We start from the raw sequence: 50,000 nt of genomic DNA, 5'->3' as shown, positions 1-50,000 counted from the left end.
TCTGTCATCTCCCTCAGGCGACAACTTCTATATCTTAGCACATCTTCGCCTGTCTGTCAATGACTTTTTTCATCTTTTTTTATTTTTTTCTTCCAACCTTTGCGGTTTTTCTTTTTACCGCGCGGTGGAATTTAATAATATCATGGTTTTTTCTTCCTGTCAACATTTTTTTACAATTTTTTTCACCAGTTTAATTACAGCCTTATTTACCGGAAATTACCTGGCCTGAATGGTGGTAAAATAAGTAATATGCAAAAATACCCATTTTATACAGAGGAACTTCTGTTTTCTGTATAAAAACGGGTATTTTTCGCAAAACTCTGTTTTTTTACCGGTTCTTTTATGCTTCCGTGTCTTCCTGCTCCTGCGTTTCTGTCTCTTCCGCTTCCTGTTTTTCCGGGGTAATAACTGCCTCTTCTTCGAAAATGGACTCACATTTCGCACCGCATTTATTGCAGAAAACAGCATCCTGTTCTACTACTGCGCCGCATGCAGGACATTTCTTCTTTCCTTTTAAGTCGGCGATTTCAGATCTCAGCTGTTCAATTTCTTTCAGAGAATCTTTAATCAGTGTGATTTCTTCATAGAAAGGTTCTTCATCGTCTTTGTGGAGTTCAAAGTATTGCTTTCCGATTTCCATATACTGTCTCTCCACAAATTCTTCTTTTGCTCTTATATCCAGATTCAACTTCGCAATCCCTGTCAGATCCTTTGCTTTCTGTGATACATCTTTTCCGGTTGCTGAAATGGTTTCACCCAGTTTTGTCAAAAACGTCATATCATTTCCTCCTTAAGATCTGCCGCAGCATTTCTGTCAGCGCGTACAGATATATACCATGTATCCGGCATACATTGCAAGCATAATGATTCCATGCAGACGGCCGATTTGTTTTCTGCGCCATGCAAACACCCACACAACAGCACTCATTACAATAAGGATTATATCATCAAACAGGTTTTCCATCAAGACTTCCATGGGACTTAAAACGGCGGCCGCACCAAGTACCATCAGAATATTAAAAATATTGGACCCGATAACATTTCCAAGCGCCATGTCCGTCTGACCCTTCCTGGCCGCTACCAGTGAGGTAACCAGTTCCGGCAGAGAGGTTCCGAATGCTACAATGGTAAGGCCAATGAGCGTAGAACTCAGACCAAAATCCTCTGCAATGGCAGTGGCGGAATCCACTACAAATTCTCCTCCTGCCACAATTGCACCGATCCCTACCAGAATATACAATAAGCACTGCCAGCCCTTCATGGTCTCCACTTCTTCCTCCACGGCGCTGCTTCTGGCCTGTTTTGCTTCCATGACCATCCAGATCAGAAACAGGGTAAAGACTGCCAGCAGAATCACTCCGTCCATTCTTCCAATGGACATGTTCATGCTGCCCAGAGCCCAGAGCATGGCCGCCGCCAGAATTGAAAGAGGAAATTCCTGTTTCATGGTGGACCTTTTTACCGTCAGCGGTGCAAATACCGCGCAGGCCCCGCAGACAACCATCAGATTAAAAATATTGGAACCAACCACGTTACTGATAGCCATGGTATTACTGCCTTTTAAGGCGGCAGCGATGCTGACAGCACATTCCGGCGCACTGGTCCCCATGGCCACAATGGTAAGGCCGATAATCATTGTGGGAATTCGGAGCTTATGAGCCACACCAGCGCTTCCGTCCACAAAAAAATCGGCTCCTTTTATCAGCAGTGCAAACCCTGTTACAAGAAATACATAATTGAGCATTTGTTCCCTCCTTACTGAACAGCCAGAATATAACATAAATTTTCAGCTAAAACAGTACCCTGATTTCCGTTCCCTTTCCCGGCTCGCTTTCCAGCGTAATCTCTGCGCTGTGCTGGGCCACTATATGTTTTACAATGGCAAGGCCAAGCCCTGTTCCGCCATTTTGACGGGAACGGCTTTTATCCACCCGGTAAAACCTTTCAAATATCCGTTCCTGATGTTCCCTGGGAATCCCGATTCCCGTATCCTTTACAGACAGAAATACTCTGCTGTTTTCCGTATCTGCTGTAACTGTCACTTTCCCGCCCCGCTGATTATACCGCAGTGCATTGCTGCAGAGATTGTACAGAAGTTCTTCGATGAGATTCCGGTTTGCTGTTATCATACAGGATTTCCCCTGAAGCCTCAGGGTAATCCCCTGTTTTGCCGCCTGGACTTCCATCAGGGCCAGACAGTCTCTGGCCGCCCGGTATAAGTCCATCTGTTCAAACTCCGATTCCTGCTCTGTGTCGTCTAACTCTGACAGTTTCAGGATATCATTAATCAGCCACAGCAGACGGTCAGCCCCGCTGTGAATCTCTCCGGCAAATCTCCTGACATCCTTATCATCTGCCATTCCGTTTTCAATCAGCTCCGCATAACCGGAAATGGCTGTCAGAGGGGTTTTCAGCTCATGAGACACATTCGCCGTAAACTCCTGCCGCATTCTGGCATGGTTCAGCATATTAAGATGCTGTTCCCGGATTGTAAGGATAAAGGGGCGGATTTCTTCGTAAACATCCTCCTGCCCCGGCCCCTCCAGATCTGAGGCCAGTTTTTCAATTGGGCGCAGAAGGTTCCGGGTAAGGTAATGGGAAATGGTTCCGCAAATCACCACAATCACTGCTGCCAGTATGGTTACAAGGACAGACGTATGCTCCAGAATCCGGAAAAAATTTTCCGAATCCTTTCCCACCCTCAGCACATCCCCGTTTTCCAGGCGTTCTGCATAATACAGGGTATGGAGAGAACTGGTGACAGACCAACGCACCGCCCGGCCCTTTCCCCGTTCCAGCGCATCCCTGATTTCCGGCCGGTTTCTGTGGTTTTCCATTTCCTGACGGTTGACTCTGCTGTCATAAGACACGCTGCCGCCTTTCAGAATCAGGGTAATCCGCAGCCCGTCCTGTGCCAGACGTTCTCTGTTTTCCTCTGTTTCCCAGAATTCCGGTTGAAATGGCTGTATTACATGAGTATAAGCCTCTATATCATCATATACCTGATTTTTTAAAATATTATAAAACAATATCATGGAAACTGCCGCCAGCACCAGAACTGCCAGAGAAGAAACCATGATAAAGTGCATATTGATTTTCTTTTTCATTCTTTTCCCAGTACATATCCCACGTTGCGCACCGTTTTGATGGCACTTCCGCCTTCTCCCAGTTTCTGACGCAGTGTTTTGATATGCATATCCACGGTCCGGCTTTCTCCCTCGTAATCAAATCCCCAGACCTGGTCCATAATCCTGTCCCTGGACAGTACGATTCCCTGATTGATGAGAAGCATTTTCAACAGTTCAAATTCCTTGAACGTGAGCTCACATGGTTTTCCCGCCGCCAGAACACTGCGTTTATCCGTGTCTACCACAATGCAGCCGCTGGTCAGCAGAGCCGGCTCCGGCAGTTTTTCCGTGCGGCGCAGCAGGGCTTTCACCCTTGAGATCAGCTCCATAATGCCGAAGGGCTTGGTCATATAATCGTCTGCCCCCTGATCCAGACCCTTTACCTTATCCAGCTCCGTGGAGCGGGCTGTCACCATTATTATGGGAATCCCGGCGGTTTCCCTGTGCCTCCTTACTCTGGCCAGAATATCCAGCCCATCCTGGTCAGGCAGCATGATATCCAGAAGAATCAGGGACGGGAGCTGCTGCTCAAGCCCCTGCCACAGCTCTTTTCCGGAGGCAAATTCCCTCACATCAAACCCGCTGTTTTTCAGGGCATAGCGCTGAATTTCCCGGATATTTTCATCATCTTCCACCACATAGATCAATGGCACTGCTGTCCCTCCTTCCTGGTTTTTCCAAAAATCTGTCCCCGGATGTTTTCTGCAGTACGGGCCTCTGCAGACCTTCCCATCCTACGAAGGGAACTGGTATTTCTCCTGATAATCCTCCTGCATCCGGGCAAACCGGACTCTGGTTTCTTCCGACAGGTTATTCACATAATCATGGGCTTCCACCGTATTGTCTTCCATCTGAATCATATAGACTGCCAGATTGGAACAGTGATCGGCCACCCGCTCATAGTTTACGGCAATTTCCGACAAAATCATTCCCAGTTCAATGGTACATTTCCCTTTCCGCAGACGTTTGATGTGGCGCTTCTTCATTTCCTTATTCAAATCGTCAATGACTTCCTCCAGGGGTTCCACCGTCATGGCCAGGCTGGTGTCATGCTGAACAAAAGCCTGAATGGAACGGTTTAAAATATCCTGTACTGCATCGCCGAATACTTCCATTTCAAGTCTGGCCTTTCTGGAAAACTCCAGCTCTCTTTTTTTCATATCACCGGCCAGTTCCATAAGATTCAGGGCATGGTCGCCGATTCGCTCAAAATCATTGATGCTGTGCATCAGGGCAGAAACGCTCTGGCCCTCTCTGGCTGTCAGATTCTGGCTGTTGAGCCTGGTAAGGTAGCTGCCTAACTTATCTTCATATTTATCCAGCAGATCTTCATGATACTTTACAGATTCTGCCTGTTTCCTGGAATAATTTTCAAACAGTCCCATGGCTTCCGTCATGGCTTTTTCAGCAATTTCCGCCATTTTTCTCACCAGGGAGGTACACTGTTCAATGGCAAATCCCGGCGTGGACAAAAACCGTACGTCCAGAATTTTAAATTCATTTTCCCCATCGGAGGACAGCTTTTCTTCCTCTGTTACCGGGATGGTAAGGTACGCCAGTTTTTCCAGCCCTCTGGTGAATGGAAGCAGCAGCAGAGTGGCAAAAATATTAAAGATACTGTGAATTGCTGCGATTCCCGCCGCACCTGTGGTTTCTCTGGCAAACTCGAACTGAAAAATCCCATTGAGCACAAAATATAATATCAGAAATACCACAGAACCTATCACATTAAAGTAAAGATGTACAAATGCAGTCCGTCTGGCTCCTTTGTTGGCTCCCACGGAAGAAATCATGGCCGTCACACAGGTTCCGATATTCTGTCCCATGATAATGGGGATTACCGAACCATAGGTAAATGCCCCTGTGACAGACAATGCCTGCAGAATACCCACCGAAGCGGAAGAACTCTGAATAATGGCTGTCAGCAGGGCGCCTGCCACCACGCCAGCCAGCGGATTGTTGAATTTTGTGAGAATCCCGGTAAATTCCGGCACGTCCGCCAGCGGTTTTACCGCATTGCTCATGGCTTCCATTCCATACATCAGCACTGCAAATCCCAGCAGGATTTCCGAAGCGTCTTTTTTCCGGTCGCTTTTGGCGCTCATCATGAAAATAATTCCAATCAGCGCCAGAATCGGTGAAAATGATGAGGGTTTCAGCATACGGATAAAGAAATTACCGCTTTCGATTCCGGTCAGACTCAGCAGCCAGGATGTTATAGTGGTACCGATATTGGCTCCCATAATAATTCCCACAGCCTGGGACAGTTTCATAATCCCGGAATTGACAAATCCCACCAACATTACCGTTGTGGCCGACGACGACTGGATCACTGCTGTAACTCCGGCTCCCAGCAGAACAGCTTTCAGGGGATTTGAGGTTAAATTTTCCAGAATTCGTTCCAGTTTCCCGCCGGACAGTTTCTCCAGTCCGCCGCCCATTACATTCATTCCATACAAAAACAGTGCAAGTCCGCCAATCAATGACAGAAATCCAAATATGTCCATTTCCACTCCTCCTGCGTAAGTCCTTTTGTCTTAACGTCTGGATTATTCTATACGGTTTCTGTAAATGGAATACATAATTCATGTAAAATCTGTGTAAAACAATTCCTGCATATTTATTTTCTGCTTTTCTGATTCACCCACTCCCGGAACAGAGCATACAGCACAGACATCAGGGGAATGAAAACCAGCATTCCCACAATTCCCATAAGTTTTCCGCCCACAGTTACCGCAAACAGTACCCAGATGGAGGGAAGTCCCACAGAATTCCCCACCACATGAGGGTAAATCAGGTTGCCTTCTATCTGCTGCAGCACCAGAAACAGAATGATAAAAAATACTGCCTGCATGGGATTCACCATCAGTATCAGGAAAGCTCCCACTGCACATCCGATAAAAGCCCCCACCATGGGAATCAATGCGGTAAATGCAATCAGCACCCCTACCAGCAGTGCATAAGGCAGCCGGAATATGGTCATGCTGACCACGAACATGGAGCCCAGAATCAGCGCTTCCAGGCACTGGCCTGTGATAAATCTGGAAAAGGTCCTGTGAGACAGAACACAGACATGGCATATTTTTTCCACCGCCTGTTCCGGCAAAAAGGCCCGGATTGTTTTCAGGCACTGTCTGCCCAGAGTTTCTTTCTGCATCAGAATATAGATGGCAAATACAAATGCAATAAAAAAGGTCATCACACCGTTAATTACTTTCATGGTCGCGGACATGGTATAGGAAACCACACTTCCTGCACCGCTCAGGGCAAAATCTTTCACAGCATCCAGCCAGCTTTTCCAGTCAAATTCCAGAGACCTGATGTAGGATTCGATTACATCCCAGTCCCTGAACAGCTCTTCCAGCCACTTCTGGGCCTCCGGTAGAAATGTAACCATTCCCTCACTGATACTGTCAAAGGTCTTTCCAAGCTGAGGAATTACCACCACAATCACTATGGCAATTACGGCAAACACACACAGTATGGACAGCACCAGACTCACGGGCCGGGCCGTTTTCCTGTTTTTTGCTTTTGAGAATAATTTATTCTCAATGGCTGCCATAGGCAGATTCAGAATAAAAGCAATGGCTCCTCCCAGTACAAAGGGAAACAGAATTCCCCACATAAATACCATCCAGGAGCCAACAGCCCCCATATTCATCAGCAGCGCCAGCAATACCAGGGTAAATGTTATAATACCCAGAATCTTTTTTATGTTATTTTTGTTTAAGTCCATAAGGTTCCCGCCTCCTGTTCTGTTATATGTCTGAAATACTGTCTCTCAAACAGACTGTTATGGTATTAAGGCACAGTCTAACATTTTCACAGAGGTTTTTCAACACATTTTATTTCTGTCTTGACAAATCTCCTGTTCCCGCCTATAATTGGCGTAAATTCAAAAAATTTTAAAAGCCGTGACGGGAACAAGTAACAGAAAGGAAATCCTACAGAGAGCTGCCGGAAGCTGAGAGGCGCAGGAAGAACTTTATGTGAATACCTCCCTGAGCTTCACACCGAATACGGACATTGACCGGCGCTGATATATGTGACGGTACATACCGTCAGTAGGCTGTGACGGAGCTGCAGCCGTTATCCTGCAAAGGTGCTGACAGGCACCTGATAAGGCAGACTGTGTGAACAGTCTGTAAATTAAGGTGGTAACACGAGTAATGACCTCGTCCTTTTTAAGGACGGGGATTTTTTATTCTACGGGAAGTTCTTTGGGATTTCCTGTAAAATAAAAACAATGATGCGGACTTGTCCGCTGTGTTCTTCAGGAGGTAAAATTATGACAGTATACGACGAACTGGTTGCCAGAGGGCTGATTGCCCAGGTAACAGATGAAGAAGAAATCAAAGAACTGATAAACAACGGGAAGGCTGTGTTCTACATCGGTTTCGACCCCACGGCTGACAGCCTTCATGTGGGACATTTTATGGCTTTATGTCTGATGAAACGTCTGCAGATGGCAGGCAACAAACCCATCGCCTTAATCGGAGGCGGCACCGCAATGATCGGAGACCCTTCGGGCAGAAGCGACATGCGCCAGATGATGACTCCGGAAACCATTCAGCACAACTGCGACTGTTTCAAAAAACAGATGAGCCGCTTTATTGATTTTTCCGAGGGAAAAGCCATGATGGTCAACAATGCGGACTGGCTGATGGGACTGAACTACATTGAGGTACTGCGGGAAGTAGGTTCTCATTTTTCCGTAAACCGTATGCTGACTGCTGAATGCTACAAACAACGCATGGAAAAAGGCCTGAGCTTCCTGGAATTTAACTATATGATTATGCAGAGTTATGATTTTTACGCTTTATATCAGAAATATGGCTGCAACATGCAGTTCGGCGGAGACGATCAGTGGAGCAACATGCTGGGCGGCACCGAGTTAATCCGGCGTAAGCTGGGCAAAGACGCCTATGCCATGACCATTACTCTGCTTTTGAATTCTGAGGGAAAGAAAATGGGCAAAACCCAGTCCGGCGCCGTATGGCTCGACCCTGACAAAACTTCACCTTTTGACTTTTATCAATACTGGCGGAACGTAGCCGACGACGATGTACTGAAATGCATCCGCCTGCTGACCTTCCTTCCTCTGGAGGAAATTGACAAAATGGATGGCTGGGAAGGCGCTCAGCTCAACACCGCAAAAGAAATTCTTGCTTTTGAGCTGACCAGCATGATACACGGAGAAGAGGAAGCGCAGAAAGCACAGGAATCTGCCAGAGCTCTGTTTTCCAGCGGAAATGCAGCAAACATGCCGGCTGTAACCTTAAGTGACGATGACTTTACTGACGGAACCATTGACATTCTGGGGCTGCTGGTAAAATCCACTCTGGCCTCTTCCCGTTCTGAAGCCCGCAGAGCTGTAGAGCAGGGTGGCGTCTCCCTGGACGGTGAAAAAGTAACGGATATCAGAACTTCCTATGAGTCCGCTGCCTTTGCAGAAGGAGTCGTACTGAAAAAAGGGAAAAAGAACTTCCGCAAGATACTGAAAGGATAAAACTGCCTTTCCTTTCCGAAAAAGTAAAATAAGCAGACAGGCTTTTGTATCTTAAATTTAATAATAAGTGTGTTTAAGCGGTGTAGCCTGTTGGCTACGCCGTTTTTGCTTTGGTGCGTTCCCGTTCTTCTAAATGTTCCTGAAACGCATTTTCCATTTCTTCGGAGCCAGGTTCCCGCAAAATGCCTGTGCCGTTGCAGTAAATGTCCATCAACTGGACACGCCTGGATAAACGAAAACTGCCTGACAAAAGAAAACGTGGCAGATTTGCAGATATACTAACTGAAATTGATATAAAAAAGTTAAACCTGATGATATGCGTCCGCTTACTGCAGGCGAAACACAGCGTCTGCGTGATGAATTTATGGTTGACTTCACCTATTTAAGATTATCTGCAAAATATAACTAAAAAATGGGCTACCAAAGTAGCCCAATGGGAATTGTAGGATTCGAACCTACGGCGTCTTCATGTCATATTAATTCTTACTTTTTCCTATGCTCCTGCATACTTTTGTACAAATTCCCAGAACTGCCTGTACCCACCATAATGCTTTTTACAGTTGTTATTATTGTCATAATCGTACCTCCTGATATTATGAATCTATATTGCCATCCATTTTTTAACTTATGAGAATACATGACAGAGCAACATGAGAAAGCGCAAATTAATACTCCTGGCCATGACTATATAATTATCTAAATTTTGATTCCTAATTGTCTCATCATATAATACAGGTTATTCGTCCTAACTCCAAATTCTTTCGCTACATCTGGTATTTTAGCATTTCTATTTGGGTTCTTTACACTTAATCCCCCTGATGGCACTTCTGCTGTAATAATTGTATAATCATTTATGGCTGCCGCTGCAATCAACCAGGGGTCTGCAACATCTCCATTAGCCCATGTTTGTAGTGCTTGTTCTTTGTATAAGCCACACATTTGTATATACTGTAAAACCTCTTGATACTTACCAATAATTTCTGGTGATATATGATTACAGATAACAAATCCTGCTTGTCTGCTTACCCAATCAGCCAAATCATCCTCGCCTTTATCAATTTCTGCTTTGACTATATCAAGCAGTACTAATCTGCCCAAACTCGTACACTTTGATATTTCTTCCCAATAGGTCGGAACTAAATCAAAAGCATAGTACTGTCTATACGGTGTCATAAATGAATTGGAGTCGATTAAAAACTTTTCTACCATTCCGCACCTCCAAGACGTTGTGCCACCTCAGAAAATGTCTTACGACTGGTATTAGTCAAACGATATGCTTCTGTATAAGTAGTCCTTCCCATATTAATACTTTCACACAGCGCCCTTATAAAACATCCATCCAAGCGAGAGCCTATTGTATTATAATAATTGCCGCCATTGGTTTGTTTATTTTCTTTTATCTGTTTATAATTATCAACTGCAGTTTTTGCTACCTGATTGTATATATTCTGCTCTATCTTTTTAGAATCAATAGCTTTTCTGGCTATAACAGTCACCCCGCACCGAAAATATCTTGCCAATTCTGTAATTTTTCCGAATATATCCATATCATACATATCCCATTTGTTTAAAAATTCATTCTTTGGCACTAGTAATTCTCCTGCTACAGCATTACATATCACCTCTATATCACTAACACCAGATATTCTGCTTTGTCTGTCATTAAATAAATCATTTCTGCCTAACCAGATATGAGCCACTTCATGCAACAGAGAAAATAATCTGGCACCGTCAGAATCCGCTGCATTGATGAATATAAGTGGTGCCCAATCATCTACCATCGAAAATGCTCTAAATTCATCTACATTCAATGAACGATGAGTATTCTTGCCAACAATACCACTCATCATTACAATAACACCACATACCTCCAGTTGTGCTCTGATACAATTGAAAGATTCTCTGGTATCTTTATTTCTTTCATACCAGACACCATCCAGTTCTAAATCCCTGCGTATTCTATCAACAATAACATCAATTTCATGAATTCCTTCCATACAGCCAACGAGCGATAACTTATCAAAACCTAAATCTTGTCTATATGTTTTCATCCACTCCTGGATATTCTCCATCTCATGAATGGTATCAACTAAATTGCGACTAGGATTTGCTAATTGAATACTATCAACAGTTCGATACTCTAATAAATCAATCTGTTCCACGGGTGGCGTTTGCAGGAAAAAATATCCTAACGGAATATTGGCTTTCTTACTAAAATCCTCTATCTGATTGAAAGTCGGTTTTTTTGTACCATCAAGCCACTTTGTTATATTATTCATCAATTTATCACCCAGTTTATCTTCCTGTGTCTGGCTTAAAGCCCAGTTGATTATTTCAGGGCAAATATTCACATTCACTGTTGACATAGTACAACCTCCTTCCATCAAATTTTCTTGATATAATTATATCAAATATAATGTAAATTCGCACCATATTTTGATAAAAAATTTCATTTACTTAATAATACGAATGCTCTTTTATAAAGCAGGTCTAACTCACACCCACAACTGCCACATTCTCTATCTGCCTGTTTGATAGAAGCAATGAGTGTATCTTTATTACTTTCTCCCTTCAACCATGCATGTGCAGGAATAGAAAACAGGTCCCATCCAGATGCTGCAAATTTTTCTATAATATTCCTCAATGAAATTGGCTAAAATACGTTTTGTCCACCCATACCGCTTTGCCATCCGAATGTAAAATTCTCTCTGCAAATCGTCTTTGCATTTCTCCATAATGACAACGTTATCGATCAGTCCTTTTTTCTTTAGCAGTTCGTCCAGCCGAATTTCCAAATATCCGTATTCTTCCTCCACGTTCCTACCTCTGCATTTTCATACTTGTTTCATGCTTACAGTCTCATTCTATATTTGACATAAACTTACTATCCTTAAATAAAGATCAGAATACTGGTTGTAGAAACATTAGTTCTTTTCTCTTAAATGCGGATTATAAATTTATATCTATTTTCCCTGCATTTTTATTTTATACTTGTTATAGTGTAAGAACAATCTATTACCATTTTTCTCCGCTATAATCAGCCCTTTCTGTACAACACTATGTACCTTTTATTATAATCAAAACTTTCTAAACTACTATGCAAAATTTCTTTCCACTGTTTGCCATTCCTTATCTTTAAAAAGAAATGTCATCTTTCTATTTTTTAAGATCCTGTTCCCTTTCCTTTTGTACACATTCATAAAACAAAGACCATGCGTATTTAAAACCTGACCGGAATAAGAGCTCATCATTTCCTGAACAGTAATACAAAATATACTTCTCCAGCTTTCGATAATTTTCAATATCCAATTCCCCCTCCAGCCAATCTATATCAAAATCGTTAGACACTTCTATTCCAAACAAGCACTTATTCTCATGTAACCGCTCCACATCTGCAATAGACAGACCTGCCTTTCTCATGTTTTTTTAACAGTTTTAAAACTTTATCATTTGGATTATGGTGGTAACAATCCGATTCTCGCTATCAACGTGAAAACTGACCTTATGGCAATCTTCTCCTATAGCAGATATCTGTTTTCACATCCGGGAAGAATATTTATATCTTTATGGTATATTCTTCTTTATACTCTATTATGGATTTCGCCCTTATCCGGTTTCATACTTCTGCTTTGAAGAACAAAGCGGACAGGTCCGCAGGGGCTCCCTGAATTCCTCACTCATGAGGGACCTGGACACTTTGCTGCGCCATTTGCGGTGCGTCAGAGCATACGCAGTATGCTGAACGTATCGCGTTTTAGCACAATTGCGAAGCAATATTTTACCTCCTGTGCGAGTACCCTCGCTTCGCCGGGGCAGACCCTGCGCATATTATTTTTATTTTATAGGAAAGATACTTTTACGCGTTAGCGTGACAATGTCTTTCCTGTAGAAAAAAATAAGCCAGTCCACTTAAAGCAGGCTGACTTTTCAGGCAGGATGTACCTGCCATGTTTTCCCGAATTTTCAATTTATCCATATCTGTTCTTCCATTTCCATATCTTCTGTTTCGCTGTTTTTTAGCTGTTTCCGGAGAGCAGAATTCTGCCCTCCGGGAACAGTCCCAAAAGCATGGACGGGCATTCAGCATTCCAGCAGTTCCAACGTACATGTTCTGGCAATGGCCTGACGGATTTGAGCCCGAAGCGGCAGTACCGAAGCAGGCGATACGGAAAGCTCATCAATTCCAATGGCCAGAAAAGTTTCCAGCAATGACAGATCCGCCCCCAGTTCTCCGCAGATACCTATCCAGATACCTGCTTTATGTGCAGCATCTGCGGCAATCTTTAACGCCCTCAAAACCGCCGGATGATGGGGGTCAAAAAACTTGCCAAGGTCATTGGCCTGCCGGTCACATGCCAGGGTATACTGTGTCAGATCATTTGTCCCCACTGAAAAAAAGTCAACCTCTTTTGCCAGTTCCTCCGCAACCAGAATGGAAGCCGGCGTCTCAATCATGATACCAATTTCCGTGTCTTTCCGGTAGGGAACGCCTTCCGCGTCCAGTTCAGCCATTACTTTCTGGCATGCACGTTTGCATTCTTTCACTTCCCACACGGAGGTAATCATAGGGAACATAATTGCAACTTTCCCGTAAGCGGAGGCTCTGTACAGAGCGCGCAGCTGGGTACGGAATACTTCCGGCCGGTTCAGGCAGATGCGGATTGCACGCACGCCCAATGCAGGATTTTCCTCTTTCTGGAGTTCAAAATAATCCACCTGCTTATCAGCGCCAATGTCCAGGGTGCGGATGACCACTCTTTTGCCTTCCATAGCAGTAACCACTTCTTTATAAGCCTGGAACTGATCTTCCTCAGAAGGATAATCATCAGAAGCAAGATATAAAAACTCTGAACGGAACAGGCCGATTCCCTGGCCATCATTGGACAGGACAGCCGTTACGTCTTCCGGAGAGCCAATGTTGCAGTAAAGCATAATCTTCCTGCCATCCAGCGTCACATCCTCCTGCCCTTTCATAGTCTGCATCAGCTCTTTTATTTCCTGCTGTTTTTCGTATTTTGCCTAAAAGGCCGCCAGGGTAATATCATCCGGTTCAACTGCCACCTGTCCGGTTTCCCCGTCTATGTAGGCCATCCGTCCGCCCAGTTCCGTTTTCAGCGCGTCACCCAACCCTGAAATGGCGGGGATACCCATGGTACGTGCCAGAATAGCCGTATGGCTGTTGCCTGATCCGCCCTGTGTAATAAATCCAAGGATTTTACTTTTGTCAAGCTGGATTGTCTCAGACGGCGCCAGGTCATCAGCAGCCAGTATCACCGGCACTTCAGAATCAATGCCTCCCTCAACAACGCCCATAAGGTTATTGAGTATACGACGGGTTATATCTCTGATATCTGCAGCCCTTGCCTGCATATAGGCATCATCCATGGCAGCCAGCATGCCTGCAAATTTTTCACCGGCAATTTCCACTGCCCGTTCCGCAGTACACTTTTCCTCTGCCAGAGTGTCCATCATGCATTCCACATAATCCTCATCTTCCACAAACATGGCATGGGTTTCAAAGAGAAGTGCCGTCTCATCTCCTGTTTCCTCGCGGGCCTTTTCAGCCAGGGCATTCAGCTGAGCAATGGATTTTTCCTGAGCAGCGGTAATACGTGCCTTTTCCGTCTCAGGATCGGAAGCAGGAGCATCTGTAATTGTAATTCCCGGACGCTGAAAGAAACAGATCGGGCCGCTTGCAACTCCTTTTGAAACACCTTTTCCCTGTATTAAGATCATATTTTCCTCCTTATGTCACTTACAGATTATCCTTAAAGAACTGTTCCATAACAGCTGCGTTAGCCTCCTCGTCGCCTCCTTCCAGGATAACAGATACCGTATCGCCCTGCTTAATTCCCAGCCCCATGAGAGCCATAAGTTTGGAAGCTGTGGCAGAACTGCCTGTTGCTGTGACAATGGTGACAGTGCTGTCCAGCGCTTTTGCTGCCTTAGCCAGCATGCCGGCAGGACGTGCATGGATACCTACAGGATCGTTAATGGTGTACTCAAATTTTTTCATAATAATACTTCCTTTCTTAAAATATATTAATGTATAAATTACATTCTTTTTTATTCACAGGAGCATGAACACTCTTTTATATAAATCTGCCATGCCTGAAATCCGTTCATGGCCTCCGGAACCACAAATCCAAACTGCCTTAATGAAGCGCCGCTTATCACTTCGCCGGAAGCAAACCCGTGGGGCAGCCGTTTTCCGGGATATTTTTCTTCAAAATTTTCATTCAGGTAAAGCTGATAGTCTGCCTCATCCTTTAACCCCTGTACCTTTACCCTGACCGGCACAGGATTTGCCTGCACATGATGATATACTGCGCTGACCAGCGCCTCTCCACCGGACGGGTCCGCAATCTCCCATACGGTACATGTGCCTTCAAGGGGACTGGATATCCTGTAATAATCTCCGTGCTGTATCAAATCATAATGCTTTTTAAATACATCTGTCTGTTCCTTTATCTCCGCTTTTTCTTCCTGTGTCAGTTTATCAATGTCCAGTTCATAGCCGAATGTGCCTGCCATTGCCATGCACCCTTTGGTGGAAAGGGGCGTCACCCGTCCGGTCTGATGATTCGGAACCATGGAAACATGTGTTCCCATTACAGAAACCGGATAGCCAAAAGATGCGCCGTACTGAATACTCAGCCTCTCAATCGCATCTGTTGTATCACTGGCCCAGATCTGCGGCGTATAAAAGAGCATTCCGGCATCAAACCGCCCGCCTCCGCCGCTGCAGCTTTCAAACAGAATCTTCGGGAATCTTTCTGTCAGTTCCTCCAGCACCCTGTACAGCCCAAGCACATATCTGTGTGAAAATTCTCCCTGCCTGCTGCTATCCAGCATCCTGCTGAATTTATCACAGATTGCCCGGTTGCAATCCCATTTCACATAAGTAACGGGTATCCCATCCAGCAAATCGAAAATCTGCTCTATGATGTAGTCCTGCACATCCTTTCTGGAGAAATCCAGAATCAGCTGGCCTCTGCTCAGGCATGGCTTTCTGCCGGGTACCCCCACCGCCCAGTCCGGGTGGTTTCTGTACAGGTCGCTGTCCTCAGATATCCCTTCCGGCTCCAGCCAGATGCCAAACTGTATCCCTTCCGCTACAATTCGTTCTGCCAGTTCTTTTAATGTACAGCCAAGTTTCTTTTCATTGGGAACCCAGTCGCCCAGACTGGAATTGTCGTCTTCCCTTTTTCCAAACCAGCCGTCATCCATTACAAATAATTCAATTCCCAGTTTTTTTGCCTCTTTCGCAATGGCAATCAGTTTATCTCCGGTAAACTTAAAATAAGTTGCTTCCCAGTTATTAATCAAAATCGGCCGCCGCCTGTTTTTCCATTCTCCCCGGCAGATATGCTCCCGGATTACTTTATGAAAATTCCTGCTTACCCTGCCTGTGCCGCTCCCGCTGTGGGACATAATCACCTCAGGAAGCCAGAGCGTATCGCCGCTGCTTAAATTCCATGAAAAATTATCCGGATGAATCCCGCAGATCAGTCTGGTTCTGTCAATCTGATCTTTTTCCGCTTCTATCAGAAACTCTCCGCTGTAGACAAAGGAAAAACCATAACAGCTCCCCATCCTTTCATCCGAGCCTTTTTCACACAAAAGGACAAAAGGATTATACTGATGGCTGCTTGCTCCTCTGATGCTTCCGACAGCCTGTATGCCATGATGGATTTCCTCTCTTTGAAAGTTCATCTCCATGCAGTGCCTGCCATAAAAAGATACCATCTCAAAATCACCGTATTCCCAGTCAAGGTTCATACTGGCTGCTTTCTTTAAAATAATATCTTCGATTCCCCCATTTGTTATTTTTACCGCTCTGGTGATAATATCCAACTCTTCCAGTATCCCATAATAAAGCTCCACCTCCATACGGGAATATGAATCTTCCAGCCGGATAATCAGCGTTTCCGCCTCTTCATCTTCCGCATATACGGCCGGCAAACCTGGAATCCCATATTTTCCTTTCTGCACCTGATATCCGGTATAGCGCAAATCCGCCCCCTGGCTTCCGTCTCCGTTTTGCACTCTCAGGGAAGTTATCCTGTAATCTCCCGTACCGAAACTGCTGTATTCCTGTGGAAGGGAATCCATGGAATATGTCCTGTCACGCTTCCCCATTTCGTATGGATTACCTGAAAAACCTCTGTCTGTCTGAAAGAGCAAAAGAGATTTGTCACTGTTATCCGTTTTTTCACCATAATATGTATGGAGCAGGAGATTCCGGAAATCCGCCTTCATCTGATAGGTGGAATTTCTGGTATGCAATGTAAAAACCCCGCAGTTTTCATCAATGATGATGGCCAACTCTGCTTCCCCCTTTCATCTGTTCCAGATAACAAAAACCATAAGCCGGTACGGAAAAATCCTGCAGCACATGAGTCTCACCCGTCAGCATGTCTGTAAATTCACCCGGATCATGAGGAAATGTAACTTTCTTTTCCCACTCTGTGAAATTGAATACACCGATGATTTTCTGCCCCTGTGCATACCGTCCCACAGCCAGCAGCCCTTCGTCACCGGTATCCAGAGTCCACACATCTGCCTCAGTTCCAAAAGCCGGGGAGGTTCCCCGCAGTGCAACCAGTGCATTCATTCCGCAGAACACTTTCCCCTCAGGGGTTTCCAGATCGTGCATATGTTCTGCCTGTTCCCATCTCAGCCTGCCCCGGTGAAGATAACGGCTGTCATCTGCCTTTTTGGGATCTTCCTTATAACTGTAATCATTTACCTGCGCCAGTTCATCCCCGCTGTACAGCATGGGAATGCCGGTCTGCATGAACATCATGGCATGCAGTGTCAGGTCAAACTGTACCGCCCGTTCCATTGCCTCATGATCCTGCTCAAATCCCGCTTTTTCGATACCGCAAAGACTGGCTGTGGTACCGCAGAGCCTTGCATCCCCGCTGGTACTGTCATCATTGTAAAGCTCTCCTCTGCTGGTACTGTTACCTGCATATCCCTGAAAATAATCATTCAGATACCGCTTATGGAGTATTTCATCTGTACCGAAATTCCGGTGAAGCCAATCATAATCCAGCCCCCAGCCAATGTCATCATGGCAGCGGAGATAATTCAGAAACACATACTCTTTGGGCAGGGCATTTACCGTATCCAGCTGCCTGCGGAGCAGACGGGTATCCCTGGTGGCCACCGTATGCCATGTGGTGCACATGGTGGTCACATTGTACAGCAGATGGCACTCCGGTTTTTCTATACTGCCAAAGTAAGGCACTACCTTTACCGGTTCCATAACCACTTCTCCCAGCAGTATCACGCCTGGGCAGACAATCTCGCCTATCATCCGCATCATACGGACAATAGTATGAACCTGCGGGCGGTTGCGGCAGTCGGTCCCCAGTTCCTTCCATATGTACGGCACAGCGTCAATGCGAATCATATCAATGCCCTTATTTGCCAGGAAAAGATAATTATACATCATTTCATTGAATACCCTGGGATTCTGATAGTTTAAATCCCACTGATATGGATAAAATGAAGTCATTACATAGTGCCTGCAGTCATCCAGCCATGTGAAATTTCCCGGGGCAGTAGTGGGAAAAACCTGGGGTACGGTTTTCTCATATTCTGCCGGTATGGAGGGATCAGCAAAAAAGAAATACCGGCTCATGTACTCCCCTTCTCCCTGACGGGCTCTTTTTGCCCATTCATGGTCCTGGCTGGTATGGTTCATTACAAAGTCCATGCACAGGTTAATGCCTTTTTTATGGCAGAGTGCGGACAGTTTCTCCAGATCCTCCATTGTCCCCAGATCGGAACGCACTTTGCGGAAATCTGCCACCGCATAACCACCGTCGCTGCGGCCGGGCACCGTGTCCAGAAAAGGCATCAGATGGAGAAGATTTACGCCTGTCTGCTGAATGTAAGACAGCTTTTCCCTCAGCCCATTCAGATTCCCGGCAAAATTATCAATATACATCATCATCCCCGTAAGGGCGTTGGACTTATACCACTCCGGATCCGCTTCCCTCTCCAGATCCTGCTTTTTCAATGCCTCAGGACGATTCAGAGCAAATTCATACAGATTCTGGCACAGTTCTGCAAACATGGATTCATTGTCATAAAGTTCCATGTACAGCCACCGCAGCTCCTCTATATGGCGGTTCATACGTTCCTGGAACCGTGTTTCTTCTTTTTTCGCCATTCCTGCCACCTTCCTTCCTTAAATCAAATGTAATGTTTCAAAGGCACTGTAAAGACCATCTTCTGTCACTGACGGGCAGATCATGTCAGCAACCTTCTGCAGAGACGGACTTCCATTTGCCATACAAACGCCAGTTTCCGCAGCCTGAAGCATCTCCAGGTCATTCATGCTGTCTCCCACAGCAATTGTGTCTGTCCTGGGAATACCCAGAAATTCACACAGCCTTTCCACTGCCTTTCCTTTATTGAACGCCTTGCTGGCCAGTTCTCCATTCACAATTCCGCAGGCATCTTCATCCTGAATGCAGAAGTCAAATTCATCTTTCAGTACCTGCATTGGCTTTTTCAGACGCTCCGCTCCCCTGCTCATAAACGCCATACCATAAATAGGCTCACCATCGTATTCTGACATGGGATGGATGTCCAGTTCACTCTCAATCTGAATCCGCCACCGCAGTAACTCACTGTTTGCCTGGGATTGTGCATTCTCCGCAAGAAATTCCTTAAACCCCTCATCCGTATAACTGCAGTTTTTTCCTCCTATGGTGCGGTAAATGCCGCTCTCCTTAAAGACATCCAGTACCCTGGCCTGCTGCTCCGGGGTCATGGGGCAGTCATAAACCACCTGACCATTAAATTCAATATAGCCGCCGGCGCTGGCAATCAGCCCGTCAAATCCGTATTCCAGTACGGGAAAGAGCATTCCATAATTCCGGCCGGAACATAATACTACTATATGACCCTGTCCGCGGGCCTTACGGACTGCCTCTACCGCAGACCTGGGCGGGACATTTTTTCCAGGTTCCGTTAAAGTTCCATCAATATCTAAAAAAATCAGCTTCTGATTCATGATAACCTCCTTATGTACGCGCTTTCATTTTGATTATTATATATTCCATACACAACGGTGTCAATCCACCCTTTCTTTTTTTCTGTTTTTAACAAAACCAGATTTTAAAATTTGTAAAAAATGCTGAAATATTAATTTTTCCTTTCTTGTTATTGACAGTTTCGTCAATTACATGCTATTCTCACTCCAGAATGAACGCGTGTACATCATGCGCATTTTATCAGTACATTAAACAAAATATTTAAGGAGGAAGCTATGAATTACGATTATGCAAAGATAGCAAAAGAAGTTATTCAGGCCGTCGGCGGACCCGAAAATATCAAATCTGCCGCTCATTGTGCCACCCGCCTGCGTCTCATTGTCGCAGACCGTTCTTTGGCTGACGATGAAAAAGTCGGCGAAATTGATGCAGTGAAAGGTACCTTCTTCACAGCCGGACAGTATCAGATCATCTTTGGTACCGGACACGTCAACCGGGTCTATGAACAGATTACCCGGCTTGGCATTGCCGAAACCACTGCAAGCGAAGCGAAAGAGGCAAAAATGGATGGTAAAAATCAGGTGCAAAAAGCCATCCGTACTTTCGGAGATGTATTTGTTCCTGTTATCCCCGCCCTGGTAGCCACCGGTCTGTTCCTTGGTTTAAAGGGCGCTTTGCTTAATGACAACTTTCTGGCTTTATTCGGCATGACCAATGCGGATATCCCCCACACCTTCCAGGTTCTGGTAGATGTGCTTTCCGGTACGACCTTTGCTTTCCTGCCCGCCATTGTGTGCTGGTCTACGTTCCGTGTATTTGGCGGCTCTCCGGTTCTGGGGCTGATCCTTGGGCTGATGCTGGTAAACGGTTCTCTGCCAAACGCCTACTCTGTGGCAGACCCCTCCAGCGGCGTGACTCCCCTGATGCTCTTTGGCTTTATTCCCATCGTCGGTTATCAGGGCAGCATCCTTCCCGCCTTTGTGGCCGGCGTAATAGGAAGTAAACTGGAAAAGAAGCTGCGAAAGACAATCCCTGCAGTTTTTGACTTTATGCTCACACCTTTTCTGGTACTGTTTATTATGCTGATCCTTTCCCTGCTGGTCATCGGGCCTCTTCTCCATGCACTGGAAAATGTCCTGTTGGTCATTGTGGAATATGCACTGGAACTTCCCTTTGGTATCGGAGGCCTGGTAGTCGGCTTTTTCTGGTCTATTATTACCCTTACAGGCGTCCATCACATTTTCAATATGCTGGAAATCAGCCTGCTGGCCAGTACTGGCTTTAATCCCTTCAATGCAATTTTGTGTATGTGCGGATTTTCTTCTGCCGGAGTATGTCTTGCCATCTCCATAAAGGCCAGAAAGAAAGAAATCCGTGCCATCGGGCCCAGCGCCACCGTATCTGCCTTACTGGGTATCGGTGAACCTGCCCTGTTCGGTGTTATCCTGCGTTATGGTATGAAACCATTTCTCCTGAGCTGCTCTATTAATGGCGTAGCCGGAATGATTGCCATGCTGATGGGAATGAAAGGTACCGGTAACGGAATAACCACAATTCCCGGTACCCTGCTGTACATATATTCACCATCTCAGCTGGCGATCTATGTGATACTTGCCCTTGCCACTTTTGCAACTGCCTTCTGCCTGTGCTGGTTCTTTGCCGTGCCTCCTGAGGTCATGGAAGCCGACGCGCCTAAAGGCGAGAAAAAGGACGTTCCGCCTGCTCCGGCCGCTTTTCCGGATATCCTTGGGGCTGTGGCACAAGGGACTTTCGTACCCATGGCAGAAATTCCTGACCCAACATTTTCTCAGGGCGTTCTTGGAGAATGCTGCGGTGTCGAGCCGGAAACAGGCAAAGTTTTTTCTCCGATGGACGGTACCATCAGCCAGCTTGCCGACACCTTACATGCTGTAGGTATTGAAGCAGAAGGCGTAGAACTCCTCATCCATGTGGGCGTAGATACGGTAGAAATGAAAGGCGACGGCTTTAGGAGCCATGTCAGAGAAGGCCAGACTGTTAAAAAAGGCGATCTCCTGCTGACTATGGATCTGGAAAAGATTAAAGCAGCCGGCCATCCCGCCACCATTATGGTAGCAGTTACCAATTCTGATGATCTGGCCTCTGTTGAAGCAGTAGCATCCGGTCAGGTAAAGCCTGGTGACCAGCTGATGTGCCTGAAGGCATAAGAACAAAGGGGCTGTCGCTTTAATGAATGAAAACTCGTGAAGCGGCAGCATCCTTTTTGACTTTTTTATATCTATATTCACGCTATTCTATTAGAAAAGTTGTCCTGAAATAAAAAAGGACGCACTTTAACACGCCTATAAAACAAGGCGGAAAAACCTGAAAAAACTTTTTGACTTTTCAAAATTTATGCACTTTTTATAGGGAATAAATAGCTTCCTGTTCTTCCTTTTTGTATCTTATTATGAAGCTTGTTCACATTTCTTGCCATTGCAAGCAAAACACTTTCAGCAAGAACATTTGGTGTACCCCGGCTCAAATATCTTCGAAACTGCATGTCCTGTTTCAACTCGCCAAAAGAACCTTCCGCCTGGATGCTCCTGTTTGTACGGAGCAGAATCCCTTCCTCTGAGAGAATCCTCTCCAAATCCTTTTTTCGATACTTTAGAAATGTCTTTGCCACAGAAAGAACCTTATTGCGTTCTTCCATTGGCGTTTTGCAGTTATTTCCTTTGATGCAGTCCTTTTTGTAAGGGCAGCCTTTACATTCGCTACATTGATAAATACTTTTTTCGCTGACATACCCTGTTTTTGACTTTGAGCGGCGTACATATGCAAACGATAGTTTTTTCCCATTTCTGCAAGTGTAGGAATCACTCGTTTCATCATAATCCATATGTTCCATTCGTCCAATATCGTTTTTATATTTTCTCGTTTTCGATATTTCATAATTCGATGGCCTGATATATGCCAACTGCTGATTTTCATCTAAGAAAACGTAATTCTCTTCACTTTCATACCCTGCATCTGCGATGATCTTTTTATGCTTGAAGGACAGATATTCTCCGGCTTCTTTTAAAAATGGAATCAGCGTGGTGGCGTCTGTAGGTTGTGGCCCAACCGTTAGCCAGACGATGTATTCTGCATCTGCCCCATGCTGCAGGTTATATGCCGGTTTTAACTGTCCGTTGCCCATAGCATCTTCCTTCATGCGCATAAAAGTCGCATCCTGATCTGTTTTTGAAAAACTGTTTCTTTTTCCGCAGATATGCAGCTTTTGCGTATATCCTTTCAAACGCCCCAGGTAACCTTCCAGTGTTTCAATGCTCTTTTGCAGCGCAGATTTTCTCTTGCCTATTCCATGTACAAACGCAATGTTTTCCTCCTGTTTTAATGCATACAGTTTTTTGCGCAATCGTTTTACATGTTTCATTTTGACGGTATCTCCATGGACAATCCGAATCCCATAAAGCTGCTCACATTCGGCAATGAGGTCGGCGATTTTTACCAGCAGTTTTCCCTGGTTTCCTGTGACGGCCTTTTTCCAGACAAATGTATATTTATTGGCGCAAGCCTCGATTTTTGTTCCATCCATAAAAATCGTTTCCCCTGAGATTTCCCTGAGATCATAAAGAAGGTGGGACATTTCAGCGAGAATGCGTTTCGCGCATGGAGCAAAATGAATGCTACGAAACCGTGCAAAAGTGGCATGGTCAGGAACTGGCTTTCCTTCTAAAAGATACATAAAGTTAATATCCCGCTTACAGTTAAGCTCCATAGAGCGGGAGGAATAGTCACCATTCATGTATGAGTACAAAACAATCTTCAGCAGAGTTCTTGGAGAAAACGTATTTATTCTTTTGTAAGTAGAATATAAATCAGTTAAATCCATGGCCTCCACAAACTGACTCAGTAATCGCACAGAATCATCTACCGGAATGATTGTTTCTAAATTTAAGGGAAGTTTTAGTTGATATCCTTCCCCATTCAAAGTATAATTCTTGTGTAATGATATAAGGGTTTGCATACTTATATTTTACACCAACTGCCGGATTCTTTCGAGGTCTGGCAGTTATTTTTTGTATAGAAAAGGAGCTGCGCACTAATTACTTAGTGCGACAGCCCCTTCATTCTTGACAGCAGCGATAATCTGGAATAAAATATCCTGTATAACGTTGCGGACTGATAAAATTTACTGACAGATATTTATCCTGAACAACAGGAACCGCCCATGATCCCATGCACAAAGAAAGGAGGGATTGCCATGGTCAGTATGCAGGATATTGCCAATAAGGCAGGAGTTTCCAGAGTTACCGTCTCCAGAGTTCTTTCCAACCACCCTTCTGTCAAAGCAGAAACACGGCAAAAAGTTCTCCATTGGGTCAGGGAATTAGATTATGAACCGAATCTCATTGCCCAGAGCCTGGCAGGAAACCGGACGAACATCATCGGCCTGCTGGTCCCGGAAATTGCTTACCCTTTTTTCAGCGAAATTATAGAAGCCATAGAAAACCAGGCATTTTACGAAGGATACAGTGTGATTATCTGTAATACACACCGCAGTCTGGACAAGGAGAAAAACATTCTCGCCCAGCTGCGTCAGAGAAAAGTGGATGGTGTAATTGCAGTCCCGGTTTCTGCGCAACACAGTCTGCCTGCCTACCAGCGTCTGCAGGTTCCGGCAGTGATGATTACCAAGCGAATGGAGGGATTCAGCAGCGTATATATCTCCCATTTCGATGGCGGCCAGCAGATAGCCCGGCATTTTCTGAACATGGGGTTTCAGAAAATAGGATATATCGGTCCCACCAGAGAATCCACCTCCGCTCTGAAATACGCCGGGTTTCAGCAATATCTGGCTGCCAGCCAGATCAGCCTGTCCGATGTAATTGAATGCCCTGCACCGGAAAATATGAATGCCAGCCTGGTCTGTCAGCTGGTAAAGCAATACGCGGCTAATTCCGGCCTGCACTGTGAAGCATATCTGGCCAATGACGACATTACCGCCTGTGAAGCCATCACTGCTTTCCGTGAATTAGGTTATGCTGTTCCCCAGGATATTGCCATTGCCGGTTTTGATAATTCCTTTCTGGCCAAGGAAATCAGCCCCAAACTTACTGCTCTCGCCCAGCCGCTGGATGAGATCGGGAAAAAATCCGTAGAAATCCTTCTGGACCAGATAAACAACAGTGCCGAACCATGTATGTATGAACTGGAATCCCGTGTCATTGCCAGAGAATCCACCATCCGTTTTGTACAGACCGGCCATAAGACATTGGAAAGGGCAACATGAACAAGTCCCCTTTAACCCCCTGTTCTCACTTATGAGGAAAACCGGGGGTTTTTGTTTTGATTCTCTTTAAATCTGATACCAGATAATCTCATTTTCCTTTAATTTCAGGGAGAAGCTCTCTCCATTTCCTTTATAGACCAGGGTTTCCTGGGTTTCATAGGTATTATTTACCACACAGAATTTGCCATTTGCCGGATAAGCGTGAACCTCCACATTGAAGTTCGTGCTGAACCAGTGATGAAGGCGAGATTCCTCATGGGAACTCCACAGTACGGAGCGGTACAAAAGACGGCTGTTTTCAAAACTGTAAGGCAGGCCGCTGATGTAAACCGCCCGGCCTTTTCCAAATTCGTTTACTGCAAGCTGAACCTCTTTTTCCCGTTCCACAAGAATTTCTGTTCCTTCCAGAGCATAAATATTTTTCTGGCCTTCTCCAAAGTCAATATCTCCCTGACAGTCTTCCGTAATAAAATGACTGTGGCTTTCCCAGTTGTATTTGTCATAGCCCAGGGTGAATCCACGTTCCTCTTCCACGCCAAATACACCTGCAAGCTGGAAAAATCTGCCGTTGGCCTGATGGGCGGACGGCTCTCCCACGCCGATAATTCCGCCACCTTCGTATACAAATTTCTTAATGGCAGTCACTACTTCTTCATCACACCACCATTCGCCTCCGGTATGAGCGGTATCTGCCCCTCCCACATTAATCAGTACATCAATTTCTTTCAATACGTCAGGATTGTTTTTAATATCCTCAAAACTGAGAAAAGATACGTCAAAGGGCGCACCGGACAGCGCTTCAATGACCCCTGCATAAGAATAATTCTGCTTCTGGTACAGGGCATGATGCACCATATGGCAGCCCCAGGCGCGCATTTTACCCCAGCAGTTCAGTACAGCAACTTTTTTCACACAATAGGGCACACAGCCTTTTACATTTTCATACAGCACCCGGAATTCCTCGCAGACGCTTTCCACATAAGAAATAAATTCCGGGAACTCCAGAGCCAGCTTCAGATATCCGCCATAGCCTATCCGGTCAATGGGTTTTCTGAGAATGGCCCTTCGCGCTGTTACCCAGTTGACCTTCGCTTCCTTTACCGGGTCGCCGCCCTCACAGAAGGTATCCGGGAAGAAATAAGGCAACAGCCTTCCTTCCGTGTATTTTACCCCTTCTATGTCGCTGATGAGCCGCAGTGTGGAACCGTTTCCAACGCTTCCTACCACAGCGTCCACTCCAATAGAAGCGAATTCTTCCAGAAACGGCTCCGTACCAATCCAGTGATCTCCCAGAAACATCATGGCTTCCTTGCCGCATTCGTGGGTGATATCCACCATTTCCTTTGCAATTCTGGCCACTTCCCTGCGCTGGAACTCCTGGAAATCCTTAAATTCCCTGGTGGGAATCCGGTACTGTCCATTGTAATATCCCTGGTCTATAATGTATTCGGGACGGAATTTGTATCCTGCTTCCTGCTCAAACTGTTCCAGAATATAAGGGCTGACAGATGCGGAATATCCGTACCAGTCCACATATTTCTCTCTTGCCAGTTCATCAAAAATCAGTGTAAACTGGTGGAAAAAGGTGGTAAACCGCAGTACATTTACATAAGGGTGATCCTCGATAAATTTTCGCAGGCGTTTCATGGTGTACGCATGGGTTTTGGGCTGACGCACATCAAAGGTAATCTGATGTTCCACATCCTGCCATCCATTGGTCACCGCATTGTACATATGTACCGGATCCCAGATAATATAAGCCAGAAAGCTCACCGTATAATCATGGAATGGAATGGAATGAACCGTCACTTCCCCGGTACTCTCCTCATAACTCCACTGTTCCGGAAGCACTGGCTGTCCCGTTGTCCGGTCCATTACTTCCCACCAGCGTGTGATATCATCCCGGCTGTTTGGCTTTAACATATCCGGATACAGGCCTTTCATCAGAGGAATGTTCAGCCTGTCCCCTTCCGCCATATAAAAAGGCGTCATCACATACATCTGCTGCACTTCCTCGGGATTGGCTCTGGCCCAGTCATTATCTTTTCTTGTGGTGTAATAGGTGGAATAAATTTTCGCGTCCACCTGCTGCAGTTCCTGTGGGAAATCTGTCCCGTCACAGTCACGGACTGCGTCTGCTCCCCATTGCTCCATCAGCTCCAGTGTCTGTGGAATCACGTCCAAATCTGTTGGTATGGTAACACGTCCTTTTACTTTATCCATTTTTCTCTCCTTCTGTGGCAATAACTTTTCTTTTATACGTTCAGAATCTGTCTGTAAATCCGGTAATCTTCCTCCGTGTACACATCAAATATAATCCGTTCCAGATCAGAATTCTTTTCCAGATATTCTCTCACGGTCTTTACCGCAATCTCTGCAGCTTCCTTCTGGGGAAAATGAAATTCTCCTGTGGAAATACAGCAGAAAGCCACACTTTTCAGTCCTTTTTCAGCCGCAAGTTCCAGACATGAGCGGTAGCATCCCGCAAGCTGTTCACGGTGAATTTCTTTCAGGCTGCCGGAAACAATGGGGCCAACCGTATGCAGAATATAACTGCAGGGCAGATTGAAGGCCGGTGTAATCTTTGCTTTTCCTGTGGGTTCTTCATGGCCCTGTTCTTCCATGATTTCATGGCAGAGCAGGCGAAGCTGTATACCTGCGGCGCTGTGAATCACATTGTCAATACAGCCATGACAGGGTACGAAACATCCCCGCAGGGCACTGTTTGCCGCATTTACAATGGCGTCTGTTTTCAGGGTGGTAATGTCTCCTTTCCAGAGCGCCAGACGCCTGTTCCCCGGCACAGTGGGAAGTTCATCCCCGTCCACAACCCCTTTTACCCTGACCTCTTCCTGAAGGTATTCATCCTGTATTTTCAAAAGTACCGGATCCACCGGCTGAGGTTCACGGATATTCATCAGCGTCCGGAGCAATCGTTTCTGCTTCTCCGGATCCTCCGGGATTTCCATGCCTTTATAAGGAGAATCCTCCTGCAGTCTCTGAATCAAAAATACTAATTTTTCTCTGTGTGTCATTCTGACCTCCTGTTTTTTCAATATTAGGCGCCAACAGCAATATTTTCCTCATAACAACATTCCCCTGATAATATCAGCATATCATAATATTGAACCACAGAAACCGTAGCAGCGGTACAGATGGTATTTTCATAACTGTCCATTTCCTGAATCATACTATTTGCCCACTGAAAATTCAATACTTTTTTCCGATATTTCATCAAAAATACACACCGCCATATTTCATGTAAAATATCAAAAGCAAAATGTAAAGTCCGACAGTAAACAGGTATTATATCCACAGGATATATACCGTTTACTGTCGGACACACACATGCCAGAGCAATTTTTTATGTACTGTTACAGGGACAGCTTTTTATTACAGATATTCCGCAGTCCGTCCTTATGGGAAGTGACAATCAGAATGGTTCTGTTTTCTTCCACAAATCGCTCTATATTCTCCAGAATTATCCGTTCATTTTCCGCATCCAGTCCATTGGTAGCCTCGTCCATAATCAGAATCCTGGGCCTGCGTATTAATACTCTGGCCAGAGCCAGACGCTGTTTCTGCCCGCCGGAAAGATTTCCGCCGGATTCCTGTATCCAATAGTCCAGACCATGTGCCAGGGCAAATTCCTTTAGCTGTACCAGTTCCAGTATCTGAAGAATTTCCCTGTCTTCATACCGGCCGCCCAGGGCCACATTTTCCCGCAGAGTCCCTTCCAGAATCACAGGTTCCTGAAACTGTATTTTCAGAAGGTCAAACAGTTCTTCTTCCGGTATGGCGTGGGCGTCATGGCCGCAGATTTTTACCACACCTTCCGTCACCGGATAAAAGCCGCAGATTAACTTCAGCAGCGTGGTCTTTCCGGAACCGCTTTCTCCCTCTATAAATACTTTATCTCCGCTCTTCCAGGATGCATGGATATCGTTAAGGATATCCTGCTCTTTCCAGGCAAACCGCCGGATGTCCAGTTCCACCCTGGTTTCTTCCTCCGGAGCAATTCTTACTCCCTTCGTTGTTTCTTCCGGCGTGAGATATTCATAAATCCGGTCCGCAGCTCCCACACACCTCTGGGTACCGCGGTAAAAATCTGCCATATTATTCAGAGGTTCCACCAGCTTCTGGGTATACGTGTAAAACAGCAGAATACAGCCTACGGTAATTTCCCCTCTGTACAGAAACACGCTTCCCAGAAGAACCATAAACACCGGGAATATAATGGAAATCAGAGAATTCACACCATAGGAGCAGACATCCAGACGGATAATCCTTCTGGCAGCCTGGAAAAATTTCTCCCATATGTGGGAATAAAATCTTTTTTCAAAAAATTCTTTTTCGTTCAGAGTTTTGATTTCCAGCACCGCTCTGGTATCTTCTGTCAGGTGCTGGCTCAGATTGGCGGTTTCCTGGGAAAATGCCTGATAATTCTCCCTCATTTTCTTATTTATACGGTTGACTGCCAGGAAATACAGGGCGCCCACCAGAACCTCCACACTGCCCAGCAGAAGGTTTCGAGCCAGCAGCACGCCGGTAATGATGAAAATTTTTGTCATGTTCAGCACCAGCATCAGCACGCTGATTCCCGCCGATTCCGCAATCAGGGAACCATCATTCATCACTGCGGAAACAATATCTCCCGTGGTTTTCTCATCAAAAAATACCGCCCGCTTTTTCAGGAGCTTCCCGTACATCATGGTGCGCATCTGGTTCATCAGGGTATAACGGAACACATGCCATACCCGCATCTGATAGAGACCTGCTCCAAAGGCCAGAAGGCCTGTGAGCCCAATCCTGCCGAATTCTTTCATGACTTCCTGCCAGGGGGCTTTTGATACCACCAAATCCACAAATCCCTGTATCTGATACACAAAATACAGCTCCAGTACCGTGGAAAACATACAGAAAAACAGCAAATGCAGCTGTTTTCCTCTGAGGTTTCGGAACAGGCGGACCAGTTCCCGGTATTTTACTTTGTTTTCAGAATTCAATTAATACCTTCTCCTTTACCATTTCTTCAAATAATACTTTATAATCTTCAACATTTTCAATATTACCTGTAATAACTATAATTTTTTCGGAAAGAAAAGTCTATGACGTTTTTCGAAAATCAACATTATCCCATGTTTTCTGGAAACGTCATAGACTTTCTGTTAGTTTAAATCTAAACCACGAGTAAGTTATAATAAAACTCAAAACTGGAATTAATCTAAATCCATTTTGTACCTCTGTTCATAATATTTTTTTGTAGATTCACAATCGTCCTCATATAACTTCAAAAGGTAATAACTGTTTCTAAGACAATTCTCTGCCAGGACCTCATTTTCATATCCGTCTTTTTTCTCATACACACAGGAAAGATTTCCCATAATCTTTCCTGCCATATCACTCCGTTGGCACTCTATTGCCAGCCCTATCCCTTCCTTTCCAATATATTCAGCCTCCTCTAATTTATTATCCACTTCCAAAAATCCTGCATAATTAAGATACAAAGGAAGGATAGATATCGCATGGTGCTGTTTCAATACTTTACTATTATTGTATTTATTCAGCAACTGCTTATACAGGGCATTCGCCTTCTTTACATTCCCAGATCTTTTCATACAAATCGCTATCTGATTTAATATTACGAACTCCTGTCGGAAAGGAATCCGATGAACTGTTCCATCATATTCTTTCATCGTATACCGAAGTAATTGCTCCAGATCTTGAATAATCCCTTCATCAGAGATTTCTCCTGCACTCCACTGTTCCTGCATCCAGGCAGTCTCCAGAAACTGCCTGTTCAGGAGAATATTCCTGTCAAGACTTTCTTCCAGTTCCTGCAGAAGAACATGAGCTTCCTCATTTCTTCCTCTTGACACTTCACGTTTAAAAAGCCTGACCTTTTCATACAGACTGTAATCATCTGCCACAATAAATCCGTAATAGGTTTTTCGCTCAGAACCCATCCGCTCCATCATGGCATACAGATTATTCCGGTTAGGACTGCGTTTTCCGCTTTCAATCCTTGAAAGGGTTTCCTGCGTACAGATATCTGCGCTTAATGCTTCCTGAGATAAATGCTGTGCCAGACGGAATTCCCGAATCATCTCATTGCTTATCACCACTTCGCTCTGCTGGCTTGTCATCAGAAAATAACATACTTTTTCTAACGGAGGTTTTTCTCCTGCAAACTGAGAAAGAAATTGAATTGCTTCCAGTTCATGTACCAGTTCAGGCTGTTCTTCTGCCTTTTCCAGCTTCTTAAGACACTTTATTTCCAGTTTTAAAAATTCCTCCATCAGTGTCAGTACACCATTCTGAACCAGACATGCTTTCCCCTGCCTGCAGATTTTATATGCTTTCCCTGTCTCGTTCTGCTTCAGATAAATCTCTGTCAAAAGCCATGCGCACTGAGGATATATTTTTGCTTTTTCTTCTCCGTCCGTATAGTGATCTTCCAGGTACTGAAACAGAACTTCCAGGTAATTTTCTGCTGTCTTAAAATATTCGGTTTCCATCATCAGATAACAAATCAGCAGCAGAATCCGTATTTCCTGTACGCAAAGGTAATATCTTCTGCCTTTTTCCGGTTTCCATTTCGGAACCGTAAGTTCCAGGGCCTGCGTCAATGCTTCCATGCACTCTTCTGCAATATGATTCTGCACATATCTGTCAACCGCCTGCATCATCTGCAGAAACTGCCTGTGCAATACTTTTTGCTCTCCGGTGCATAATCTGTATTCACCCAACAGGGCTTCCACACACCGATGATCTTTTTTTATAAGGCTTTCCAACATACATGTCCGCAGAAAAACAATCTGATATTCCTCCTGGGACATGGCAGTCTCCAGTTTATCCAGAGATTTCCCCAAACGCTGAAACAGCGCTTCCAGCAATACTTTATCTGCTGTTTTTTCTCCTTTTTCCAGACGGGACAGCTCCGGAATACTCAGAAGGCCCCCTGCCAGCTCTTTCTGGGAAATTCCCATCTCCTCCCGCATGGAATAAAGCATATTTCCTATGTGTCCGGTCACTTTTGCTTCTCACCCTCTCACTCGCCTTCCCAGTCATCCTCCTCCCAGTCGGGATACTGCTTTGGCGCCTCCCCTTTGCTTTTGATAATTTCCGGTTCTTCGGTGCCTTCTTTCAATACCCGGAGCACTTTGCACTGGAACAGCCACTCATCTCCGAAATCAAACAGAAATTTGAACTGTTTCTCTTTGCACAGACCTGCCCGGTCCAGGCTGCATTCCTCTGTGGACGGACCATCGTATTCCATTTCCATATCCCTCATAAAATAGCAGTTCCGGCGGCTCCACTGCACATTATCCATGAAAAATGCATGGGCATGGTCGTCGTCAAACCCAAAGGCTTCCAGTATAATGCTGTGTAGATCCCACAGTGTACTTCTGCCGGAAATCCGGATATGGCGGTAACATCCTGTTCCCAGGGAAACACTGATTACATAGGAATGGTCTCTCCCGGACTTTACAGTTCGAAACGCCGATTTGTCCGGCCGGTTATCAGCCAGTTCCGGATGCAGAAGACGCCTGACTTTCCACTCCAGTTCCTCCGGCAAAATCCCCTGTTCCAGAATCATGTCAATCTGTTCCACCATGTTTTCCGGCAGACTTTCCACCTGTTCTTTATTCAGTTCCAGTATCGTTTCCATCATCTGAATCATTTCATCCATTTCTTCCTCTTCGCTCATGGAAAAATGTTTCAGAAAATCAGCTTCCGCAGTCTCCAGTGCAGGCAGTTCTTTTTCCATACTGACAGTGATTTTCAGCCTGCTGCAAAAGGCTTTCACAAATGCAGCGGTACGCTGGTCCCGTACTTTTATCCGGTCCGGACATATTTTCTGCTGCTGAAGAGATTCCATAAACAGATTCAGCAATTCTTCCGGATTATCTTCATAATGTTCCACCGGAGGCACCGGAAGGATATAATTTGTGGAGGACTCCACTGCCAGCAGAATAATGGGGAAATAGGGAATTTCTTCCGGTTTGTTCCGAACAGGCTCCGGAAACCGGAGCAGCTCACATTCCCATACCCCCATCCGTTCCATCCGTTTCAGGCTGGCTATGCCGATATCATTGCCGGCTTTGGGCGCCGGCCACTTTTTCGGCTTTATACAGGGAAGTTTTGTACTGGTCAGCACAAAACCCTTTTCACCGGGTTCCAGCATCAGAATCTCTTCTGTAAGGTCATTTACCGGCGCCAGTCCCAACGCAATGGGCGTGGTGCTTTTCAGAATTTCCGACAGCTCAATGGCTGCCTGCAATGCCTGACAGAGGAGTTCCTGCTCCTGTTCTGTCTGCAGATGCCAGGGATAGTGGTTGGACTGATATTTCACAAACTGGGGATAGGCATTTTTTCCGGAAATCCTGATATCATGTGCACGGGCATAAGCCCTGGCTTCCTCAAGCTCCTGTTCCGACAGTTCATTTTTCCCCTCAAAGGCACACTGCAGACAATTCTGCTGCAGCAGATGCTCCTGAAATTCCAGAGGGGAAAGCTGATATCTGTTGGCTCTGGCTATGGTACGGAAACTTTCCATGCCTTCATCGCCAACATAAAGGCCCAGGGCGCAATGCTCTCCTGCCGCCCCCATAATACTGATGTAACCGATTCTGCCATCGGACAGTTTTACCCCAAAAAGCTGCAAATCCCAGAGGATTTTCCACAACTTTCTTTTCTTATATTCAAACGCAAGTTCATACAGTTTATCTGAAATCATCTTTCACCGCCGTTTTTATAAAAACTGTTCACCATAACCATAGTGTTCCACTACATAATCAATGTCTTTATCGCCTCTGCCGCTGAGACACACCAGAATCGAACCCTGTCCCATTTCCCTGGCTTTTTTCATGGCCCAGGCAACTGCATGGGAGCTTTCCACAGCGGGAATAATACCTTCATAACGGGACAGTTTAAAGAAGGCTTCCATGGCTTCCTCATCTCCTGCGGTCTCATACTGAATTCTTCCCTCATCATGCAAAAATGCATGTTCCGGCCCTACGGAAGGGTAATCCAGCCCGCTGGCAATAGAATATACCGGCGCCGGCTCCCCTGCCTCATCCTTCAGCATAATACTTTCAAATCCATGCATAACGCCTTTCTCTCCGTATTTCATGGAGGCTGCATGGTCTCCCAGTTTCTCGCCTCTTCCCAGAGGCTCCACTCCCACAATGTCAACAGGGTCGTTCAGAAACGGAATAAACATGCCGATAGAGTTGCTGCCGCCGCCCACGCAGGCACATACCACATCCGGATCAATGCCTGTCATTTCACGGAACTGATCTCTTGCTTCATATCCTACCACAGACTGAAAATCCCGAACCATCAGGGGGAAGGGATGGGGCCCAAGAGCAGAACCGATACAGTAAATGGAATCTTTATAATTTCTGGCATAGGAATCAAAGGCGGAGTCCACGGCTTCTTTCAGAGTTTTCAGCCCATGGCTTACGGGCACCACCTTTGCCCCCAGGATTTTCATGCGTGTAACATTCGGCGCCTGTTTTGCAATATCCACCTCTCCCATATGAATTTCACATTCCAGTCCGAAGTAGGCGGCCGCTGTTGCCAGCGCCACACCATGCTGTCCGGCACCTGTCTCTGCAATCAGGCGTTTCTTTCCCATAAATTTGGCCAGCAGACCTTCTCCCATACAGTGGTTCAGCTTGTGAGCGCCTGTATGGTTCAGATCCTCGCGTTTCAGATAAATCTGACAGTTGCCAATCTTCCGGGAAAGCCGCTCACAGTGGTATACCGGCGTCGGCCTTCCCTGAAATTCTTTGCGGATTCTCCGCAGTTCGTTGATAAACTGTGACGAATGGCAGATAGTCTGATATGCTTCCGTAATTTCCTCAAAAGCCGGTTTCAGCTCCTCAGACAGATAGGCGCCGCCGTATTCCCCGAATCTTCCTTCTTTACTGGGATAATTTCTTAAATATGTTCTGTAATCCATGGTTTTCACTTATCCTTTCCTGTTGTTTATATTACTGCAAAATTCCCTGGCTTCCACAGCAAAAAGACCCTGCAGCCAGTTTCACATGATAAACATTTTCATAAAAATCATATATTCCCTTCTTTATCCAGCTCACTCTGCACTCTGGCCAGATCCTCCCTGATATGGATGTGCTGGGGACAGGCCTCCTCACATTTACCGCATTTGATGCAGCTCAGGGGCTTCTCTTTATTCTCCATCTGTTCCCAGCTGCCTTTTATCATATCATATTTCCGGTAAATATGGTACTGATTCCAGATTTTGAAATTTTTCGGAATGTTCACTCCTGCAGGACAGGGCATACAGTAACCGCAGCCGGTGCATCCGTTCTGTACTCTGGAACGGAGGGTCTGTACCACATCTGAAATAGCCTGCTGCTCCTGCGGGCTTAAGGGAGTGTAAGTTCCGAATGTTTTCAAGTTATCCTCGGTCTGTTCTTCCGTGGACATACCGCTTAATACCACTTTTACATTTTCATGGTCAGCCACCCAGCGCAGCGCCCAGGACGCAATGGAACGTTCCCGGTCCAGCCCATAAAATTTTTCATTGATATCTTCTGAAAATCCCGCCAGGCTTCCGCCCCGCACCGGTTCCATAACAATCATGGGTACCCCTCGTTTTTCTGCCAGTTCATAGCCCCGGCGGCCTGCCTGTTCTTCCGTGTCCATGTAATTATACTGTATCTGGCAGAAATCCCAATCCCGGCTGGTTAAGATTTCCTCAAATACTTCATAGCTGTCATGAAAAGAAAATCCCAGGTGACGGATTTTTCCTTCCTGCTGAAGCTCCTCACAGATTTCCAGAACCTGCAGCTCTTTTATCTTCTCCCAGCGGCCTTTATCCACCGCATGAAACAGATAGAAATCCACATATGTTTTCCCCAGACGTTTCAGCTGTTCCTCAAATACCCGGCGGACGTCCTCTTTCCTCTCCAGAAGCCATATGGGAAGTTTTGTTGCAAGATAATAAGAATCTCTGGGATACTGCTCCAGCACTTTTCCCACAAACCTTTCGCTTTCCTGTTCATGATAGGTATAGGCAGTATCAAAGTAATTTACTCCTGCCTGATAAGCCATATCCAGCATTTTTTCTGCCCTTGTTTCATCAATTTTACCTTCTGCAGTAGTTGGAAACCGCATACATCCAAAGCCCAGCAGGCTGGTTTCCACGTTCAGTTTTTCTGTTTTTCTTTTTTCCATTTCTGTTCTCCTTCCGATGCCTTTCCTGTTCATCACAGCCTGTTCACCGTCCGTAGACGGATTGTACCGCAACAAAAGATACTTTCGTACTTTAGCGTGACAAGGTCTTTCCTATAGAAGAATAAAAACAGCAAGGCTTTTGTACCTTGCTGCTTCCTGTCAGTCATTTTTCACACAATACCTTATAAGTTTTCCGGTATTTCTGACTCTTCCCCTTTATTTTCCAGACTCTTGCTGAATTCCTCATTGATCTTCCGCAGTGATTCGTCAATCTCTCCTGCCTTGGCAATGATTGCAGAATATTTCTCTGTGGCCATGGAGGACAGCTTGCCCATTTCTCCTGCCACAATATTAAATCCTCTTCCGGCTTCTCCGGCCCTGGCAGCTTCAATGGAAGCATTCAATGCCAGAATATTCTGCTTCCTGGATACCTTGGTCAGATCCTGTACCATACTCTCAATCTGTTCCACGTTCCGGGTAGTCACATCAATCTCCTGGTCTATGGTATTAATCTTATTTTTCTCTCTGTAGCGGGTATACTCTGAATTCACCAGCATATTGATCATTTCTTCCATCAAATCCGCCGATGCACGGATTGCCTTCTCTGTCTTAACCGGAACTTCCTTCAGAGCTTCAATGTATTCATCGGGATCCACGCCGATTTCCTCAGCCACTTTACGGAATTTGTCAAAGTCCGGCGGCGCCGGCAATACCTGTCCCCCCAGGATTGCGCCCAGCTTCTCTCCTTCCACCACAATGTCCGCTGCAAAATCCATAAGACCCGCATGGCAGAAATAAGTTCCCACGCCTTCCATATCACATTTCTGACAACGCTTTAATCCGATCTCGCTGCCACGTGTATATTTCATACAGAAATCCAGAAAATTGCTGACTTTCGTAACATGTTTTCCTTCCTTGTCAATCATACTGACAGCTACGCCCGTTGCATCAGCAAACAAATCCTGAAGTCTCTGCAGTTTCTCCTGATCAATTAAATCAAGTATTTCCATAATTATCTTCTCCTTTTCCCCGGCAACTCGTAAATCTTATCCCATTGCAGGTTTTCCCGTTTCTGTTACCTTTATCATCCCACAATATAAAAACCGCACTATAATATCTGTAGACATTATAGCACGGTTTTTTCCATAAAACAAGAACAAAGTGGACAGGTCCGTTTTAATTCCTCCCCCGGTTTTTACAGGGAGAAAAAATTCACCTGATAGGAAATTGCTTTTCCTGCGCCTGTGATTTTTACCTGAAACTGGTCCCCGGAACGATAGGAAATATTATTGGGACGGAAGATAATACAGCCTTTGGCTCCGTAATTATTGTTTTCCACATTAAAATACCCATATTTCCTGTTGTTTTTTGAAAAGGTCCATTTTTTTCCGTCTTTTTTTCTGGTCAGTACCACTTTTACTTTGTCTGCATTCAGTTCTCTTCCCATACTGATGCTCCAGGGATAAGAATCTCCGAAAAATTCCAGCGGCATGTTCTGAGCCGGCCAGGCAACACCGTAATACGATGATTTTCCGAATGCATTATCTATGGCATACATGGCGGAATAAGAAGACGCCCATTTTTCCGTTCCGGATACAAAACCGAACCCTGTTTTTTTCATAGGCGGGTTTAAAATCCAGCGGCGATGGCCTACCAGTGGAATATTACCCTGGTCTCCGTCATACATCCACATTCTGACCAGCGGATAATTCAGCCCCGCAGGACCTCCGAATGATGTTGCAAGGTTACTGCTGCCGGCTCCGGAATAACACAGCTGATAAAGAGACTGGCTCATTCCGGAGGGTTTGACCGGATAATGGCTCATACTGTTGTTCACGCAATTAATCAGAGCTGCCGCCTGGGCCTTTTTTGTATAATTGTCATCCAGTTTTACATTATCATTGATTCCGGCAATGTAACGGATGGCATTTAAGGTCTTTAAGGCGGATTTCAGACTTTTCTTATCTATCTTTCCTGCGGAATAGGGGGCTTTTAACTTCGGCGCTTTGCTGAATTTCACCTTCTCGTTAATATCAATTTTCTTTGATTTCAGATAGCGGCGGATTTCACTTTTTGAATGGTACTTTACATTAATGCCTTTACTGCCTGCCGCCTGAACGTCAGCGGGCGCCACACTTATGCAAAGAGATACCGCCAGCGCCAGCAAACATATTTTTTTCAGAACTTTTCTCATCTTACTCACATTTCCCTTCTATTTATTTACTTTACTTTTCCATCAGCGCATTTTCTCATCACCGTTCTCTCTGCAGAATTTTCGGAAACAGTATCAAAAATGCGGCAGTAGTGGCCACTCCGGCAGCAAAATCAGAAACTGCCTCTGCCAGAAACACTGCCATCAGCTTATTTTCCAGAAACACCGGAAGGATAAAAATCAGCGGTATCATCAGGATCAGCTTTCGAAAGCAGGCGAAAAACAGTGACACCTTTGCCTGTCCCAGCGCCAGAAATGTCTGCTGGCACGCCATCTGAGGCCCCATGGCAAAGGCTCCCGCTATATAAAACCGCATCCCCCAGCTGGCCATTTCATACAGCTCCTGTGAACTGCTGTTGAATATTTTTACGAATACGCCCGGAACCGCCATCACCAGTATCCAGGCTGAAGTGGCAAAAATCCCGCAGCAGCACAGCAGCAGCCGATAGGTCTTTTTTACACGTTCATCGTTTCCGGCTCCGTAATTGTAGCTGACAATGGGCTGGGCTCCCTGCGTCAGGCCGCTGAGAGGCAGGAAAATCATCTGCATCACACTGCCCAGAATCGTGATGGAAGAAACTGCCAGGTCGCCGCCATACCGATAAAGGGAGGTATTAAAGGATATATTAATCAGGCTTTCGGTGCTCTGCATCACAAAAGGCGATATGCCAAGGGCCAGAACCGGAGCCACATATTCTTTTTTCAGCTTCAGGTACTGTTTCTGTATCCGCAGTTTTGTTTTCCTGCCCCTTAGAAACCGCAGTACCCACACTGCCGATACCGCCTGAGAAAGAATGGTGGCCAGGGCTGCTCCTGCCACTCCCATATGGAAACCGAAAATAAAAATCGGATCCAGTACAATGTTCAGCAGGGCCCCTATCAGTATGGTAGCCATACCTTCCATGGCAAATCCCTGTGTTGTAATGAAACTGTTCAGCCCAATGGCCAGCATAACAAATACGGTTCCGCACACATAAATACGCAGATAGCCCCAGGCATAGGAAATGGTATTCTCACTGGCCCCAAACAGAAACAGAAGTTCTTTTCCGGCAAACAGAAAAAACAGTGTGAGCAGCACCGCAAGGCCTGTCAGCATTACCACGCAGGCTCCCAGCGTCTTCCTGGCCCCTTCCATATCCTGCTTTCCCATATAAATAGCTGCTCTGGGCGCTCCCCCGATTCCCACCAGTGCACTGAAAGCCATAATCATCAGAATCACCGGCAGACATAAACCGATTCCCGTCAGTGCAATGGCTCCTGTACCCGGAATATGGCCGATGTAGATGCGGTCCACAATATTATAAAGCATATTCACTACCTGGGCCAGAATTGCCGGCAGCGCCAGTTTTAACAACAGTTTTCCCACAGGATCTTTCCCCAGGTCCGCTGTCTGATTTTTACTTATCAACGCCATATTGACTTCCTTTAATTTTTACTGTTCTGTCTTTTGCTGACAAAATCAATGATAAGATCCACAGCATCGTCCAAACTGATCACACTGCTGTCAATAGTAAGATGATATCCGTCGCATTCATTCCATTTCTCATCGGCATAATAAGAATGGAATCCGGCTCTGGCCTTATCTTCCTTTTCCACCAGCCTTCTGGCTTTATCCGTGCTGATTTTCCGGTCTGCGGCTGTTTTGTCTATGCGGTATTCTTTGGGTGCATGAATAAACACGCTGGTCATATCCGGATGATCCTTAAGAATATAGTTCCCGCACCTTCCCACAATCACACAGTCCTCTCTCTCTGCCAGGTTCTTTATAAATTCAAAAGGAACCTTTCGCTGTCCCTGAGATCTGCTGTCTGTTGCAATTACATACAGCAGGCTGTTGATGGGCTGTTCTTCGTAAAAGTCCCGCAGCTCATCATATTTGTTCATTCTTCTTGCCTCTTCTGCCATGGAGTCCTTGTCGTAATATCTGATATTCAGTTTCTTTGCAAGCTGGCGTCCAATCACATGACCATAACTTCCAAACTCCCTGCCAATTGTAATAATCATAGTATCACTCCTCATCTGAACTTTTTCAAACACGTTATAGAATTATTATATCACTGTAGTTTAAAATTACAATCGTCTGTTCAAAAAAGAATTTTACTTTTTGCACGAGTGCCATAAGAGCTTTTTTCTTCTGCAGGAAAACACTTTCAGTCTTTCAATTAAAGTATTTTCCTGTATAAGAAAAAACAGGGACAATTTATGGTTATCTTCCAAAAATCATCCCTGTTTTTCTTTCTCTCTTCTGTACGTTCATCCGCGTATACCTACGCTCTGTCTGAAAGATTTCTGAGCATTTCCACGTTCAGATTTCCGCCCATCATCAGTGTTGCTGCTGCAAACTGTGCTCCATATTTTTCCATATAATTTTTTACTGCATTCTGAATTCTTTTCATAATAATTTCTCTCCTTTTCTGTAAGACGTTTTCTCTTTACGCTGTCTATCATACTATCCCAAAGCCAGAAAAAACAGGTGGTTTTTTGACTTGTTTTAAGTCGATATTGACTTTTTCAACGGTATTTTATATAATTTCAGCCAGAAAAACCTGCAGACAGGAGGCATGGATTTATGGCGGAACCTTATTATGAAATTTTCCGTGAAATCAACGAAGCCGGCATACAGCTGGCATATCATACCATTCCCGGAGGTTACCATCCCCTCCACTGGCACGAAGAACTGGAGCTTCTTTTTCCCCTGAACGGAGACGCTGATGTGACCATAGACGGAAAAACATACCAGTTAAGGCACAGACAGCTTCTGGCGGTAGAATCGGAACAGGTACACAGCACGAATACCAGCAGCGACCGTCTGATGTGCCTCTGCATTCACATATCCAAAGCTCTGATGAGACGCTATATGCCGGACATTGAATTTTTTCGGATTCACTGTATTCCGGATGAAATTCCTGATTCACAGTTTGAAGAATACCTCCGCCTCTGTCAGATGGCCGAGACACTGACCCGCCTTTACATTGAGGAGCTGCCGGCGTCGTTGCTGGAATCTGAGGGAATTATCCTGCAGATTCTGGCTCACCTGATGCGGCATTTTGCATACAAAACAGCGCCTGAATTATCTTCTGCCCACATGCAGACCCGTCAGAAGCTGCGGGACATTATTACTTATGTGGGGGAACATTTTCAGGAACCCATTTCTCTCCAGGATGCTGCCGGGCTGCTAGGTCTGAACAGAGAATATTTCTGCCGCTTTTTTAAAAAACATATGGGGATTTCTTTTCTGCAGTATGTAAATGAAATACGGATTACCCATATTTACCAGGAACTGCATAATACGGATGCACCCATCTCTGAAATTATGGAAGAAAACGGATTTACCAGTCAGAAATTATTTAACCGGACTTTTAAGGAAATTTACGGATGTACCCCTTCGGCTGTGCGGAAAGGACAGACCGGCCAGGACAGATCCGGCTGATTTTTTCATGTATAAATTTATTCCTGCAACAGAACAAAGAATCCTGCTTTGCAGGATTCTCCGCCTGCGGCGGGTCGCTTTAGCGACATATTTCTTTTCCGCTGCAGTGTGATAATTGTCTTTTCTTCTATAGGAAATCCAGAGGAATTTCCTATAGAAGAACAAAGTGGGCAGGCCCTGCGCATATTATTTTTATCTTACAGGAAAGATACTTTCACCCTTTAGCGTGACAAGGTCTTTCCTAATAAGATGACAAAACCCCGGAAATCTTAAATTTCCGGGGTTGTTAAGAGGCGCAGACCGGATTTGAACCGGTGAATCAGGGTGTTGCAGACCCACGCCTTACCACTTGGCTACTGCGCCGAAATATAATGCCAGACAATGGCTTTTGGAAATAATAAATTCACACCTGAATCTATTATATTATAGCAAAGATTAAAATATTCGTCAAGAATTAAATTCGTCAATTTTTTTCTTAAATGACTCCTACGGGAATCGAACCCGTGTTACCGCCGTGAAAGGGCGATGTCTTAACCGCTTGACCAAGGAGCCTTAGCTGTGTCAACAACAAATAAAATACTACCACAAGTTTATTCTTTTTTCAAGTATTTTTTTCAATTTTTTTTATTTTCCTGCAGCCGCTGACGGGCAGGGAGTAATTCCCGGTGCCTGCACCCGAATGTGATTACTTCCTGCCCCATGTCTATCCCTTTACAACACCCACTGTTTTCAGCTTTCTCACCGGCGTTACCAGGTCGGCCTGCTGCATCATTACCTCATCGATGTCCTTATAGGCAAATCGGCATTCTTCCGGCACATCAGTCTTTTTGCGCTTGCCAAGGATAATTCCCTGCTCCTTTAAGTCCACCATGACCTTCTCCACAGAAAAGGTTTTCATGGCTCCTGACCGGGAATAACTTCTCCCTGCGCCATGGGAGGAAGAACAGAATGACTGGGGATTTCCCTTCCCCTCCACCACATAGCTGTATGAGCCCATGGCCCCTGGTATAACTGCCAGCTCTCCCTCCCGGACTCTGGTAGCCCCTTTGCGGTGCACCCACACATCGGCCTCGTAGTGATGTTCCAGAGCGGCATAATTGTGATGGCAGTTGATTTCCTCTCCAAATTCCACCTTAAGCTCCGTATGCTTTTCGATTACTTCTTTTACAATGGCACAGGTTTTTTCCAGCATACGGGCACGGTTTTCAAAGGCATAATCCATCGCCAGATTCATCCAGCGGATATACTGCTGTCCTTCCTCAGAATGCACCGGCAGAAAAGCCAGCCGGTACTCTTCCTTCACCTGGCTGTACCATTTCCGGTTCAGTTCTCCTGCTGTTTCATGAAAATAATCACAGATGGCCTTTCCAAGGTGACGGCTGCCGGAATGAATCATAATACAGAGCATTCCGTCCTGGTCCTCCTGAAGTTCGATAAAGTGATTTCCGCCTCCCAGGCTTCCCACCTGAAAATACCCGTCTTCTATCAGAGGCACCAGCTCTGGATTATTCTCATAGTAACCGAATTCCTGCTTTGCCCGGTCCAGAACTTTTGACTCCTGAGGCTTTTTATACCGCTCGGTATTCAGGGGAATGGTACGCATAATATTGCCGATCACTGCCTGAATGATACTTCCGTTTCCAGTCTGTATTTCCTGAATGTCCTCCATCCGGACATTGGTTGGAATGTAATCCATACCGCATCCAATGTCTACGCCTACCGCATTCGGAATGATCACATCCTTTGCGGCAATTACTCCTCCGATTGGCATTCCCTTCCCTGCATGGGTATCCGGCATCAGGCATACCCATTTGTGAATAAATGGAAGCTGTGACAGATGATATGCCTGTTCCAGGCAGTTTTCCTCCAGCTGCTCCATATTTTCAAGCCAGATTTTTACGGGAAATTCTGTATTTTCGTTATAAAGTACAAACATATCCTCCTCATCCTTTCTGTTTTCCTGTTGATGAAATTATTATATACAGAATCTGGAAATTTATCATTTCAAAAAAGTTGCGAACTTAATGTTCTGCCTCTCAGGAGGTATGATATAATATCCACTGACAGGTAAACAGCCCACAGGAGGACAGGGTCATGTCTGATTTTCAGGAACTGATACGGAATTTTTCCAAAACAAGAGAATATGTACGGGATTTTTTTGTCTGCGGATTTAAAACCAGAAATGAATTTAAGGAGAAAAGCCCCCGGACCTACGACAATGAGCGCCGGCGGCTGGAAAGCTGGCTGAGTCCTTATGTACGGAAAGATTATGTGTCCGGCGGTTCTAATATTTCCCTTGCCATCGACAGCAATCTTCTGGACACCAATCCTCTGTTTCGGGTGTGGAAAACAAAAAGTTTTACAGACAATGATATTGTTCTTCATTTTCTGATTCTGGATTTGCTGCAGGATGGAAAACGTCTGACTGCAGAAGAAATCACAGACTGCCTTCTCACAGAATATGAGGCGCTTTTTGAAGTACAGACTGTCCGCAGAAAATGCCGCGCATATGAAAGGGAAGGCCTGCTGACCAGAGAGAAAATCGGAAAAAAGGTGGTTTTCTTTCTGGAAAATACACTGGCGCTCTGGCTGAAATCCAATGAACAGGTTCTGGATGCACTGGCATTTTACCAGATGGCAGAGGCTCTTGGCATTATCGGAAATGAGCTGTCCGAACAGCTTGACTCCCGGAACCGGACCTTTCGGGTAAAACACAGTTTTTTTGTACATACCCTGGAGGATGAAATACTTCTGCTTCTTCTGGAAGCCATGAACCGGAAGTTAAAGACAAAACTTGCACTGAAAAGCTCCAGACGCAACGGGAAGCATGTGATTTTCTGCACTCCGCTGCAGATTTTTGTCAGTTCCCGGAGCGGCAGACGTTATCTCTGCGGATACACAGAAAAAAACAGGCGATTCACCTGTTTTCGGCTGGATACCATTAAAACTGTCACTCCTGGGGAACCGGATGAAATATATGAAGAACGAAAAGAACAGCTCAACCGGAACCGCTGTTATCTCTGGGGCGTGTCTTTTCAGGGTACAGAGCGCCGTCATATGGACACTCTGACCATGATCCTTCAGGTTCTGGAACCGGAAGAACACTATATTGTGGAACGCCTGAACCGGGAAGGCAGAGGCGGCACTGTTACCAGAATAGAGAAAAATATTTATCGTTATGAGCGGGAAGCCTTTGACTGTAATGAGATGCTGCCCTGGATCCGTACTTTTACCGGCAGAATTCTCACACTGGAATGTACTGCCAAATCTGTGGAACAGCGATTTTATCAGGATCTGCAGGCCATGTACCGTATGTACGGAACTGCTGAAGAAACTTCCGGAAAGGAGGATGAAAATGGAACTGTTTTCTGAAATATACAGCTGTTACTATCAGGTATTAAGACATTTACTATGTAACCGCAATCCTCTTACCATAGAGGAAATCCGCAGCCATATTTGCCGGGAAGGATTTGAGGAAAGCCTTCTCTCCATTATTCCCAAACTGGAACATGGTGACTGGAATTTATTTGAGAGAAAGGGCGGTCTGTACCTTTCCAGACTTAAATCTGACTTTCTCACACCTCTTTCCAATCTGGAAAAATCATACCTGAAAGCTCTGCTGTCTGATCCCCGCATATGCCTTTTTCTCAGTCCGGAGCAGGAAGAAACCCTGAATCAGATGCTGGCCTCTGTATCTCCTCTCTGGAAACAGGAGCATTTTTTCTGCTATGACCGGTTTACGGACGGAGATCCCTATACCCATGAGCTTTACCGCAGACATTTCCGTACTCTGCTGCTGGCCCAAAAAGAAAGCCGGTATGTGGATATTGACTACAATGCTCCCTCCGGAAATCGGGTTCATCACTATTATGTGCCTGCCCGGCTGGAATACTCAGTGAAAAATGACAAATTCAGGCTTCTGGCATTGAAAAATTCCGGAAGCAATGGTATGCGTCTGGAAATTCTCAATATCGCCCGTATTCAGAGTCTTCACCTTACGGAAAAAACCCTTTCTTCTCAGGTGGATTTGAATGCCATGATACAGAAGTCCTATTACAGAGAGCCTCTCAGGCTGCAGATTGTCAACAGGCGCAATGCCCTTGAACGGGCCATGCTTCATTTCGCCAACTATGAAAAAAATACCAGAAAAACAGATGAGAATACTTATGAATGCCTGATTTATTACAACCAGTCCATGGAAACGGAATTACTGATAGAGGTTTTGTCTTTCGGCCCCATGCTTAAAGTTCTGGGAAATGAAAAATTTCTCCGCAGTCTGAAAGAAAGGCTCCGGAAGCAGAAACGCCTGATTTCTCCGGATTCCTGCGGCTTTATACCATATCCACTCCCATAAAAAACAACATTACAATTGCCTCAGCAATCCCCACAATAAGAATTCCGGCTTTTCCTACAACTCCCGGTTTTTTTATCTCTATGGGAAGAAGATAACCTGTTCCCGTAAATATCAGAAGTATGGGAAAGCAAATGAGATTTTTCAGCAATCTGTAATCATACAGAAGATAAACTGCCGGAAGCAGAATTGCTATGGTGGTCACAGGAACCCCCAGATAACTTTCACGCTTTTCGGAAGTCTGTCTCTGGCGTTCTTCTTCCAGCACATTAAAATATGCAAGCCTTATCAGAGCACACAGTACAAACAGTGCTGCAATGACTCCTCCAAAGCTCTCTTTTCCGGAAATCATATAGACAAAGATTCCGGGCAAAACTCCGAAACTGATTAAATCACTTAAAGAATCAATCTGTATCCCAAATCTTTTTTCACTGGATGTTCTCGCTTTGGTAGCTGCCACAGCCCCGTCAAACATATCACAGACCCCTGCTACCATCAGACAGACCACCGCATTCCAGTAGTCCTGGCTCAACAGCCGGAGTATGCCCACAAAAGCTGACAGCATACCGCAATATGTAAGTATTACTGTATAATCATAATATCCAAGTAACTTTTTCTTCATTATTATTCTCCTCTGTATCAGTTTATCTTTATATCAGCCCAAATGCAATACTGTACGCCAGAATGCACCATGGTTTTCCCAGAATAATAATCCATATAAATTTTCTTCTGTTCATCTGAATCAGACCGGAAAAATAACAGAGAAAATCATCCGGAAACAGCGGAAGCAGTATGGCTATAAAGAGAAGCCAGTCAAAGGATCTGCTTTTTTCAATACGTCCGCTCCATTTTATATATTGTTCCTTTGGAAACATGGTGAGCACAAGGTCTATTCCATATTTCCGGGCCAGAAAATATGCAATAACAGAACCGCCGCTGATTCCGATATAATTACACCAGAACCCCGGCATGGTGCCAAATGCCACAGCACCTGCCGCGCAGCCCAGATACCCCGGCAGTACAGGTACCACCACCTGAAATGCCTGAAATACGGTAAGTACCAGAGGCGCTGCCAGACCGTAGCCTTTCATATATTCCTGCAGGGATTCCACCGAATCAAATTTCTGATTAAATATATCTTTTATGAAAATCAATGCCAGAATCACAACACCTGCAATCACCAGTATTTTTATTTTCTTTACCATACAGCCATACAGTCCCTTTCCCGCTGTTTTACTTTTCGGTCTGCAGTTTCTTTCGCCCCATCCTGCTTTCCGCTTTCAAAATAAAATTCATATACCATCCGGAAAAACCGCATTTTTCCACAAACCAGTAACTTCCCTCTGCTATACCAATTCCTGCCGCCACATCAATCAATACATGCTGCTTTGTGGTAAGAGTGGATATACAGACACTTAAGGCCATCAGAAGAGAGGCCAGCCGGTACCATTTCGGTATTTTTTCATTTCTTCTCACCGCAATAAAACAGAACCAGCTTGTCAGACAGTGAATGGAGGGAAACAGATTATCAGCTGCATCCACCTGATACAGAAATCTCATTAATTCATCCCATATGGTACTGCCTTCAATTACAGGCCTTGTGTTTGTAGTCGGAAGAAAAAGAAAGCAGAGAAAACACACCAGTTTGGTCAGTAAATCCGCACTCAAAAAACGGAATGCCTCTTCTCTGTCCTGCCTGCAGCCGATTATATAATTTACAACCCAGAACACATAGCAGCCCAGATATATGGCAACCGTCCAGGGCACAAAAGGGATTCTGTCATCCAGCCCATTGGAAAGATTATAATGAACCTTGTCTGACATGAACAGTCTTGTTCCGTTATAGGCTATGGTATTACAGACAAGGGTAATAATCAGCGGCAGCCACATAATGCCTGGTATAATCTGTATTTTTTTACGCATACATTTCTCCTTTTTATGTTCCTGTATAAATATAAACCATACTTCTTAAATAGGACCTGAATTATTTCTTAAATTTTCTTAAATATTTCAGCAAAAAAGATGAAACCTCCGGCAAATGTACTTCATCTTTTCCAAATCAGATTTTGATACACAAAATCCTGTAAACATTGCTGCTTACAGGATTCCTACCTCCCCGAGTTGGGCTCGAACCAACAACCCCGCGGTTAACAGCCGCGTGCTCTACCATTGAGCTATCGAGGATTATCTTTTCAGTTTTTCTTCCTTATACCCTGAAAAACCCATACAGTATACAGCCATCCATCTTCTTCCTTCCCGTCTTCCTGAAGGTCAAGCCCTCGACCGATTAGTAGCAGTCAGCTCCATCCATTGCTGCACTTCCACTCCTGCCCTATCTACCTCGTACTCTCCAAGGGGTCTTACTTCTTTCGAATGGGACATCTCATCTTGAGGGGGGCTTCACGCTTAGATGCCTTCAGCGTTTATCCCGTCCGGACTTGGCTACCCTGCCATGGCACTGGCGTGCCAACAGATGCACCAGTGGTCCGTCCATCCCGGTCCTCTCGTACTGGGGACAGCTCCTCTCAGATCTCCTTCGCCCGCGCCGGATAGGGACCGAACTGTCTCACGACGTTCTGAACCCAGCTCGCGTACCGCTTTAATGGGCGAACAGCCCAACCCTTGGGACCTGCTGCAGCCCCAGGATGCGATGAGCCGACATCGAGGTGCCAAACCACTCCGTCGATGTGAACTCTTGGGAGTGATAAGCCTGTTATCCCCAGGGTAGCTTTTATCCGTTGAGCGATGGCAATCCCACGTTCTGCCACCGGATCACTAAGTCCTACTTTCGTACCTGCTCCACCCGTCGGTGTCGCAGTCAGGCTCCCTTCTGCCTTTGCACTCTTCAGATGGTTTCCGTCCATCCTGAGGGAACCTTTGAGCGCCTCCGATACCCTTTCGGAGGCGACCGCCCCAGTCAAACTCCCCGCCTGGCATTGTCCCACCGCCGGCTTACGGCGGCTGGTTAGAAACCCGGTACTGCAGGGGTGGTATCCCAACAGCGGCTCCGGAAAAACTGGCGTCCTTCCTTCATAGCCTCCCACCTATCCTGTACATGCAGCACCAGATCCCAGTACCAGACTGGAGTAAAGCTCCATGGGGTCTTTCCGTCCTGGCGCGGGTAGCCAGCATCTTCACTGGCACTTCAATTTCACCGGGTGCATTGTCGAGACAGTGCTCAAATCATTACGCCTTTCGTGCGGGTCGGAACTTACCCGACAAGGAATTTCGCTACCTTAGGACCGTTATAGTTACGGCCGCCGTTTACCGGGGCTTGGATTCAGAGCTTCGCTTGCGCTAACCCCTCCTCTTAACCTTCCGGCACCGGGCAGGCGTCAGCCCATATACTTCACCTTCCGGTTTTGCATAGACCTGTGTTTTTGCTAAACAGTTGCTTGAGCCTTTTCTCTGCGGCCTGCTTTCGCAGGCACCCCTTCTCCCGAAGTTACGGGGCCATTTTGCCGAGTTCCTTGACAATGCTTCTCCCGTCGGCCTTGGGATTCTCTCCCCATCCACCTGTGTCGGTTTACGGTACGGGTACAGGATAAACTATAGCGGCTTTTCCCGGTACGCGCTCTCCATGCTTCGCTACTTCTTCTTCGCTCCGCGTCACAGCCCCGGCTTGACGGGGGGATTTGCCTCCCCGCCACCTCTTCTGCTTGCACCGGGCTTTCCGTTCCCGGCTCATGGTTCCCGCATACGTCCCCACAGTTCTGTTATCCCGCAGTACAGGAATATCAACCTGTTGTCCATCGGCTACGCCTTTCGGCCTCGCCTTAGGTCCCGACTTCCCCAGGGCAGATCAGCTTTACCCTGGAAACCTTGGATATTCGGCCGGAAGGATTCCCACCTTCCTCTCGCTACTCATTCCGGCATTCTCTCTTCCCGTC

37 protein-coding genes, 3 tRNA genes, 1 pseudogene and 3 other annotated features are annotated in these 50,000 nt (G+C 45.6%); of the genes and pseudogenes, 6 read left to right on the top strand and 35 right to left on the bottom strand.

The window, feature by feature from the left end; all coding sequences use genetic code 11:
* Positions 1 to 340 precede the first annotated feature (340 nt).
* The 6 genes from C805_RS23870 to C805_RS23845 form a co-directional block, all read right to left on the bottom strand.
* Positions 341 to 778 carry a zinc ribbon domain-containing protein gene (locus tag C805_RS23870; RefSeq protein ID WP_016216622.1) on the bottom strand — a complete coding sequence of 146 codons (438 nt, stop codon included), beginning with the start codon at positions 776 to 778 and terminating at the stop codon, positions 341 to 343.
* A gap of 36 nt (positions 779 to 814) precedes the next feature.
* Positions 815 to 1,744, bottom strand: coding sequence for a calcium/sodium antiporter (locus C805_RS23865; RefSeq protein WP_016216621.1), 930 nt, complete (start codon positions 1,742 to 1,744; stop codon positions 815 to 817).
* 46 nt (positions 1,745 to 1,790) lie between these two features.
* The gene (locus tag C805_RS23860; RefSeq protein WP_016216620.1) at positions 1,791 to 3,107 is read right to left on the bottom strand and encodes a sensor histidine kinase; all 1,317 of its coding nucleotides are present in this window, start codon (positions 3,105 to 3,107) and stop codon (positions 1,791 to 1,793) included.
* A complete protein-coding gene (locus C805_RS23855) occupies positions 3,104 to 3,781 on the bottom strand; it encodes a response regulator transcription factor (RefSeq protein WP_016216619.1) in 678 nt (225 codons plus the stop codon). The genes C805_RS23860 and C805_RS23855 overlap by 4 nt, the downstream gene beginning before the upstream one ends.
* An 81-nt stretch (positions 3,782 to 3,862) precedes the next feature.
* Positions 3,863 to 5,635 carry a Na/Pi cotransporter family protein gene (locus C805_RS23850; RefSeq protein ID WP_016216618.1) on the bottom strand — a complete coding sequence of 591 codons (1,773 nt, stop codon included), beginning with the start codon at positions 5,633 to 5,635 and terminating at the stop codon, positions 3,863 to 3,865.
* Positions 5,636 to 5,748: 113 nt separating this feature from the next.
* Positions 5,749 to 6,864, bottom strand: a complete 1,116-nt coding sequence (locus C805_RS23845; protein ID WP_016216617.1) for an AI-2E family transporter — start codon at positions 6,862 to 6,864, stop codon at positions 5,749 to 5,751.
* A 169-nt stretch (positions 6,865 to 7,033) separates the two neighbouring features.
* Positions 7,034 to 7,314 (top strand) — a binding site (T-box leader).
* A gap of 102 nt (positions 7,315 to 7,416) precedes the next feature.
* Here C805_RS23845 and tyrS point away from each other — a divergent pair.
* Positions 7,417 to 8,637, top strand: a complete 1,221-nt coding sequence (tyrS, locus tag C805_RS23840; RefSeq protein ID WP_016216616.1) for a tyrosine--tRNA ligase — start codon at positions 7,417 to 7,419, stop codon at positions 8,635 to 8,637.
* Positions 8,638 to 9,333: 696 nt separating this feature from the next.
* Here the strand turns inward: tyrS and C805_RS23835 are convergent.
* The 8 genes and pseudogenes from C805_RS23835 to C805_RS23800 all read right to left on the bottom strand — a co-directional run bounded on the left by C805_RS23835 (position 9,334) and on the right by C805_RS23800 (position 19,672).
* On the bottom strand, positions 9,334 to 9,846 hold the full coding sequence (locus C805_RS23835; RefSeq protein ID WP_016216615.1) for a DUF4411 family protein: 513 nt from the start codon (positions 9,844 to 9,846) through the stop codon (positions 9,334 to 9,336).
* On the bottom strand, positions 9,840 to 11,003 hold the full coding sequence (locus C805_RS23830; protein ID WP_016216614.1) for an ImmA/IrrE family metallo-endopeptidase: 1,164 nt from the start codon (positions 11,001 to 11,003) through the stop codon (positions 9,840 to 9,842). The genes C805_RS23835 and C805_RS23830 overlap by 7 nt, the downstream gene beginning before the upstream one ends.
* A 192-nt stretch (positions 11,004 to 11,195) precedes the next feature.
* A complete protein-coding gene (locus C805_RS26585) occupies positions 11,196 to 11,432 on the bottom strand; it encodes a hypothetical protein (RefSeq protein WP_242832712.1) in 237 nt (78 codons plus the stop codon).
* A 1,285-nt stretch (positions 11,433 to 12,717) separates the two neighbouring features.
* Positions 12,718 to 14,373: pseudogene (gene ptsP, locus C805_RS23820) on the bottom strand (phosphoenolpyruvate--protein phosphotransferase).
* Between the two features lie 19 nt (positions 14,374 to 14,392).
* Entirely contained in the window at positions 14,393 to 14,653 is a 261-nt protein-coding gene (locus tag C805_RS23815; protein WP_016216609.1) for an HPr family phosphocarrier protein, read from the bottom strand.
* Positions 14,654 to 14,703: 50 nt separating this feature from the next.
* Positions 14,704 to 16,965 carry an alpha-galactosidase gene (locus tag C805_RS23810; RefSeq protein WP_016216608.1) on the bottom strand — a complete coding sequence of 754 codons (2,262 nt, stop codon included), beginning with the start codon at positions 16,963 to 16,965 and terminating at the stop codon, positions 14,704 to 14,706.
* Positions 16,949 to 18,823 carry an alpha-amylase family protein gene (locus tag C805_RS23805; RefSeq protein WP_016216607.1) on the bottom strand — a complete coding sequence of 625 codons (1,875 nt, stop codon included), beginning with the start codon at positions 18,821 to 18,823 and terminating at the stop codon, positions 16,949 to 16,951. The genes C805_RS23810 and C805_RS23805 overlap by 17 nt, the downstream gene beginning before the upstream one ends.
* Before the next feature lie 18 nt (positions 18,824 to 18,841).
* A complete protein-coding gene (locus C805_RS23800; protein WP_016216606.1) occupies positions 18,842 to 19,672 on the bottom strand; it encodes a Cof-type HAD-IIB family hydrolase in 831 nt (276 codons plus the stop codon).
* A 255-nt stretch (positions 19,673 to 19,927) separates the two neighbouring features.
* On the opposite strand from C805_RS23800, the gene C805_RS23795 reads away from it, so the two are divergent.
* Positions 19,928 to 21,838 (top strand): PTS sucrose transporter subunit IIABC, encoded by a 1,911-nt coding sequence (locus C805_RS23795; protein ID WP_016216605.1) that lies wholly within the window; start codon positions 19,928 to 19,930, stop codon positions 21,836 to 21,838.
* A 185-nt stretch (positions 21,839 to 22,023) separates the two neighbouring features.
* Here C805_RS23795 and C805_RS23790 read toward each other — a convergent pair whose 3' ends face one another.
* Positions 22,024 to 23,643 (bottom strand): IS1182 family transposase, encoded by a 1,620-nt coding sequence (locus C805_RS23790; RefSeq protein WP_016216244.1) that lies wholly within the window; start codon positions 23,641 to 23,643, stop codon positions 22,024 to 22,026.
* Between the two features lie 237 nt (positions 23,644 to 23,880).
* Here C805_RS23790 and C805_RS23785 point away from each other — a divergent pair, with 237 nt between their 5' ends.
* A complete protein-coding gene (locus tag C805_RS23785) occupies positions 23,881 to 24,909 on the top strand; it encodes a LacI family DNA-binding transcriptional regulator (RefSeq protein WP_016216604.1) in 1,029 nt (342 codons plus the stop codon).
* A 66-nt stretch (positions 24,910 to 24,975) separates the two neighbouring features.
* Here C805_RS23785 and gnpA read toward each other — a convergent pair whose 3' ends face one another.
* The 13 genes from gnpA to C805_RS27395 all read right to left on the bottom strand — a co-directional run bounded on the left by gnpA (position 24,976) and on the right by C805_RS27395 (position 40,725).
* Complete coding sequence (gene gnpA, locus C805_RS23780; protein ID WP_016216603.1) at positions 24,976 to 27,132, bottom strand: 1,3-beta-galactosyl-N-acetylhexosamine phosphorylase; 2,157 nt, start codon at positions 27,130 to 27,132, stop codon at positions 24,976 to 24,978.
* A 32-nt stretch (positions 27,133 to 27,164) separates the two neighbouring features.
* Positions 27,165 to 27,944, bottom strand: a complete 780-nt coding sequence (locus C805_RS23775; protein WP_016216602.1) for a protein-ADP-ribose hydrolase — start codon at positions 27,942 to 27,944, stop codon at positions 27,165 to 27,167.
* A 23-nt stretch (positions 27,945 to 27,967) separates the two neighbouring features.
* Positions 27,968 to 28,147: a hypothetical protein gene (locus C805_RS26580; RefSeq protein ID WP_155957674.1), complete on the bottom strand. Its 180-nt coding sequence runs from the start codon at positions 28,145 to 28,147 to the stop codon at positions 27,968 to 27,970.
* A gap of 136 nt (positions 28,148 to 28,283) precedes the next feature.
* On the bottom strand, positions 28,284 to 29,915 hold the full coding sequence (locus tag C805_RS23770) for an ABC transporter ATP-binding protein (protein ID WP_016216600.1): 1,632 nt from the start codon (positions 29,913 to 29,915) through the stop codon (positions 28,284 to 28,286).
* A 213-nt stretch (positions 29,916 to 30,128) separates the two neighbouring features.
* Positions 30,129 to 31,943: a helix-turn-helix transcriptional regulator gene (locus C805_RS23765; protein WP_155957673.1), complete on the bottom strand. Its 1,815-nt coding sequence runs from the start codon at positions 31,941 to 31,943 to the stop codon at positions 30,129 to 30,131.
* A 17-nt stretch (positions 31,944 to 31,960) separates the two neighbouring features.
* Positions 31,961 to 33,649 (bottom strand): DUF7309 domain-containing protein, encoded by a 1,689-nt coding sequence (locus tag C805_RS25575; protein WP_016216598.1) that lies wholly within the window; start codon positions 33,647 to 33,649, stop codon positions 31,961 to 31,963.
* 15 nt (positions 33,650 to 33,664) lie between these two features.
* On the bottom strand, positions 33,665 to 34,879 hold the full coding sequence (trpB, locus tag C805_RS23760) for a tryptophan synthase subunit beta (protein ID WP_016216597.1): 1,215 nt from the start codon (positions 34,877 to 34,879) through the stop codon (positions 33,665 to 33,667).
* Positions 34,880 to 34,986: 107 nt separating this feature from the next.
* Positions 34,987 to 36,117, bottom strand: coding sequence for an aldo/keto reductase (locus C805_RS23755; RefSeq protein ID WP_016216596.1), 1,131 nt, complete (start codon positions 36,115 to 36,117; stop codon positions 34,987 to 34,989).
* A gap of 182 nt (positions 36,118 to 36,299) precedes the next feature.
* Entirely contained in the window at positions 36,300 to 37,127 is an 828-nt protein-coding gene (locus C805_RS23750; RefSeq protein ID WP_016216595.1) for a PocR ligand-binding domain-containing protein, read from the bottom strand.
* A gap of 185 nt (positions 37,128 to 37,312) precedes the next feature.
* On the bottom strand, positions 37,313 to 38,311 hold the full coding sequence (locus tag C805_RS23745; RefSeq protein ID WP_022751470.1) for a CAP domain-containing protein: 999 nt from the start codon (positions 38,309 to 38,311) through the stop codon (positions 37,313 to 37,315).
* 58 nt (positions 38,312 to 38,369) lie between these two features.
* Entirely contained in the window at positions 38,370 to 39,743 is a 1,374-nt protein-coding gene (locus C805_RS23740) for an MATE family efflux transporter (RefSeq protein ID WP_016216593.1), read from the bottom strand.
* 11 nt (positions 39,744 to 39,754) lie between these two features.
* A complete protein-coding gene (locus tag C805_RS23735; RefSeq protein ID WP_016216592.1) occupies positions 39,755 to 40,333 on the bottom strand; it encodes a cytidylate kinase-like family protein in 579 nt (192 codons plus the stop codon).
* 263 nt (positions 40,334 to 40,596) lie between these two features.
* Complete coding sequence (locus C805_RS27395) at positions 40,597 to 40,725, bottom strand: hypothetical protein (protein WP_016216591.1); 129 nt, start codon at positions 40,723 to 40,725, stop codon at positions 40,597 to 40,599.
* 173 nt (positions 40,726 to 40,898) lie between these two features.
* Between C805_RS27395 and C805_RS23730 the strand changes: the two genes are divergently transcribed.
* Positions 40,899 to 41,759 carry an AraC family transcriptional regulator gene (locus C805_RS23730; RefSeq protein WP_016216590.1) on the top strand — a complete coding sequence of 287 codons (861 nt, stop codon included), beginning with the start codon at positions 40,899 to 40,901 and terminating at the stop codon, positions 41,757 to 41,759.
* 291 nt (positions 41,760 to 42,050) lie between these two features.
* On the opposite strand, the gene C805_RS23725 is transcribed toward C805_RS23730, so the two are convergent.
* The 3 genes from C805_RS23725 to C805_RS23715 form a co-directional block, all read right to left on the bottom strand.
* Positions 42,051 to 42,122 (bottom strand) — tRNA-Cys (locus C805_RS23725).
* Positions 42,123 to 42,239: 117 nt separating this feature from the next.
* A tRNA-Glu gene (locus C805_RS23720) sits at positions 42,240 to 42,311 on the bottom strand.
* Between the two features lie 151 nt (positions 42,312 to 42,462).
* Complete coding sequence (locus C805_RS23715) at positions 42,463 to 43,695, bottom strand: RtcB family protein (RefSeq protein WP_016216589.1); 1,233 nt, start codon at positions 43,693 to 43,695, stop codon at positions 42,463 to 42,465.
* Between the two features lie 158 nt (positions 43,696 to 43,853).
* On the opposite strand from C805_RS23715, the gene C805_RS23710 reads away from it, so the two are divergent.
* Both C805_RS23710 and C805_RS23705 read left to right on the top strand, forming a co-directional pair.
* On the top strand, positions 43,854 to 45,131 hold the full coding sequence (locus C805_RS23710; protein ID WP_016216588.1) for a WYL domain-containing protein: 1,278 nt from the start codon (positions 43,854 to 43,856) through the stop codon (positions 45,129 to 45,131).
* Positions 45,115 to 46,113, top strand: a complete 999-nt coding sequence (locus C805_RS23705; protein WP_016216587.1) for a WYL domain-containing protein — start codon at positions 45,115 to 45,117, stop codon at positions 46,111 to 46,113. Before C805_RS23710 ends, C805_RS23705 begins: the two co-directional genes overlap by 17 nt.
* On the opposite strand, the gene C805_RS23700 is transcribed toward C805_RS23705, so the two are convergent.
* The 4 genes from C805_RS23700 to C805_RS23685 form a co-directional block, all read right to left on the bottom strand.
* The gene (locus tag C805_RS23700; protein ID WP_016216586.1) at positions 46,091 to 46,732 is read right to left on the bottom strand and encodes a CDP-alcohol phosphatidyltransferase family protein; all 642 of its coding nucleotides are present in this window, start codon (positions 46,730 to 46,732) and stop codon (positions 46,091 to 46,093) included. The two genes, C805_RS23705 and C805_RS23700, sit on opposite strands and share 23 nt — an antisense overlap.
* A gap of 28 nt (positions 46,733 to 46,760) precedes the next feature.
* Positions 46,761 to 47,315 (bottom strand): TVP38/TMEM64 family protein, encoded by a 555-nt coding sequence (locus C805_RS23695; protein ID WP_016216585.1) that lies wholly within the window; start codon positions 47,313 to 47,315, stop codon positions 46,761 to 46,763.
* Between the two features lie 28 nt (positions 47,316 to 47,343).
* Positions 47,344 to 48,033: a phosphatase PAP2 family protein gene (locus tag C805_RS23690; protein WP_016216584.1), complete on the bottom strand. Its 690-nt coding sequence runs from the start codon at positions 48,031 to 48,033 to the stop codon at positions 47,344 to 47,346.
* A gap of 189 nt (positions 48,034 to 48,222) precedes the next feature.
* Positions 48,223 to 48,294, bottom strand: a tRNA-Asn gene (locus C805_RS23685).
* Between the two features lie 95 nt (positions 48,295 to 48,389).
* Positions 48,390 to 49,256, bottom strand: a sequence feature (23S ribosomal RNA rRNA prediction is too short).
* Position 49,257: 1 nt separating this feature from the next.
* Positions 49,258 to 49,978 (bottom strand) — a sequence feature (23S ribosomal RNA rRNA prediction is too short).
* Between the last annotated feature and the right edge of the window lie 22 nt (positions 49,979 to 50,000).

The sequence above is a fragment of the Eubacterium sp. 14-2 genome, assembly GCF_000403845.2.
Taxonomy (GTDB): domain Bacteria; phylum Bacillota; class Clostridia; order Lachnospirales; family Lachnospiraceae; genus Petralouisia.
The sequence above is the reverse complement of the archived record's forward strand: the minus strand, read 5'-3'. Positions and strand labels throughout refer to the sequence as shown.

Coding starts and splice junctions, on each gene's coding strand:
- C805_RS27395 (WP_016216591.1), bottom strand. CDS start 40,725: ATGAAAAGAATTCAGAATGCAGTAAAAAATTATATGGAAAAATATGGA.
- C805_RS23865 (WP_016216621.1), bottom strand. CDS start 1,744: ATGCTCAATTATGTATTTCTTGTAACAGGGTTTGCACTGCTGATAAAA.
- C805_RS23835 (WP_016216615.1), bottom strand. CDS start 9,846: ATGGTAGAAAAGTTTTTAATCGACTCCAATTCATTTATGACACCGTAT.
- C805_RS23790 (WP_016216244.1), bottom strand. CDS start 23,643: ATGCAAACCCTTATATCATTACACAAGAATTATACTTTGAATGGGGAA.
- C805_RS23870 (WP_016216622.1), bottom strand. CDS start 778: ATGACGTTTTTGACAAAACTGGGTGAAACCATTTCAGCAACCGGAAAA.
- C805_RS25575 (WP_016216598.1), bottom strand. CDS start 33,649: ATGATTTCAGATAAACTGTATGAACTTGCGTTTGAATATAAGAAAAGA.
- C805_RS23830 (WP_016216614.1), bottom strand. CDS start 11,003: ATGTCAACAGTGAATGTGAATATTTGCCCTGAAATAATCAACTGGGCT.
- C805_RS23860 (WP_016216620.1), bottom strand. CDS start 3,107: ATGAAAAAGAAAATCAATATGCACTTTATCATGGTTTCTTCTCTGGCA.
- C805_RS23690 (WP_016216584.1), bottom strand. CDS start 48,033: ATGCGTAAAAAAATACAGATTATACCAGGCATTATGTGGCTGCCGCTG.
- C805_RS23715 (WP_016216589.1), bottom strand. CDS start 43,695: ATGTTTGTACTTTATAACGAAAATACAGAATTTCCCGTAAAAATCTGG.
- C805_RS23785 (WP_016216604.1), top strand. CDS start 23,881: ATGGTCAGTATGCAGGATATTGCCAATAAGGCAGGAGTTTCCAGAGTT.
- C805_RS23700 (WP_016216586.1), bottom strand. CDS start 46,732: ATGAAGAAAAAGTTACTTGGATATTATGATTATACAGTAATACTTACA.
- C805_RS23750 (WP_016216595.1), bottom strand. CDS start 37,127: ATGGAAATACTTGATTTAATTGATCAGGAGAAACTGCAGAGACTTCAG.
- trpB (WP_016216597.1), bottom strand. CDS start 34,879: ATGGATTACAGAACATATTTAAGAAATTATCCCAGTAAAGAAGGAAGA.
- C805_RS23775 (WP_016216602.1), bottom strand. CDS start 27,944: ATGACACACAGAGAAAAATTAGTATTTTTGATTCAGAGACTGCAGGAG.
- C805_RS23800 (WP_016216606.1), bottom strand. CDS start 19,672: ATGAATCAGAAGCTGATTTTTTTAGATATTGATGGAACTTTAACGGAA.
- C805_RS23815 (WP_016216609.1), bottom strand. CDS start 14,653: ATGAAAAAATTTGAGTACACCATTAACGATCCTGTAGGTATCCATGCA.
- C805_RS23695 (WP_016216585.1), bottom strand. CDS start 47,315: ATGGTAAAGAAAATAAAAATACTGGTGATTGCAGGTGTTGTGATTCTG.
- C805_RS23845 (WP_016216617.1), bottom strand. CDS start 6,864: ATGGACTTAAACAAAAATAACATAAAAAAGATTCTGGGTATTATAACA.
- C805_RS23705 (WP_016216587.1), top strand. CDS start 45,115: ATGGAACTGTTTTCTGAAATATACAGCTGTTACTATCAGGTATTAAGA.
- C805_RS23745 (WP_022751470.1), bottom strand. CDS start 38,311: ATGAGAAAAGTTCTGAAAAAAATATGTTTGCTGGCGCTGGCGGTATCT.
- C805_RS23805 (WP_016216607.1), bottom strand. CDS start 18,823: ATGGCGAAAAAAGAAGAAACACGGTTCCAGGAACGTATGAACCGCCAT.
- C805_RS23755 (WP_016216596.1), bottom strand. CDS start 36,117: ATGGAAAAAAGAAAAACAGAAAAACTGAACGTGGAAACCAGCCTGCTG.
- C805_RS23710 (WP_016216588.1), top strand. CDS start 43,854: ATGTCTGATTTTCAGGAACTGATACGGAATTTTTCCAAAACAAGAGAA.
- C805_RS23850 (WP_016216618.1), bottom strand. CDS start 5,635: ATGGACATATTTGGATTTCTGTCATTGATTGGCGGACTTGCACTGTTT.
- C805_RS23740 (WP_016216593.1), bottom strand. CDS start 39,743: ATGGCGTTGATAAGTAAAAATCAGACAGCGGACCTGGGGAAAGATCCT.
- C805_RS23735 (WP_016216592.1), bottom strand. CDS start 40,333: ATGATTATTACAATTGGCAGGGAGTTTGGAAGTTATGGTCATGTGATT.
- C805_RS23795 (WP_016216605.1), top strand. CDS start 19,928: ATGAATTACGATTATGCAAAGATAGCAAAAGAAGTTATTCAGGCCGTC.
- gnpA (WP_016216603.1), bottom strand. CDS start 27,132: ATGGATAAAGTAAAAGGACGTGTTACCATACCAACAGATTTGGACGTG.
- tyrS (WP_016216616.1), top strand. CDS start 7,417: ATGACAGTATACGACGAACTGGTTGCCAGAGGGCTGATTGCCCAGGTA.
- C805_RS23730 (WP_016216590.1), top strand. CDS start 40,899: ATGGCGGAACCTTATTATGAAATTTTCCGTGAAATCAACGAAGCCGGC.